Genomic DNA, 57,379 nt, shown 5'->3' on the forward strand with positions numbered 1-57,379 from the left:
CTGACGCGGCAGCGGATCCCGCACACCCTGCACCCGTACGACGTGGCGCCGGACACCCCGAACTACGGCGCCGAGGTGGCGGCGGCGCTCGGGGTGCCGCCGGAACGGGTCTTCAAGTCGCTGATCGCCAGCGTCGACGGGGTGCTGACCGTGGCGGTGGTCCCGGTCACCGGCGAGCTGGACCTGAAGACGCTGGCCACGGCGGTGGGCGGTAAGCGGGCGACCCTGGCCGACCGGACCCTGGCGGAGCGGACCACCGGCTACGTCCGGGGCGGGATCAGCCCGCTGGGGCAGCGGAAGGCGCTGCGTACCGTGGTCGACGCCTCCGCCGAGCGCTTTCCGACGGTCTACGTCTCGGCCGGGCGGCGGGGGTTGCAGCTCGAACTCGCGCCGGCGGACCTGATCCGACTCACCGGCGCCGTCACCGCACCGGTCGCGACGGCCTGAGGCGCCCGACTCCGCCGGATGGGGCCGGGCGCACCGGGCAGTTGCATCACCATCGATCATTTCCGGCGTATCACCGCTGGCCAATCCCGGGATGTCGGTCACGTTGCCGAATTGTTATCCCCTGCAACAAACTCAGGGCCCTTACGACCTTGCCCCGGCGACTCCCCGCGAAATACGTTGCCGGACACAACAAAAGTGAGGCGGGCCGGTCGCCACAGCCCACCGCACCCCGTCGGGAGTCGCGACCGGACGGAGGTGCCCCGAGGCAGCCCAACGGAGAGGCCAGCGGGCAACGCGGCGACCCGCTCGGGCGTACCACCGCTGTGACCGAGACACCACACCCACCCCGAAAGGACCCGTGCAATGCGCAGAGGGATCCTCACCATCGCTGCCGTGGGCCTGCTGGCCACCAGCGGCCTCGCCGCCTGTGGCGAAGAGTCCGGCGGCGAAGGTGGCACCGAGGCCAAGCCCAAGATCGGCGTCATCCTTCCGGACAGCGCCTCGTCGGACCGCTGGGAGACCGCGGACCGCAAGTACCTGGAGGCAGCGTTCCAGGCCGCAGGCGTTGACTCGATCATTCAGAACGCCCAGAACGACAAGGCCCAGTTCCAGACCATCGCCGACCAGATGATGACCCAGGGCGTCACCGTCCTCATGATCGTCAACCTGGACTCCGGCACCGGCAAGGCGGTCCTGGACAAGGCCAAGACCCAGGGCGTGCTCACCATCGACTACGACCGGCTGACCCTGGGCGGCTCGGCGGAATACTACGTCAGCTTCGACAACGAGGCCGTCGGCAGGCTCCAGGGCGAGGGCCTCGTCAAGTGCCTGACCGACAAGGGCGTCCAGAAGCCGGTCGTCGCCGAGCTGAACGGCTCGGAGACCGACAACAACGCCACGCTCTTCAAGAACGGCTACGACAGCGTGCTCAAGCCGAAGTACGACGCCAACGAGTACGTCAAGGGCCCGGACCAGTGGGTGCCAGGCTGGGACAACACCCAGGCCGGCACCATCTTCGAGCAGATGATGACCCAGCAGAACGGCAAGATCGACGGCGTACTCGCCGCCAACGACGGGCTGGGCAACGCGGTGATCTCCATCCTCAAGAAGAACAAGCTGAACGGCAAGGTCCCGGTGACCGGCCAGGACGCCACCCTCCAGGGGCTGCAGAACATCCTCGCCGGTGACCAGTGCATGACCGTCTACAAGGCGATCAAGCAGGAGGCCGACGCCGCCGCCGAGTTGGCGATCGCGCTGGCCAAGGGCGAGAAGAAGGAGGCGCCCACCACGGTGAAGGACCCGGAGGGCAACCGGGACGTGCCGGCGGTGCTGCTCGAGCCGAAGGCCATCTACAAGGAGAACGTCAAGGACGTCGTCGCCGACGGCTTCATCAGCAAGGACGAGCTCTGCACCGGCGCCTTCGCCGCCGCCTGCACCGAGGCCGGCGTGAGCTGACCCGCACGACGGCACCGGGCCCCGACCGGCCCTGCCGAGACGCCGCCCGGTACGCCACGCATCCGTACCGGGCGGCGTCCTCACCCCCAGAGGAAACTGGACCGGACCCGTGATCGGTTACCCCGCGATCGGCACCCGCGACCGGACACCCGCGTAAAGGAGACCACCCGTGTCCGCGACACCCCTGCTGAACCTGCGCGGGATCGACAAGAGTTTCGGTCCCGTCCAGGTCCTCCGTAACGTCGACTTCTCGGTCAACCCCGGCGAGGTGACCGCGCTCGTCGGCGACAACGGCGCCGGCAAGTCCACCCTCGTCAAGTGCGTCGCCGGCATCTACTCCGCCGACGGCGGCGAGATGTTCTTCGACGGCCGGCCGGTGCACATCCACAACCCCCGGGACGCCGCCACGCTCGGCATCGAGGTCGTCTACCAGGACCTCGCCCTCTGCGACAACCTCGACATCGTGCAGAACATGTTCCTCGGCCGGGAGAAGCGCAGCGGCCTCGTCCTGGACGAGCCGACCATGGAACAGCTGGCCGCCGAGACCCTCGCCGGGCTCTCCGTCCGGACGGTGAAGTCGCTGCGGCAGCACGTCTCCAGCCTCTCCGGCGGGCAGCGCCAGACCGTGGCGATCGCCAAGGCGGTGCTCTGGAACAGCCGGCTCGTCATCCTCGACGAGCCGACCGCGGCGCTGGGCGTGGCGCAGACCGCCCAGGTCCTCGAACTGGTCCGCCGGCTGGCCGACAACGGACTCGCCGTCGTGCTCATCTCGCACAACATGAACGACGTCTTCGCCGTCTCCGACCAGATCGCCATGCTCTATCTCGGCCAGATGGTCGCGCAACTGCGGACCAGCGACGTGACCCACGCCCAGGTGGTCGAGCTGATCACCGCGGGCCGCAGCGACGGACTCGGACTCACCACCGAGAACGGCAACGGCAGTCCCGACACCGCACACACCGGAACCCCGAGCGCAGGAGCCGATCGATGAGCGCCCCACCCACCATCGCCGCGCCGCCGGTGGAGACACCGGCCGCGCCGGCGCCGACGGTCGGCAGCCACTTCCGCGACTACCTGGCCAAGGTGCGCGGCGGCGACATGGGCGCGCTGCCGGCCGTACTCGGCCTGATCGTGCTCTGCGTCGTCTTCGCCGCGCTGCGCCCGAACTTCATGACCGAGGGAAACTTCGCCAACCTCTTCACCCAGGGCGCGGCGGTGACGCTGATCGCGATGGGGCTGATCTTCGTCCTGCTGCTCGGCGAGATCGACCTCTCCGCCGGCTTCGCCAGCGGCGTCTGCGCCGCGGTCCTCGCCCAACTGGTCACCCTGCACGGCTATCCCTGGTATGTCGCGGCCGCCGCCGCGATCGCCACCGGGATGGTGATCGGGTTCATCCTCGGCTTCCTGGTCGCCAAGATCGGCATTCCGTCCTTCGTGGTCACCCTTGCCGCGTTCCTCGCCTTCCAGGGCGTCGTGCTGCTGCTGATCAAGGGCGGCACCAACGTCTCGATCCGGGACGAGGTGCTGGTGGCGATCGCCAACCGGAACATGCCGCCGTGGCTCGGCTGGGCGCTGACCCTGCTCGGCATCGCCGGCTACGCCGCCGTGCAACTGCTGCGGCACCGCAACCGCACCAGGCGCGGCCTGGTGAGCGAACCCCTCACCGTGGTGCTGATCCGGATCGGCGCGCTCACGCTGCTCGTCGGCACCGCCGTGTACCTGCTCAACCTCGAACGCAGCCGCAACCCGCTCGTCTCGCTCCGGGGCGTACCGATCGTGGTGCCGGTCATCGTCGTCCTGCTGGTCGCGCTGACCTTCGTCCTGCACCGCACCGCGTACGGCCGGCACATCTACGCCGTCGGCGGCAACCGGGAGGCGGCCCGCCGGGCCGGCATCAACGTCGACCGGATCAGGATCTCGGTCTTCGTGATCTGCTCCTCGATGGCGGCGATCGGCGGCATCGTGGCGGCCAGCCGGGCCACCTCGGTCGACGCCAACACCGGGGGCAGTAAGGTCCTGCTCTACGCCGTCGGTGCGGCGGTGATCGGCGGCACCAGCCTCTTCGGCGGCAAGGGCCGGATCGTCGACGCGGTGCTCGGCGGTGCGGTGATCGCCGTCATCGACAACGGGATGGGGCTGCTCAGCCGCAGTTCCGGGTTCACCTTCGTGGTGACCGGTCTGGTGCTGCTCCTCGCGGCCAGTGTCGACGCACTCTCCCGACGTCGAGCCGGCGTGACAGGCAATCGATAGGGGCACGATGCGCGCAGGGCCGAGCCAGGAGGAGATACGCCGGCAGAATCTCGGCGCGCTGCTGCGGTACGTCCACATCCACGGCGCCACCTCCCGGGCGGAGCTGACCACCTCCCTCGGACTCAACCGGAGCACCATCGGCGCACTCACCGCCGAACTGGCGGCCGCCGGCCTGGTCAGCGAGCGGGCACCCCGGGAGACCGGGCGGGCCGGGCGACCATCCCTGGTCGTCCGGCCCGAGTCGGGCCGGGTCTTCGCGTACGCGTACAGCATCGAGGCGGACCGGCTCCGGGCCGCCCGGATCGGTCTCGGCGGGGTGGTGCTGGACCGCCGGCAGGCCGAACGGCCACCGGGGCTGCTGGCCGTGGAGACCCTTCCCCTGCTGGCCGGCTTCGTCAAGGAGATGCACCAGGCGGTGCCGGAGGGCTCCGTCTACGTCGGCAGCGGTGTCGCGGTCTGCGGCCGGCTCCGCCGACCCGACGGCACCGGGCAGCCCGGCCCGGAGGCCGCCGTGCGACCCGCCCCGGACACTGGCGTGCGCCCCGGCCCGGAGGCCGCCGTGCGACCCGCCCCGGACACTGGCGTGCGCCCCGGCCCGGAGGCCGCCGTGCGCCCCGGCCCGGACACTGGCGTGCGACTCGGACCGGACGGTGCCGCCGAGGTCGGCGGTGACGAGCTGGACGGGCCGCTGGCCGAGGCGCTCGGCGAGCTGCTGCCGCAGGAGCGTCCGGTGCTGGTCAGCAACGCGGCCGACGTGAGTGCGGTCGCCGAGCACGCCCGCGGGGCGGCCAGGGGTTACGACGACGTCATCTACCTGCACCGCGACGTCGGCATCGAAGCCGGGATCATCGTCGGCGGCCGGCGGCTCACCGGGCAGGGCGGGTACGCCGGCGAGGTCGGCCACATGGTGGTGCAGCCCGGCGGGCGCCCCTGCGGCTGCGGCTCGTACGGCTGCTGGGAGACCGAGATCGGCGAGTACGCCATGCTCCGGGCGGCCGGCCGGGGCGAGGCCGCCAGCCGGGAGGCCGCCCTGCGGCTGGTCGACGCGGCCTCCCGGGGCGACGCCGCCGCCCAGGCCGCGATCCGGCAGGTCGGCGACTGGCTCGGCTTCGGCGTCGCCAACCTGGTCAACATCTTCAACCCCGGGGTGGTCATCTTCGGCGGCACCCTCCGGGACGTCTACCTCGCCGCCGCCGCCCGGGTACGCAGCCGGCTCAACTCCCTGGCTCTGGCCACGCCCCGCGAGCAGGTCCGGCTGCGTACGCCCCAGCTCGGCGAGGACGCCGCCCTGGTCGGTGCCGCCGAACTCGCCTTCGAACACCTCCTCGCCGCTCCGCTTGAGATGTGAGGAAGGGCCCCCGCATATCGTTTTCTGTTGTAGAAGGGCCCCCTCCTTACATCTAGGCTGTCCGGCGTGGACGGGCAACTGCGGGCATCCGACTCCGATCGGCAGCGGGTGGTCGCCGACCTGCAACGTCACACCGAGCAGGGGCGGCTCAGCCTCGACGAGTTCTCCGAGCGGGTGGGCGCGGTCTACTCCGCCCGTACGCTCGGGGAGCTGGCCGTGGTGACCCGGGACCTGCCGGCGGTTTCGGCTCCCAGGCCCGGTGGCAGCGCCGATGGCGGTGTCGGTGGCGCCGGGGGCACCGGTGGCGGGGACAGTGGCAGTACGGGCGGCCGGCGGGAGCTGCTGGTCGTCTTCGCCGTCGCCGTCGTCACCCTGCTGTTGCTCGGGGTCTTCATGTCGGTCACCCGCTGAGCCGTCGCTGCCGATATGCCCTGGTCAGGGTAGATATCACGCTCTGCGTCCCACCGTGTCGCGCTTTGGCAGCGCTTATTCTCACATCCGGTTGACTCGAATCGATGGGGTCAACTTGAATGACCCTTCACAGTTACTCAGAGTTGTGTACGTCGGTTCAGGGTTATGGGAGATGGCTGGCATGACCACGTTCGAAATCTGCGTCGACGGCGTCGAGGGGACGCTGGCCGCGGAACGCGCCGGTGCCGACCGGGTGGAACTCTGCGCAGGGCTGTTCGAGGGCGGGTTGACGCCGAGCATCGGCACCATCGAGGTGGCCCTGCAGGCGGCGAGCCGGATCAGGGTGCACGTGCTCGTCCGCCCCCGGGGCGGCGACTTCATCTACTCCCCGTACGAGGTCGACGCGATGGTGCGCGACGTGCAGGCGGCGGTGACGGTCGGCGCGCACGGCATCGTGATCGGGGCACTGACCCCCGAGGGCGACATCGACCTGCCGACGATGCGGCGGCTGCTCGCCGCGGCCGACGGTGCCGACGTCACGTTCCACCGGGCCTTCGACATGGTCCGGGAGCCGTTCGACGCGCTGGAGCAGTTGGTCGAGCTGGGCGTGCCCCGGGTGCTGACGTCGGGCCAGGAGGAGAGCGCACTGGCCGGTGCCCCGCTCATCGCGGACCTGGTCGCCAAGGCCGACGGCCGGCTCGCGGTGATGGCCGGCGGCGGGGTCAACGAGCGCACCATCGCCCGGATCGCGGCGGCCACCGGCGCCGACGAATACCACTTCACCGCCCGGGTCAGCACGGACGGTCCGGCGATCCACCGCAACCCGCTGCCCCGGATGGGTGGCGTGCTGAGCCGCCCGGAGTACCAGCGCTCGGAGACCTCGCCGGAGCGGATCGGCCAGATCATCGGGGCGGTCCGGCCCTGACCTCCTCGGCCGGTTCGGTCGACCGAGGAGTCGGCGACGGCGCTACCGATGGCCCGGACCGCCCTGTCGCTTCTGTCGCCGGCTGGTCGAGCTGGCGCCAGACCGGCAGGACGAACGGAAGCACGGTCACCACCAGGTAGGCCGCCCCGAGCAGCAGGCAGGCGGCCGGCAGCCGCAACTGCTCGACGGCGAGACCGCCGAGTAGCCCGCCGAGCGGGATGCCGGCCCAGGAAGCCGCATGGGTCAGCCCGAGCACTCGGGCGCGGAGCCGTTCCGGGATCCGTTCGAAGGTGGCCGCCCCGAGGATCGGGTTGATCGCGGCAACCGACACCCCCGCGACGAACGAGATCAGGTAGACCGCCCAGAGCCGGTCCAGCACGGCCAGCGCGACGAAGCGGGGCGCCCCGGCGAGCAGGAAGCCCACCGCGAAGACGGCGAACCGTGGCACCCGGGACGCCACGACGGTGAAGACGGCGTTGCCGAGCACCGCGCCGAGCGCGAACGCCGCGGTGAGCAGGCCGAGCGCCGTCGACGAGCCGGCCACCTCGGTGGCCCAGACCGGAGCGAGAATCGAGGTGTACGCCGCGTCGGCGAAATTCGTGACGAGGAGCATCAGCACGATGCCGTGCACCAGCCGGTCGCGGCGCAGATAGTGCATCCCACCCCGGAGCGCGGCCAGGTAGGACTCCCGGTCCGGCCCGCCGTCGCCCTCCTCCGGCGTGGCGGAATCGCCGCCTCCCGGATCGGCACCGGACTGCCGGACCGGCACGCCCAGCGCCACCACGGCCGCCCCGACCAGGAAGGTGCCGGCGTCGAGCAGCAGCACCGTCGGGGCGTCGAGCACGGCGATCAGCAGGCCGGCCAGGGGTGCGCCGAGCAGCGTCGCCAGCCGACTGAGCCCGTCGTGCAGGCTGGTCGCCCGGGTCATCGGGATGCCCGCCGCCGCCACGGTCTCCGGGAAGAGCACCCGCTTGGCGGTGTCACTCAGCCCGCGCAGCAGCCCGGCGACCGCGACCAGGCCGGTGAGGGCGCCGAACCCGAGCGCGCCGGCCAGGTGCAGCACCGGGACGGCGGCCAGCACCGCCGCGCTGGCCAGGTCGGTGACGACGCTGGTCCGGCGACCGCCGAGGCGGTCGATCAGCGGACCGCCGAGGGCGCAGGCCAGCACGTACGGGAGCATCTCGGCGAACGCCACCACGCCAGTCCTGGCCGCGCTGCCGGTGAGCACGAGGGTGAACCAGGGCAGCGCGACCATGCTCATCCGGCTGCCGACCAGGGAAATCCCCTCCGCGGCCAGCAGGCCGACGAATGGTCGCCGATCCCGGTCCATCAGCCGGTCCCCTCCGCCGGCCGGACGTCATCGACGGGCCGGACGAAGGGCATGAGCTGTGCCTGGACCACGAAGGGCTCGGCGCCGTCCGGGGCCGACACGCCGGGCCCGTCGTGGCGGTACCGCCCGATCAACTCGCGCAACGCGTCGGCGAACTCCTGCGCCTCGGCCGCGGTCAGCCGGAGCTGCCAGTTGCTGAGGGTCCACGCCCGTTCCCACTCCTTCGGCAGGCCGGACATCTCGTTCAGCCACCGGTCGATCCGCTCGGCGTAGAGCGCGGCGACGGATCGCAGGTACGTCTCGATGTCCGGCAGCGCGTCCCGGCCGACCTCCTCGCCGTCGAGCAGGGTCTTGCGGTGCGCCGCCCGCCACCACCGCTCCCGACCCGCGCCACGACCTGGCTCCTCGACGACGAAGCCGTACTGGGCGAGTTGCCGGAGGTGGTAGCTGGTGGCGCCGGTGGACTGGCCGAGCCGCTCGGCGAGCAGGGTGGCGGTGGCGGGACCGTGCTCGCGCAGCGTGTTGAGCATCCGGACCCGGAGCGGGTGGGCGAGGCCCCGCAGCGACGTCGGATCCAGCCGGACTTCATCCCTAGACATAGTTGCAAAGCTAGCCTTGCAAAGCTTCCTTTGCAAGGCTTCCACCCTTCCCCCCGCAGGTGCACAAGCGGGGCAGCTCGACAGTCCCGTCCACAGTCATCCCACCGGCGTCAGACCGAGGCTGTGCCCGCCGGACGGCTCCCGCCGCTCCGGCGGGGTGGGTCAGCGGTCGACCGGGGTGAAGTCCCAGACGTGCGGGGTGCGGGCGAGCATCCGGGCGGGCGGGTCGGGCAGCGAGACCGGGTTGGCCCGCCACCGGGAGACGACCACGAGCCGGTTGTCGGTGGAGGAGAAGACCTCGCTGGAGATGTGCAGCGGATTGTGCTCCAGCTCGGGCAGGGCCGTGTCGCAGACCCAGGTGAGGAGATCGGCGAAGCCGGCCCGCTCGGCGCGTACCTCCCACATCCGTACGATCACGTCGGCCATCACTCCTCCCGCCCTCGACGCCGCCGGAACACTACACGCTGACCGTGGTCAGCGGCAGCGCGGAATCGGCGGGCAGGTCCAGCCGGCTCGGGGCGACCCCGGCGGCGACCAGGTGCGAGCCGAGCGCCGCCACCATCGCGCCGTTGTCGGTGCAGAGCTTCGGCCGGGGCACCCGGACCCGGATGCCGTGCCTCGCCGCCCGCTCCTCGGCCAGCGCCCGCAGCCGGGAGTTTGCCGCGACCCCGCCGCCGAGCACCAGGGTCTCCACGCCCTGGTCGCGGCAGGCCGCGATCGCCTTGCCGGTGAGCACGTCGCAGACCGCCTCCTGGAAGGAGGCGGCGACGTCCGGCACCGGCACCGGCTCGCCGGCCCGCTGCCTCGCCTCCACCCAGCGGGCGACCGCGGTCTTCAGCCCGGAGAAGGAGAAGTCGAACCGGTGTGCGGCCAGGTCCTTCGGGGCGGTCAGCCCGCGCGGGAAGGGGATCGCGTCCGCCGCGCCCGCCCGGGCCTCCCGGTCGATCGGCGGGCCGCCCGGGAACGGCAGCCCGAGCAGCCGGGCCACCTTGTCGAAGGCTTCCCCGGCGGCGTCGTCGATGGTGGCGCCGAGCGGGGTGACCCCGGTCGCCAGGTCGTCGACCAGCAGCAGGGACGAATGCCCGCCGGAGACCAGCAGCGCGACCGCCGGCTCGGGCAGCGGGCCGTGCTCCAGGGTGTCCACCGCGACGTGCGCGGCCAGGTGGTTCACCCCGTAGACCGGCTTCTCGGCGGCGAGCGCGTAACCCTTGGCGGCGGCCACCCCGACCAGCAGTGCGCCGGCCAGCCCGGGGCCGGCGGTGACCGCGATCGCGTCGACGTCGGCCAGGGTCACCCCGGCATCGTCGAGGGCACGGCGCATGGTCGGCACGATCGCCTCCAGGTGCGCCCGGCTCGCCACCTCCGGCACCACCCCGCCGAACCGGGCATGCTCCTCGACACTGGAGGCCAGCGCGTCGGCGAGCAGGGTGTGGCCGCGTACGACACCGACGCCGGTCTCGTCGCAGGAGGTCTCGATCCCGAGGATCAGCGGTTCGTCAGCCATTCGCCTGCTCCAGTTCGAGCTGCATCACCAGCGCGTCGGTGTTGCTCGGTTGGTAGTAGCCGCGCCGCACGCCGACCGGCTCGAAGCCGTGCATGGCGTAGAGGCGCTGGGCGGGTGCGTTGTCCACCGCCACCTCCAGCAGCACCCGGCGTACGCGGTGCCGGTCCGCCTCGGCCAGCAGGTCCACCAGGAGCATCCGGCCGACGCCGGAGCGCTGCGCGTCCCGGCGTACCGCCACGTTCTGCACCCACGCCTCGTCGGGGGGCGCGACGGCGAGCCCGGCGTAGCCGACGAGCGCGTCGGTGGCGTCCAGCGCCGCCACGTAGTGGTGGCCGTTCGCCAGCTCGTTCCAGAACATTCCCGCCGACCACTGCTCGTCGCCGAAGAGATCCGCCTCGATCGGCAGTGCCTCGACAATGTGCCACCAGCGGAACGGGCCCAGCCGGACCAACCGACCGCTGCCCGCGCCGGCCGCCGTCCTCACCGCAGGACCGGCTTGCGGCCGGTCGCCGCCACGGCGTCCGGCCGGCGCAGGTAGAGGGGCGTGAGCCGGTCACCGGGGGCACCGGCCCGGACCCGGGCCGCCGCGAGCTCCGCGAGGGCGTACGCCGGTGGGTGGTCCAGGCCGGCCCTCGGCGGCAGTCCGAGGATGTCGGCGTACCGGCGGGCCCCCTCGCCGACCGCGACCCGGACGCCCAGCTCCCGGGCCCGCTCGGCGACAGCGGTGGGGGTGTCGACGTCCGGGCCCGCCAGCCGGTCGCCGGTCAGGTCGTAGACCGCCCAGTAGATCTCCCGGCGGCGGGCGTCGGTGGCCACCAGCACCGGCCCGACCTCGGGCGCGGCGCCGGAGCGGGGGTGGGTGGCGGCGTGTCCGATGGCGTCGAGCGAGGGCACCCCGTAGGTCGGGATGCCGAGCACCTGCCCCATGCTCGCCGCCGTGACCAGGCCGACCCGCAGCCCGGTGAACGGCCCGGGCCCGAGCCCGGCCACCACGGCGGCCAGGTCGGGCGGGCGGGCGCCGGCCTCGGCGAACAGCGCGGAGACCTGCGGCGCCAGCAGTTCGCCGTGGGCCCGCGCGTCGACGACGCTGCGCTCGCCGCGCGGCGCGACCGAGTCGGCGGTGATCTCCGCCAGCGCGGCGGTCACCGCCGGGGTCGAGGAGTCCAGCACGAGTACGAGCACACAGGCACCCTAACCGGGTCGGCACCGGCGCCCGGCACGACCCACGTCAGCCGGCGGAGAGGTCCCAGTCGACGGTGGGGCGGCCCGCGTCGGCGAGCGCCTTGTTGCAGGCGCTGAAGGGGCGGCTGCCGAGGAAGCCGCGCGGGTTCATCGGGCTCGGGTGGCCGGCCTCCAGCACCACGTGCGCCGGGTTGGTGACCAGCCCGGCCTTCCTGCGCGCGTAGCCGCCCCAGAGCAGGAAGACGACCCGCTCCGGGCGCGCGTCGAGGGCCCTGATGGTGGCGTCGGTGAAGTCCTCCCAGCCCTTGTTGGCGTGTGATCCCGGGGTGGCCTGCCGGACGGTCAGCACCGCGTTGAGCAGCAGCACACCCTGGCTCGCCCAGCGGGTCAGGTTGCCGCCCCGGGAGACCGGCACCCCGAGGTCGTCGGCGAGCTCCTTGAAGACGTTGCGCAGCGACGGCGGCACCGCCACCCCGTCGCGGACACTGAAGCTCAGCCCGTGCGCCTGACCGGCCCGGTGGTAGGGGTCCTGACCGAGGATCAGCACCCGGCACTCCTCCGGAGCGCAGAGCCGGTAGGCCGTGAAGAGGTCCTCGACCGGCGGGAAGACGCTCCGCGTCGCGTATTCCGCGGCGACGAACTCGCTCAACGCGGCGGTCCGGGCCGGGTCGAGGTGCGGCTCCAGCGCCGCCCGCCAGGCCGGTGGCAGCAGGGCGGGAAGATCCAGGGTCATCGGTAACCTCTCGGGCGGCGGGATCGTCCCCCGCACTCTAGAAGTCCGGTACGACACCGCACATCCAACCCGGCGACGGCTCAGCGCAGCGCGGCGAGCCGGTCTGCCCAGTCGCCGCCGGACGGCACCAGCTCGATCCGCCGGGTCTCGTCGTCCCGCCGGTCGATGCGGACCTGCAGATGCGTGTCGACCAGGTGCTCGACCAGCCCTTCCCCCCACTCGACCACGGTGACCGCCTCGTCCACCGAGGCGTCCAGGTCGAGGTCGTCGATCTCGGCCCGCGGGTCGACCGCATCCCCCAGCCGGTACGCGTCGGCGTGCACCAGCGTGATCCGCCCGCCCCGGGCCGGGTCCGGCCGGTGCACCCGGGCGATCACGAAGGTCGGCGACGTGATGTCGCCCAGCACACCGAGCCCGGCCCCGATCCCCTGCACCAGCGCGGTCTTGCCGGCGCCCAGCGGCCCGACGAGCACCAGCAGGTCCCCGGAGCGGAGCAGTCCGCCGAGCCGGCGCCCGAACTCGCGGGTGTCGCCCACGGTCGGCAGCTCGCGGACGAGTTCGGTGCCGCGCAACGCGTCGCTCATCGGGGAAGCCTCAATCCTCTCGTCGGGCGGGCAGCCGGTCGAGGAAGTCGAGGAGTATCTCGTTGACCTCGTCGGCGTGCTCCAGCATGACCACGTGCCCGCTGTCGGGCACCTTGACATACTCGGCGTCCGGCAGCCAGCGGACGATCTCCTCGGAGTGGGTCACCGGCGTGATCATGTCGCGCTCACCCACGATGACCAGGGCGGGGGCGTCCCGCAGGGCGGCCAGCACCGGATAGCGGGCATGCAGATAGATGGTGCGCAGATAGCGGGCGACGGTCTCGGTGGAGGTCCGGGAGTTCATCTTCTCCACGTAGGAGACCAGGGCCGGGCTGGGGGTGGGGGTGCCGAAGCCGTACTTGCGGGTGAGCAGCCAGGCCAGGTTCGCCGAGGCGCGCCGGGCCCGGTCGAGCACGCTGCCGGTGAGCCGGGTGGCGTTGTCGACCACCGGGAGCAGCGGGGCGCCGGCCCGGGCGACGATCGTGGGCAGGCCGAACTTCGTCTCCGCCACCAACCCGCCGGAGGTGGCCATCAGCACGGTACCGACCACCCGCTCGGCGAAGATCTCCGGATGGCGCTCGGCGAAGGCCATGATGGTCATGCCGCCCATCGAGTGCCCGATCAGCACCAGCGGCCCGGTCGGCGCGGTCCGGTCGATCACCGACCGGAGGGTCTCGCCGAGCGCCGCGAGCTGGTACTCGCCCGACTCCAGCCGGCCCGAGCGGCCGTGTCCGGGCTGGTCGTAGAAGACCATCCGGTCCTCGCCCAGCTCGGTGAGCATGCTGCGCTGGAAGTGGAAGGTCCCCATGTCCAGGCAGAAGCCGTGCACGAAGACGAGGGTCGGGCGCCCCGGCCCGGCCGGTGGCCCGACCAGCTCCACGTGGATGTCGGTGCCGTCGGCGGTGGTGACGGTGCAGGACTCGTCGTACGGCAGCGCACCGAACGGCTCCGCCGCGTACCGGTCACCGGGCGCGGACCTGGAGCGGCGTACCACCGCCCGCTCGGCGGCCACCCCGGCGGCGATCCCGGCCGCCGCGACCCCGGCCGCCGCGCCGATGATGCCGGCCACCCGGAACAGTCCGGTCCGGTTCGGCGTACGCCGGGCGGGCAGCCGCTGCGCCGGCACCCGCGACCCGGCCAGCCTGCTGGGGCTCATGACTGCCGCCCGTCGTACACCCGGGGCACCCGGACCCCGCCGAACCTGGTGACGATCTCGTAGTTGATGGTGCCGACCGCCTCGGCCCAGTCGTCGGCGGTCGGCTCGCCCTCCGCGCCGCTGCCGAAGAGCGTCGCCACGTCACCGGGGTCCACCGGGTCGTCGCCGCAGTCCAGCACGATCTGGTCCATGCAGACCCGGCCGGCGATCCGGCGCCGCCCACCGGCGAGCTGGACCGGGCCGACGTTGGAGGCGTGCCGGGGCACCCCGTCGGCGTAGCCGAGCGGCACGACGGCGAGCGTCGTCTCCCGCTCGGTGTGGTAGGTGTGCCCGTAGGAGACGCCCGTGCCGGCCGGCACCCGCTTGGTCAGCGTGACCCGGGCCCGGGCGGTCATCGCCGGCCGCAGCCCGAACCGCTCGCCGGGGATCGGCGAGAGCCCGTAGAGCGCGATGCCGGGCCGGACCAGGTCGAAGTGGGTGTCGGGGCGGGTCAGCGTCGCCGCCGAGTTGGCCAGGTGCCGGTAGCGGGGGCGCAGCCCGGCGCGCTCGGCGAGGGCGAGCCCCTCGGTGAAGGCGGCGAGCTGCCGGTCGATGGTGGCGTGCCCGGGAGCGTCGGCGTGGACCAGGTGGCTCCAGACCCCCACCACCTCGAGGACGCCGTCCGCCTGCGCCTTCGCCGCCGCGTCCAGCAGCTCGGGCCAGTCGGCCACGGTCGCGCCGCCCCGGGAGAGCCCGGTGTCGATCTTGAGGTGGGTCCGGGCCGGCCGGCCGGCCCGTTCGGCCGCGGTCACCAGCTCGGCGAGCTGGCCGAGGCTCGCCGCGGCCAGGTCCACCCCGACGGTCACCCCCTCGTGCAGCGGCATCCCGGGCGCGAGCAGCCAGGCCAGCACCGGTGCGGTGACACCCTCGCGGCGCAGCGTCAACGCCTCGTCGAGGGTGCAGACGCCGAGCCACTCCGCCCCGGCGTCCAGGGCCGCCCGCGCCGCGGGCAGCATGCCGTGACCGTAGCCGTCACCCTTGACCACGGCCATCAGCTCGGCGTTCGTCCCGGCCCGCAGCCGGGCCACGTTGTCGCGGATCGCGTCAAGGTCGACCCGCACCTCGGCCTGCCACATGCGCCCAGCCTACTTGTCAGTAGATCCAGATGGCCGCAGGTGGCGTGAGCTGGACAGGCGTCGGCGGGGCGGTCCGGGTCACCGGGGCAGTCGGGCGATCACCGGGCGCAGCGCCGCGGCCACGTCGGCGGCGGTGACCGGACCCTGCCGGACCGCCTCCTGTCCCGCCAGCCCGTGCAGGTACGCGGCGGCGGCAGCCGCCCGCTCCGGAGCCAGCCCGGCGGCGAGCAGCGAACCCAGCAACCCGGCCAGCACGTCGCCGGTGCCGCCGGTGGCCAGCGCCGGGGTGCCGGTCGGGTTGGCGAAGGCCCGCCCGTCCGGGGTGGCGACGACGGTCCGGTCACCCTTGAGCAGCACCACCGCGTTCATCCAGGTGGCCAGGCGCAGCGCCGCGCCGACCCGGTCCCCGCCGGGCTCCTCGCCGCCGAGTCGCGCGTACTCCCGGTCGTGCGGGGTGATGACGATCGGCGCGTCCCGTCCCCGGAGCCGCTCCGCCATCGAGCCGTCGACCAGCAGGGTGAGCGCGTCCGCGTCCAGCACCACCGGCACCGGCGCGGCGAGTACGCAGCGCAGCTCGGTGGCGGCCTCCGCGCCGGTGCCCAGCCCCGAGCCGCAGACCCAGGCCTGCACCCGACCGGCGTCGGTGACCCGCTCGGCGGCGACCACCGACGGATAGCGGCGGAGCACCTCGGCGCGGGCGCTGCCGGCGTACCGGATCATGCCGGTCGGCCCGGCGACCGCGCCGCCGACCGAGAGCACGGCCGCGCCCGGGTACGTCGCGGAGCCGGTCGCCAGCCCGACCACGCCCCGGCTGTACTTCTCCTCCTCCGGGCCGAGCCGGGGCCACCACTCGGCGACGTCCGACCACTCGGTCACCCGTACCGCCGGATCGGCCCGGAGCCAGGGACCCAGGCCGATGTCGACCAGCTCGACCCGGCCGGCCCGGGGTGCGGCCGGCCCGACCACCAGGGCCGGCTTCAGGCAGCCGAAGGTGACCGTGACGTCGGCGGTCACCGTGCCGGGCAGGCCGGCCGGGCGTGGTACCCCACCGGTGTCCACCTCGACCCCGCTCGGCACGTCCACCGCCACCACCGGCGGTCGCTTCCCGGCCCGGTCGGTCAGGCCGGCCAGCCCGGCCACCACCCGGGCCGCCGGCTCCCGCAGCCCGCCCGAGCCGCCGATCCCGACGATCCCGTCCAGCACCAGGTCGGCCCGGTCCGGCAGCCCGTTGCAGACCTGACCGCCGGCCGAGCGCAGCGCCGCCAGGCCGCCGGGATGGACCCGCTCCGGGGAGAGCGGCAACGCCCGCACCGCCGCGCCCCGGCCGGCGAGCCGGGCACCCGCGTAGAGGGTGTCGCCGCCGTTGTCGCCGGAGCCGACCAGCAGCAGCACCCGGGCGCCGTAGACCCCGCCCCGCTCGGCGAGCAGCCGGGCGCAGTGTCCGGCCAGCCCACCGGCGGCGCGGCGCATCAGGGTCCCGTCCGGCACCGTCGCCATCAGGGCCCGTTCGGCGGCGCGTACGTCCGCCACCCGCCACGCCGACCTCATCGCCGCCCCGTCCTCATCGCCCCGCTCCGACCCCGTCGCCCGGTCGCTCTCATCGCCCGGTCGCTCTCATCGCCCGGTCGCTCTCATCGCTCCGCCACCACCATCGCCGAGGCGATCCCGCCGTCGTGCGAGAGCGAGAGGTGCCAGCGCTCCACGCCACGCTCGGTGGCGGCGGCGGCGACCGTGCCGGAGACGGTCAGCCAGGGTCGCCCGTCCGGGTCGGCGACCACCTCGCAGTCGTGCCAGTGCAGCCCGACCGGGGCGCCGAGCGCCTTGGCGACCGCCTCCTTCGCGGCGAACCGGGCGGCCAGCGACTCGGCCGAGCGCGGACCGCCCGACCCGGTGACGCGTTCCGCCTCGGTGAAGAGCCGATCGGCCAGCAGCGGGGTGCGTGCGAGCGCCCGGGCGAACCGATCGACCAGTACGACGTCGATGCCGACTGCGACGATCACCGCCTCACCCTACCGGCGGCCGCGCCGGCTCATTCCACAGTGACCGACTTGGCCAGGTTGCGCGGCTGGTCGACGTCGTGCCCCCGGGCCGCGGCGATCTCGCAGGCGAGCACCTGCAACGGCACCGTGGTGACAAGCGGGGCCAGCAGGGTCGGCGTACGCGGCACGTAGATCAGGTGGTCGGCGTAGGGCGTCACCGCCTCGTCGCCCTCCTCGGCGATCACGATCGTCCGGGCGCCCCGGGCCCGGATCTCCTGGATGTTGGAGACGATCTTGTCGTGCAGCATCCCCCGCCCGAGCGGCGACGGGACGATGCAGACCACCGGGGTGCCCTGGTCGATGAGCGAGATCGGCCCGTGCTTCAACTCGCCGGCCGCGAAACCCTCGGCGTGCATGTAGGCGAGTTCCTTGAGCTTGAGCGCACCCTCCAGGGCGACCGGGAAGCCGACGTGCCGGCCGATGAAGAGCACCGTCGGCGCCGTCTTGAGGTCGCGGGCGAGTTCCCGGACCGGCTCCACCCCGGCGAGCAGCTTCCGCAGCTTCTCCGGCATCTCCTGGAGCTGCTCCACCACCGCGGCGACCTCGTCGGCGTACTTGATGCCGCGGACCTGGGCCAGGTGCAGGCCGATCAGATAGCAGGCCACCACCTGGGTGAGGAACGCCTTGGTGGAGGCGACCGCGACCTCGGGACCGCCGTGGGTGTAGAGCACCGCGTCGGACTCGCGCGGGATGGTGGAGCCGTTGGTGTTGCAGATCGCCAGCACCCGGGCCTTCTGCTCCTTGGCGTGCCGGAGCGCCATCAGGGTGTCCATGGTCTCGCCGGACTGCGAGATCGCCACCACCAGGGTGGAGCGGTCCAGCACCGGGTCGCGGTAGCGGAACTCGCTGGCCAGCTCGACCTCGCAGGGGATCCGGGTCCAGTGCTCGATGGCGTACTTCGCCACCATCCCGGCGTGGTACGACGTGCCGCAGGCGACGATGAAGATCTTGTCGGCGTCCCGCAGGTCCTGGTCGGAGAGGCGGACCTCGTCCAGCACGATCTCGCCGGTCTCCTTGAGGCGGCCGAGCAGGGTGTCGGCGATCGCCTGCGGTTGCTCGGCGATCTCCTTGAGCATGAAGTAGTCGTAGCCGCCCTTCTCGGCGGCCGAGGCGTCCCAGTCGATGTGGAAGTCCCTGCCGCTGGCCGGGGCGCCGGTGAAGTCGGTGATCTCGATGTCGTCGGCCGTGATCAGCACGACCTGGTCCTGACCGAGCTCGACCGCCTCCCGGGTGTGCTCGATGAAGGCGGAGACGTCGCTGGCGAGGTAGTTCTCCCCGACGCCGCGCCCGACCACGAGCGGCGAGTTGCGCCGGGCGCCGACCACCGCCCCGGGAATCGCCGCGTCCACCGCGAGCAGCGTGAAGGCACCCTCCAGCCGCTGGCAGACCTGGCGCATCGCGGTCGCCAGCAGCCGCGGGCCGTCGGCCTCACCGACGGCACGCAGCCGGGCGAGCTCGCCGGCGATCAGGTGCGCGGCGCACTCGGTGTCGGTGTCGCTGCCGAACTCGACGCCCTCGGCCTCCAGGTCGGCGCGGAGCTTGGCGAAGTTCTCGATGATGCCGTTGTGGATCACGGCCACCCGGCCGTCGGTGGCCTTGTGCGGGTGGGCGTTGCGGTCGGTGGGCCCGCCGTGGGTCGCCCACCGGGTGTGCCCGATCCCGGTCGTCCCGGCACCGATGCCGAGCGCCGCGGCACCGTCGTCGGTCGACGACCGCTCGGCGAGCGCCTTCTCCAGGTTGGCCAGCTTGCCGGCCTTCTTCTCGGTCAGCAGCTCGCCCTCGGCGACGACCGCCACGCCGGCCGAGTCGTAGCCGCGGTACTCCAGCCGCCGCAACCCGTCCAGCACGATGCCCAGCGCCGGTCTGGCGCCGGCGTAACCCACGATTCCGCACATGGCCCGCAGCCTAACCTAGGTTCGCTCATCTGGCGTGATCGAAAGGTGCTCATTCGATCAGCGGATTTGCTCGGTGACGTTCGGTGACCGTTGGTGGCCGGCGGATCGGACGATCCGGCGGCACCCGTCGCGTGCCTGTCCTTTCGGGTACATCGCGGCCAGGGCGGACGCGGTACCGTGACTGGCGCATTCGCTGCCACCTCCGCCGGATCTCCCCCTTTCGCCGCCGCCTCCTGCTGTCCTGCCATATCTGGAGCCAAGACCCGATGACCGACTCGCCGCCCCCGCACCACCCGTACGACCCCGAAGACGAGCCGCCGACGACGAGGTTCGGCCCGCCGCCGCAGCAGCCCCGGCCGGAGGACTCCCCGGCGGGCGACGAGGAGGACGCACCCACCACGAGGTACGCCCCGCCCCAGCCACCACAGCCCACCGGGCACGGCGAGCAGGCGCAGCCGGCGTACGGGCAGCCTCCGGCGCCACCGGGCACGTACGGCCAGCCGCCGCAGGCCACCCCGTACGGGCAGCCGACCTGGGGTCAGCCGCCGCAGGCGGGGTACGGCCAGCCGGCGCAGGCCGCCGGATACGGTCAACCGGCGCAGCCGAGCCCGTGGGGCCAGCCACCGCCACACGGCGGCCCGGAACAGGCCCCGCCCCACGGTGCCGGCCCGGCATACCCGCCGCAGTCCAGCCCGCCAGCCACGCCATACCCGACCAGCGGGGCCCCGAACCAGCAGGAGGCCGGTTACGGCGCCCATCCCGGCTACCAGCAGGACCAGCCGGGCTACCAGCAGGCGCATCCCGGCTACCAGTATCCCGGCTACCAGGCGGGCTACCAGCAGGGCCAGCATCCCGGCTACCAGGCGGGCTACCAGCAGGGCCAGTATCCCGGCTACCAGGCGGGCTACCAGCAGGGGCAGCAGCCGGGCCACCCCGGCGGGCCGTTCCCGCCGCCGGCACCGAAGAAGAGCAACAAGACCATGATCATCGCGATCGCGGCCGTGGTGGTCGTCGTGCTGGTCGCCTGCGTCGGCATCTGCCTCGGCCCGCTCGCGTTCATGGACCGGCTGCGGAACACCGTGGAGGGGAGCCTCGACACCACCTCCGCTCCTTCCGGCCAGGACCAGCAGGACGGCGGCGATCCGGGCACCAGCGGTCAGACGGTGGTCTACGAGGTGACCGGTCAGGGGCGCGTCGCCCTCTCCTACATCGACGGGGCCGGAAAGCAGGTGCACTCCTCCTCCGTCGATCTGCCGTGGCGGAAGGAGGTCAGGATCCCCGAGGACGACCTCAAGACGGTGGTCGCGATCCGCACCGGCGGCGGCACCGGCGACATCGCCTGCACGATCACCGTCGACGGCACGCCGACGGCGACCAGGACCTCCAGCGGCACGTACGCCACCGTCACCTGCTCCGACTTCGGGATCTGACGGCACGGCGCCCGGCGGCCTAGGGTGGCGGGGTGACGACCACAGCCGACCCCGACCCCCTGGTCCGCCGGATGCGCCCGTTCGGCACCACCATCTTCGCGGAGATGTCGGCGCTGGCGGTGCGGACCGGCGCGGTCAACCTCGGCCAGGGCTTCCCGGACACGGACGGCCCGGCCGAGATGCTGGCCGCCGCGACCGAGGCGCTGCGCGGCGGGCACAACCAGTATCCGCCCGGGCCGGGCATTCCGGCGCTGCGCGCCGCGATCGCCGCACACCAGCGCCGGTTCTGGGGGCTGGGCTACGACCCGGACGGTCAGGTGCTGGTCACCGCCGGGGCGACCGAGGCGGTCGCAGCGGCGATCCTCGGGCTCTGCGAGGCAGCGGACGAGGTGGTCTGCTTCGAGCCGTACTACGACTCGTACGCCGCCTCGATCGCGCTCGCCGGCGCGGTACGCCGGCCGGTCACGCTCCGCCCCGCCGCCGACGGCCGGTACGCCTTCGACCCGGCGGAGCTGCGCGCCGCCTTCGGGCCGCGGACCCGGCTGGTCCTGCTCAACTCTCCGCACAACCCGACCGGCAAGGTCTTCGCCGCCGACGAGCTGGCGCTGATCGCTGAGCTGTGCCAGGAGTACGACGCCATCGCCGTCACCGACGAGGTCTACGAGCACCTGGTCTTCACCGACGCCGGCAGCCCGCACGTCCCGCTGGCGACGCTGCCGGGGATGTGGGAGCGGACCCTGCGGATCTCCTCCGCCGGCAAGACGTTCTCCTGCACCGGCTGGAAGATCGGCTGGGCCAGCGGGCCCGCCCCGCTGGTCGCGGCGACGATGCGGGTCAAGCAGTTTCTCACCTTCGTCAACGGCGCGCCGCTGCAACCGGCGGTCGCCGTGGCGCTGGCCCTGCCGGACGGCTACTACCACGACTTCCGCGCCGACCTCCAGACCCGCCGGGACCAGCTCTCGGCCGGGCTGGTCGAGGCCGGCTTCCAGGTGCTGACGCCGGAGGGCACCTACTTCGTCACCACCGACATCACCCCGCTGGGCGGGCGGGACGGGGTGGAGTTCTGCCGCTCGCTGCCGGAGCGCTGCGGGGTGGTGGCCGTGCCGACCCAGGTCTTCTACGACGACGTCGAGGCAGGGCGGCGACTGGTCAGATTCGCCTTCTGCAAGCGCCCGGAGGTGCTGGCCGAGGCCGTGACCCGGCTCCGCAGCCTCGGCGGCAGCGCCGGCTGAGCCGGACCCTCGGCGAGGTTACGCCGGCACCGGGCTGGCGGCGCGTAACCCCGGGGAGCGGACTACGCCGGCACCGGGCTGGCGGTGCGTACCTCGGCGGCGATCCGCTCGGCGACCTCCCGGGCCAGCTCCAGCGTCGACGCCTCGACCATCACCCGGACCAGCGGCTCGGTGCCGGAGGGGCGGAGCAGGACCCGGCCCGTCTCGCCCAGCTCGGCCTCGGCCCGCGCGACCGCGTCGAGCACGGCCGGCGCGCCGGCACCGACGGTGCGGTCCGCGACCGGCACGTTGATCAGCACCTGCGGCAGCTTCGTCACCACCGAGGCCAACTCGGCGAGGCTGCGGCCGGTCGCCGCCATCCGGGACATCAGGTGCAGCCCGGTGAGGACGCCGTCGCCGGTGGTCGCGTACGCCGGCAGCACCAGGTGCCCGCTCTGCTCGCCGCCCAGCGCCAGGCCGGAGGCGCGCAGTTCCTCCAGTACGTACCGGTCACCGACCTTGGTCTCGACCAGCCGGATGCCGGCCGCGGACATCGCGAGCCGCAGGCCGAGGTTGCTCATCACGGTCGCGACCAGGGTGTCCTGGGTGAGCGTCCCGGCCTCCCGCATCGCCAGCGCCAGGATGGCCATGATCTGGTCGCCGTCCACCTCGCTGCCGTCGGCGGCGATCGCCACACACCGGTCGGCGTCGCCGTCGTGCGCGATGCCGACGTCGGCGCCGTGTTCCAGGACGGCGGCCCGGAGGTCGTCGAGATGCTGCGAGCCGCAGCCGTCGTTGATGTTGAGCCCGTCCGGTTCGGCGTGGATCGCGACCACCTCGGCCCCGGCCTCCTGATACGCGACCGGGGCGACCTCGGAGGCGGCTCCGTTCGCACAGTCGACCACGACCTTCAACCCGTCGAGCCGGTGCGGGATGGTGCCGACCAGGTGCTGCACGTAGTGCTCGGCGCCGTCGAGCAGGTCGTGCACCCGGCCGACGCCGGCACCGGTCGGCCGGGTCCAGCCGGCCGAACCGTTCGCCTCGACGGCGGCCTCGATCCTCAACTCGACGTCGTCGGGGAGCTTGTGCCCGCCGGCCGCGAAGAGCTTGATGCCGTTGTCCGGCATCGGGTTGTGCGAGGCCGAGAGCATCACCCCGAAGTCGGCCTTGGCCTCGCCGACCAGGAACGCCACCCCCGGCGTCGGCAGCACACCGACCCGGACCACGTTGGCTCCGGCGCTGGTCAGCCCGGCCACCACCGCCGCCTCCAGCATCTCGCCGCTGGCCCGGGTGTCCCGGCCCACCACCGCGAGCGGCGGATGGCTCCGATCCTGCTCGGCGAGGGTGTGCGCGGCCGCGACCGCGACCGAGAGTGACAACTCGGGGGTGAGGTCGGCGTTCGCGCGCCCGCGTACGCCGTCAGTGCCGAACAGCCGCCCCATGCGGGAACCTCCGGGAAGCACAGCGATGGAAACGAAACGGCCGGAGACCGCCACCGCGGAGGGGACGGTTCCGGCCGTACGTCAGAGGTACAAGGTGGTGCCGCTGGTCAGCGCTTGGAGTACTGGGGCGCCTTGCGGGCCTTCTTGAGACCGTACTTCTTGCTCTCCTTGACCCGGGCGTCCCGGGTGAGGAAGCCGGCCTTCTTCAGCGCCGGACGGTCGTCGGGGTCGCTCGCGATCAGCGCCCGGGCGATGGCCAGTCGCAGCCCGCCGGCCTGGCCGGTGGTGCCGCCGCCGCGCAGGTTGGCGATGACGTCGAAGCTCTCGGCCTTCTCGGCGGTGACCAGCGGCTCCTTGATGAGCTGCTGGTGCACCTTGCTCGGGAAGTACGCCTCCAGCTCACGACCGTTGCAGGTGATCTTGCCGCTGCCCGGGACGATCCGGACCCGGACGATCGCCTCCTTGCGGCGACCCACGGTCTGGATCGGGCGGTCGCCACGAGGAGCCCGGGCCACCGGGGCGGGCACCGGGGCTTCGGTGGTCGCGATGGTGTCGGTCATGCTGTTTCCTTCGCCCGCGCTCACTGCGCGATCTGCTTGATCTCGAACGGCACCGGCTGCTGCGCGGCGTGCGGGTGCTCGGCACCGGCGTAGACCTTCAGCTTCTTGATCAGCTTACGGCCGAGCTTGTTGTGCGGGAGCATGCCCTTGACGGCAAGCTCGATGGCCCGGTCCGGCCGCTTGGCGAGCAGCTCGTCGTAGCCGACCTGCTTCAGACCGCCCGGGTAGCCCGAGTGGCGGTAGGCGATCTTCTGGTGGCGCTTGTTGCCGGTCAGTGCGACCTTGCCCGCGTTCACGATGACGACGAAGTCGCCGGTGTCGACGTGCGGCGCGAAAGTCGGCTTGTGCTTGCCCCGCAGCAGCGTGGCGACATGGCTGGCCAGCCGGCCCAGCACGACGTCTGACGCGTCGATGACGTGCCACTGACGCTCGATCTCACCCGGCTTCGGGCTGTACGTACGCACAGGTCTACCTTGTCTCGTCGTCGGTCTGGGGTCGCGCACCGGTCGCCAGGCACGCACAAACGACTAAGCGTACCCGAAAGAGGCACGCCCTCGGATGTCACGTGAAAACTTGGGTGTCACACAACAGCAGGCAACGATACCCGCTAGCCGCCATCCGGGTCAAAACGAGGTGCAAGGAAGGGCCCCCGCTACAACAGAAAACGATAAGCGGGGGCCCTTCCTTACATGTCAGACGCCGGGGAGGCGGTGGTGGGAGGGGCGGAGGTAGACCACCCAGGTGATCACGAGGCAGAGGGCGTACCAGACGATGAAGGCGACATACGCGGCGTCGGCCGAGGAGTAGGCCAGGAACGACTGCCGGAAGGCGATGTTGACGAGTACGCCGCCGAAGGCGCCGACCGCGCCCGCGATGCCGATCAGCGCCCCGGAGAGCCGCCAGGCCCGGCGCTGCGCGGCGGCCGGATCCAGCTCACCGGCGGCCACCGCCCGGGCCGCCCTGGCCCGGAAGATCGCCGGGATCATCTTGTACGTCGACCCGTTGCCGACCCCGGAGAGCACGAAGAGCGCGATGAACCCGATCAGGTAGAGGGTCAGCGAGCGCTCCCGGGAGGCGTAGTAGACCAGTCCGGCGCCGGCCGCCATCGCCGCGAAGGTGGCCCAGGTCACCCGGGCCCCGCCGTACCGGTCGGCGAGGTGGCCGCCGACCGGCCGGATCAGCGAGCCGACAAGCGGCCCGAGGAAGGTCAGGTACGCCGCGTCGAGCGGGGTGGCGAACCGGTCGCCGAACTGCACCAGCAGTACCTGCCCGAAGGCGAAACCGAAGCCGATGAAGGACCCGAAGGTGCCGATGTAGAGCACGGACATGACCCAGGTGTGCGGGTCCCGGGCCGCCTCGCGCATCGCCCCGCGCTCGTTGCGGGCCCCGGTGATGTTGTCCATGTAGCGGGCCGAGGCGAGCGCGGCGAGCACGATCAGCGGGAGGTAGACCGCCGGCACCAGGCGCGGGTGCGCGGCGCCCGCGGTGGCCAGCACGGCCAGCCCGACGAGCTGCACCGCGGCCACCCCGATGTTGCCGCCGCCGGCGTTGAGCCCGAGCGCCCAGCCCTTGAGGCGCTGCGGGTAGAAGAGGTTGATGTTCGCCATCGAGGAGGCGAAGTTTCCACCGCCGACGCCGGCCAGGCAGGCGAGCACCATCAGGGTGCCGTACGACACCCCGGGCTCGATCAGGATCGCCATCGGCACCGCCGGCAGCAGCAGGAGCAGGGCGCTGACGATGGTCCAGTTCCGCCCGCCGAACCTCGCCACCGCCAGGGTGTACGGCAGCCGCAGCACCGAGCCCAGCGCGGCCGGTACGGCGGTCAGCAGGAACTTCCCGGCCGGGTCGATCCCGTACGCGGGGCCGAGGAAGAGCACCATCACCGACCAGAGGCTCCACACCGAGAAGCCGATGTGCTCGGAGGCGATCGAGACGATCAGGTTGCGCCGGGCGATCCGTGCCCCGGTCTCCCGCCAGAAGACCGGGTCCTCGGGGCGCCAGTCGTCGAGCTGGTGCCGGCGGCCCGGCGGCCCGGCGGTGCCGCCCTCCGGCGGCCGGAGCGTGCTGGTACCGGCCGCCGCGCCATCGGCGCCGGAAGCGGTCGTCGTGCCCGTGGGGGCGGCAGTACTCGTCATGCCGCCAGAACGTAGGAGCGGGCGGTTTCCCGCCGGTTCGCACTCGGGGTCGGGCCGGCAACGGTCAGCGCACGGTGCCCTCGGAGCGGTCGTGAGATGCGCCGCCTGGGATGCGCGGCTCCGGGGCGCGGACGATCCCCGGGCCCGCTCAGATGTTCTGCAGGATACGCAGTGCCCGGCTCACCCGGAACATGGTGTCGGTGTCGGCGACCTCGACCCGCTCGGTGAACCACTTCTTCATCGGCGACGAGAGCCGGTCCGGCATCACCACATATTCCCCCATGGTGACGGCGAGCGGCGAGTCCCGGAGCAGTTCGGAGTCGACCACCTCGGCCACGATCACGATCGGGACGTCTGTGGAGTTGTAGACGTCGGAGCTGATCACCAGGCCGAGCCGGGACCGGGCACCGTCGATGCGCCAGATCTCGCCCCTACGCAGCACTCGGGCGCCTGCCGAGAGCCGCGTCGACAAGTGCGGCCTCCTGGGCGTCGGCGATGGCGGCGGCCTCGATGTCCAGCCGGGCCCGGCCCACCGCCTCGGCGTGCGCGGCGAAGACCTCGCGGAGCGCCTTCTCGCGGGCGGCCTGGTCGATCCAGGCGGAGAGCGACATGCCGTCCCGTTTGGCGAAGCGGCGCGCCTCTTCGATGGTCTCGTCCGAAAACGAGAGGGTCACCTTGGCGGTCATGCCGTCCACCCTACCGGTGGTAGCACCGGCCGTCATGCCACCGCCCGAAGCCGGGTCTGGCACTCAGTCCAGCTCGCGCCGGCCGCCGAAGACGGCGAACCGCCACGACTTGTAGAAGCAGTCGACGCCGACGAAGCCCGCCTCGACCAGCCAGCGGCACTGGTCCGGCACCGGCGCCGGGCGGTCGTGCGCCATCCGCTCCCGCGCCGCGGCGACCTCCTCCTCGGTGGCGCCGAGGGCGGTGACCTGGGCGAGCCACACCTCGTCGTACCGGGAGTCCAGGTCGGGCGTGCCCCCGGCGACCTGTTCGGCGTTGACGAAGACACCGCCCGGCACCAGCACCTGCCGGATCCGGCGGTAGAGGTCGCGCTTGCCGGCGTCGGGCAGGTGGTGGATGGCCAGCGCGGAGACCACCGCGTCGTACGGACCGGGGGGCAGCGCCGCACCCAGGTCGGCGACGAGCGTCTCGTGCGGCACACCGCGCCGGCTCAGGTGTCCGGCCGCGACCGCGAGCATCGCCGGGGCAGCGTCGAGCAGGGTGGCCCGCACACCGGGGACGGCGGTGCCGACAAGCATCGAGAGCAGTCCGGTGCCGGCACCGAGATCGAGCACGGCCGGCGTACGCCCCGAGGCCAGGGCCCGGCGCAGCGGCGGGGCGGCCACCTCCACCGCGGTGCCGTAGAAGTCGTCGAAGCACGGCACCAGCCGGCGACGGGACTCGTCGTACGACCCGGCCACCGCCTCGAAGAGCGACACCACGCCCATCGGAGCGCCTCCTCAGCTGCGGAACGAGCGTCCACAGCATAGATCCACTGCCCGGAGCAGCACCGTCGCGAACTCCGCCGACCCACTCCCGCCCACCCAGCGGTGCGAGAAAGATTCAGGTCCTGGTCGGCAGGTTCCAGGCAACCCCGGATCCCTCGCGAGGGCAAGCCGACCCGCTGAGTCGAATCCGTGTGAGCGGCTCTTGACAGGCCCGAAACAAGAGGGACCCGGCCGTGAAACGGGGCGCCGGCACGCTTCGGACATGACAGACGGTGCACGCGCTGCGACGCATTCGGAGGATGTGTCCCAGGACGTCGTCACGCACTGCCCATACTGCGCCCTGCAGTGCGGCATGACGCTGCGCCGTACCGGCGAGCGGGTGGAGGTGCTGCCCCGGCAGTTTCCCACCAACCGGGGTGGGCTGTGCCAGAAGGGCTGGACCGCCGCCGAACTGCTCGACCATCCCGACCGGCTGACCACCCCGCTGCTGCGGGACCGCCCCGGCGGCGAACTCCGCCCGGCGAGCTGGCCCGAGGCGCTGGACCGGGTGGTGGCCGGCATCCGCCGGATCCAGTCCCGGCACGGCCGGGACGCGGTGGCGGTCTTCGGCGGCGGCGGGCTGACCAACGAGAAGGCGTACGCCCTCGGCAAGTTCGCCCGGGTCGCGCTCGGCACCCGCAACATCGACTACAACGGCCGGTTCTGCATGTCCTCGGCGGCCGCCGCCGGGATGCGCGCCTTCGGCGTCGACCGGGGCCTGCCCTTTCCGCTTGCCGACCTCGGCACCGCCGACACCCTGCTGCTGGTCGGCGCGAACGTCGCCGAGACGATGCCGCCGCTGGTCCGCTACCTGGTGGAGCAGCGGCAGCGCGGTGGCACCCTGATCGTCGTCGACCCCCGGGCCACCGCGACCGCCCGGCAGGCGACCCTGCACCTGCAACCGACCCCCGGCACCGACCTCGCGGTGGCGAACGCGCTGCTGCACATCGCGCTGGCCGAGGGCTGGCTCGACAGGGACTACGTCGCCGCCCGGACCACCGGCTTCGAGGCGGTCCGCCGGGTCGCGGCCGGCTACTGGCCGGCCCGGGCCGAGCGGCTCTCCGGGGTGCCGGTGGCCGACCTGGAGGCGGCGGCCCGGGCGCTCGGCACCGCCGGGCGGGCGATCATCCTCACCGCGCGCGGCGCCGAGCAGCACGCCAAGGGCGTGGACACGGTCACCGCCTTCATCAACCTCGCCCTCGCGCTCGGCCTGCCCGGTCGGCCCGGCTCCGGCTACGGCTGCCTGACCGGGCAGGGCAACGGCCAGGGCGGCCGCGAGCACGGGCAGAAGGCCGACCAGCTCCCCGGCTACCGGCGCATCGACGACCCGGCCGCCCGGGCGCACGTCGCCGGGGTCTGGGGGGTGGACCCGGACCTGCTGCCCGGTCCGGGCGTCTCGGCGTACGAGCTGCTGGACGCGCTCGGCACCGACACGGGCCCGAAGGGGCTGCTGCTCTTCGGCTCCAACCCCGTCGTCTCGGCGCCCCGGGCGGCCCGGGTGGAGGGCCGGCTGCGCGACCTCGACCTGCTGGTGGTGGCCGACTTCGTCCGCTCGGAGACGGTGGAACTCGCCGACGTGGTGCTGCCGACCGCCCAGTGGGCCGAAGAGGACGGCACGATGACCAATCTGGAGGGCCGGGTGCTGCGCCGCCGCGCGCTCCGGCCGCCACCGTCCGGCGTACGCACCGATCTGGCGCTCCTGGCCGACCTCGCCGACCGGCTCGACCACGTCGACGGTGCGGCCGGGACGGAGCGTTTTCCGGCAGCGCCGGACCTGGTCTTCGACGAGCTGCGCCGCGCCTCGGCCGGCGGCGTGGCCGACTACGCGGGGATCAGCTGGGAGCGGATCGACGCCGAGGACGGTGTCTTCTGGCCCTGCCCCGCCGAGGAGGGGCCGGGCACGCCCCGGATGTTCGCCGACAGGTTCCCCACCCCGGACGGTCGGGCCCGGTTCCTGCCGGTCGAGCACCGTGCGGCGGCCGAGGAGGTCTGCCCGGACTATCCGCTCTACCTCACCACCGGGCGGGTGCTGGCGCAGTACCAGTCCGGCGCACAGACCCGGCGGGTCGCGGCGCTGCGCCGGGCCGCGCCGACCGCGTTCCTGGAACTGCATCCCGACCTGGCGGCCCGGCTCGGCGTGGCGGACGGCGACGAGGTCCTGGTGACCAGCCGACGCGGCGAGATGCGTGCGCCGGCCCGGCTGAGCCCGAGCATCCGCCCGGACACCGTCTTCGCACCGTTCCACTGGGCGGGCGCGGCCCGGATCAACTCGGTGACCAGCGACGCCCTCGACCCGGTCTCCCGGATGCCCGAGTTCAAGGTCTGCGCGGTGCGGGTGGAGAAGGCGGCGGAAACAGGTGTGCAGGCAACCCCGGTCAGCGAATCCGGCGAGGTGAGGGCATGACGGAGGAGAACCCCGAAGGGTCACGGAACCGGATCGTGATCGTCGGGCACGGGATGGCCGGCGCCAGGTTGGCGTCGGAGCTCTCGGCCCGGCCCGGCGAGGCGAAGATCACCGTACTCGGTGCCGAGCTGCACCGCGCGTACAACCGGATCATGCTCTCCAGCCTGCTCGCCGGCAAGGTCGACGAGTCCGGTGTGGAGCTGGCCGAGGCGGCCGGGCACGGCATCGACGTCCGCCCCGGCGTCGAGGTCACCGCCGTGGACCGGGCGGCCCGCACGGTGACGACCGCACAGGGCGACCTGATCGGCTACGACCACCTGGTGCTCGCCACCGGTGGCCGGGCCCTGGTGCCACCGCTGGCCGGGCTCGACCGGGAGCGGTTGCCGGAGCGGGTGGCGGTGTTCCGCACCCTCGACGACTGCCGGCGGATCCTGGCCGCCGCCGACGGTGCCCGCCGGGCCCTGGTGCTCGGCGGCGGACTGCTCGGCCTGGAGGCGGCCCGGGGCCTGGCCACCCGAGGGCTCGACGTGCGGGTGGTGCACCCGGTCGGGCACCTGATGGAGCGCCAGCTCGACCCGGCGGCCGGCGCGGTGCTGGCGCGTACCCTGGCGGGACTCGGCGTCACCACTTACCTGGACGTGGCGGCGAGCGCGGTCGACGCGCGGGCCGACGGCGTCACCCTGACCCTCTCCGACGGCCGCGAACTCGACGCCGACCTGCTGGTGCTCTCCTGCGGGATCCGCCCGGACGTGGAGCTGGCCCGCGCCGCCGGGCTCACCGTCGACCGGGGGGTGGTGGTCGACGACCGGCTGCGCAGCAGCGACCCGCACATCTCGGCGCTCGGCGACTGCGCCCAGCACGCCGGGGTGGTCTCCGGGCTGGTCGCGCCGGCCTGGGAGCAGGCCCGGGTGCTGGCGCAGGTGCTGGCCGGGAGCGATCCCCGGGCGCGCTACCGGCCGCAGCCGCCGGTCACCCGGCTCAAGGCCGCCGGCATCGACCTCGCGGCCATGGGCGACGCCTCCGCCGGCCCCGAGCCGGACGTCGAGGAACTCAGCTTCTCCGACCCGGTACGCGGCACCTACGCCCGGCTGCGGATCGTCGGCGAGCGGCTCACCGGCGCGATCATGCTGGGCGACAACCCGGCGGTCGGCACGGTGATCCAGCTCTTCGACCGGGGCACGCCGGTGCCGATCGACCGCCGGACGCTGCTGCTGGGCCGCAGTCGCGACACGGCGAGCGTGGCGCCGGTCGAGTCACCGGCGCTGATGCCGGACGCGGCAACGGTCTGCCAGTGCAACACCGTTCGCAAGGGCGCGCTGGTGGCCTGCTGGCGGGCTGGCGCGCGGAGCCTGGACGACCTGGTCGCCGGCACCCGGGCCACCACCGGCTGCGGCAGTTGCCGGGACGCCGTCGAGGGGATCCTCGGCTGGCTCTCCTCGATCGACACTCCCGACCCGGTGGAAGCAGAGGTGGCGGCCTGATGAGTGGACGACCGCAGCAGCGCGTCGTGGTGGTCGGCAACGGCATGGTCGGGCAGCGCTTCGTCGAGGCGCTGCGCTCCCGGGACACCGAGGACCGGTGGCAGGTCACCGTGCTGGCCGAGGAGGGCCGGCCGGCGTACGACCGGGTGCGGCTCTCCGCGTTCTTCGACGGGGTGGACGCGGACGAGCTGAGCCTGCACCGCCCCGACGACGGTGTGGACCTGCGGCTCGGCGAGCCGGTGCTGGAGATCGACCGGGCCGGCCGGCGGGTGGTCACCGGCGGCGGCGACCATCCGTACGACGCGCTGGTGCTGGCGACCGGCTCGTACCCGTTCGTGCCCCCGATCGACGGCGCGTACGTCGACCGTGGCCCGGACGCCCCCGGACCCACCCCGGCGCTGCGGCCCGGGGTCTTCGTCTACCGCACCCTGGACGACCTGGCGGCGATCCGCGACTTCGCCAAGGGGCGGCGCACCGGCGCGGTGATCGGCGGCGGGCTGCTCGGCCTGGAGGCGGCGAACGCGCTGCGCCTGCTCGGCCTGACCACCTCCGTGGTGGAGTTCGCGCCCCGGCTGATGCCGGTGCAGATCGACGACGCCGGCGGCGCGATGCTGCGCCGGTACGTCGAGGAGCTGGGCGTGCTGCCGCACCTCGGGGTGGCCACCACCGCGATCCGGTCCCGGCCGGACGGCGAGCTGGCCGGGCTCACCCTCTCCGACGGCGGCTGGCTCCCGACCGACCTGGTGGTGGTGGCCGCCGGCATCCGCCCCCGGGACGAGCTGGCCCGCGCCGCCGGCCTGGAGCTGGGCGAGCGCGGCGGGATCCGGGTGGACGAGAGCTGCCGCAGCACCGACGGGCGGATCTGGGCGGTCGGCGAGTGCGCCGCCGTCGAGGGCACCTGCTACGGCCTGGTCGCGCCGGGCTACGCGATGGCGGAGGTGGTGGCCGACCGGCTGGTCGGCGGCACGGCGACCTTCCCGGGTGCGGACATGTCCACCAAGCTGAAGCTGCTCGGGGTGGACGTGGCCTCCTTCGGCGACGCGCACGGCCGCACCCCGGGCTGCCTGGACGTGACCTTCACCGACCCGGCCACCCGGGTCTACGCCAAGCTGGTCCTCTCCGACGACGCGAAGACGCTGCTCGGCGGGGTGCTGGTGGGTGACGTGACGGCGTATCCGACGCTGCGGGCCAGCGTCGGCGGTGCGCTGCCCGGCCCGCCGCTGGCGCTGCTCGCCCCGGCCGGCGAGGGTGCCGCGTCCGGGGCCGGGATCGCCGCCCTGCCCGGCTCGGCACAGGTCTGCTCCTGCAACGGGGTGACCAAGGACCAGCTCGTCGGGGCGATCGCCGAGGGCTGTGCGGACGTGCCGGCACTGAAGGCGTGCACCCGGGCGGGGACGAGCTGCGGGTCCTGCGTACCGATGCTCAAGCAGGTGCTGGCGGTCTCCGGGGTGACGCTGAGCAAGGCGCTCTGCGAGCACTTCGACCAGAGCCGGCAGGAGCTCTTCGAGATCATCCGGGTACGGGGGATCCGTACCTTCTCCCGCCTGGTCGCCGAGCACGGCCGGGGCCGGGGCTGCGACATCTGCAAGCCGGCGGTGGCGTCGATCCTCGCCTCGCTCGGCAACGGCTACGTGCTCGACGGCGAACAGGCGTCGCTGCAGGACACCAACGACCACTTCCTGGCCAACATCCAGCGGGACGGGACCTACTCGGTGGTGCCCCGGATACCCGGTGGCGAGATCACTCCGGAGAAGCTGATCGTGATCGGCGAGGTGGCCCGGGACTTCCAGCTCTACACGAAGATCACCGGCGGGCAGCGGATCGACCTCTTCGGTGCCCGGGTCGAGCAGTTGCCGCAGATCTGGCGCCGGCTGGTCGACGCCGGCTTCGAGTCCGGGCACGCGTACGGCAAGGCGCTGCGTACCGTCAAGTCCTGCGTCGGCTCCACCTGGTGCCGGTACGGGGTGCAGGACTCGGTCGGGCTGGCGATCGCCCTGGAGCTGCGCTACCGGGGGCTGCGCGCTCCACACAAGATCAAGTCAGCGGTCTCCGGCTGTGCCCGGGAGTGTGCCGAGGCCCGCAGCAAGGACTTCGGCATCATCGCCACCGAGGGCGGCTGGAACCTCTACCTCGGCGGCAACGGCGGCTTCCGCCCCCGGCACGCCGAACTCTTCGGCCAGGACCTCTCGACCGAGGACCTGGTCCGGTACGTCGACCGGTTCCTCATGTTCTACGTTCGCACCGCCGACCGGCTACAGCGGACGGCCGCCTGGATCGAGGCGATGGAGGGCGGCCTGGACCACCTGCGGGCGGTCATCGTCGACGACTCGCTCGGGCTCTGCGCCGAGTTGGACGCCGCGATGGCCCGGCACGTCGGGTCCTACTCGGACGAGTGGCGCGACACCCTGGGAGACCCGGAGCGGCTGCGCCGGTTCACCTCCTTCGTCAACGCGCCCGACGTCCCCGATCCGTCGATCACCTTCGAGGTGGAGCGGGGACAGCCCGTTCCGGCCATGGGAGACCGCCGACCGGTGTCGCTCGGCCTTCCGACGACCATGGGGGTACCGAGTTGACTCTGGACACCACGATCACCGATGGGCCGACCGACGTCGCCGAGCCGGGCGGAGAGCCGCGGGTCGCGGCGGGGCCGGACGGGGAGAGCACAGGGCAGGGCCGGCCGGCGAGTTGGACGCCGGTCTGCCCGTACCGGCGGCTGGAGCCCGAGCGCGGGGTGGCCGCGCTGGTCGGCGGCGAGCAGGTGGCGGTCTTCCGCACCCACGACGGCCGGCTCTTCGCCATCGGGCACCGGGACCCGATCGCCGGGGCCTACGTGATGGCCCGGGGCATCGTCGGCAGCCGCGGCGAGATCCCGACGGTCGCCTCGCCGCTGCACAAACAGGTGTACGACCTGCGTACCGGCGACTGCCTGGACGTCTCCGGCGTGACGGTGCCGACCTACCCGGTGCGCTGCCGGGACGGGCTGGTCGAGGTGGCGGCCCGGCACCGACCGGCCGGGGGCCGCTGATGTCCGGCGAGCTCGCCGGCTTCACGGTCGGGGTCACCGCCGACCGGCGCCGCGACGAACTCACCGCGATGCTGGAGCGCCGGGGCGCCCGGGTGGTGCTCGCCCCGGCGCTGCGGATCGTGCCGCTGGCCGACGACACCGAGCTGCGGGCGGCGACCCGGGCCTGCCTGGACAACCCGCCGGACGTCCTGATGGCGAACACCGGGATCGGGATGCGTGGCTGGTTGGAGGCGGCCGAGGGCTGGGGGCTGGCCGAGCCGCTGCGCACGGTGCTCTCCCGGGCCTACATCGTCAGCCGGGGGCCGAAGGCCCGGGGCGCGATCAGGGCGGCCGGCCTGCACGACGAGTGGTCCCCCGTCTCGGAGAGCTGTGACGAGGTGATCGAGCACCTGCGGCAGCGCGGTGTACGCGGCCAGTTGATCGCGATGCAGCTGCACGGCGAGCGGCAGCCGGAGTGCACGGCGGCGCTGGAGGCGGCCGGGGCGAGCGTGCTCGAGGTGCCGGTATACCGCTGGGCGGCACCGACCGACCCGGCCCCGCTGCACCGGCTGGTCGACCTGATCGCCGGCCGGCTGGTGGACGCGGTCACCTTCACCTCGGCGCCGGCCGTCGACGCGCTGCTCCGGGCGGCCGGGCCGAGCACCGACGCGGTGCTGGACGCGATGCGCTCGGACGTGCTGGCCGCCTGTGTCGGGCCGGTCACCGCCGCTCCGCTGCGCCGGCACGGCGTCCCGGTGGTCTCGCCGAACCGGGCCCGGCTCGGCGCGCTGGTCCGGACGATCGTGGACGAGCTGCCGCAGCGGGCGATAAGCGTCAAGGTCGCCGGGCACCTGCTGACGCTGCGTGGGCACGCCGCGATCCTGGACGGTGAGCTCCGCCCGCTCGCCCCCGCCCCGATGGCGGTGCTCCGCGCCCTGGCCAGTACGCCCGGCCGGGTGATGTCCCGGGCCGCCCTGCTGCGTACCCTCCCCAGGGGTGCCGACGAGCACGCCGTCGAGATGGCGGTGGCCCGGCTGCGGGCCGGGCTGCGCGCTCCCGGGGTGGTGCAGACCGTGGTCAAACGCGGTTACCGGCTGCCGGTCGACTGACCGGCGCCGGCCCGCCACACGCCGAGGTGGTACCCCGCCGCACGCTGGGACATCGGCCCGCCTCACGCTTGGGTATCGGCTCCGTTTGATCCCTTGACTGGCGGGCAGGCGGTTGGCAGGGTAGGGCCGCAACGTCCCGGACGCGACCGTAAACTGCCAACCGGGTCCGTACACAGGGGACGGGTGGAGGCGCTTCGTCACCCCTGGGCGGAGGATGTTTCGCTTCGCGTCACACCCTGCTCGCGGACGCGTCGGGAGGAGTGCCGGAAACATCGGGCAAGGCATTACGATCATGGCGGGCACCGGCCATGGAGATCCGTCGGCAATCCTCCGCACCCGCGCGGCGACACCAGCGGGACGCGACCGATCCTGAAACCGGGCAACCGATCTACATCCGCAATGGATTCTCCTCAAAGGACAGGTAGGAATGACGAGGCGTATACGCGTGCTGGCCGCCGCCGCGCTGGCCACGGCACTGTTGGTCACTGCCGGCTGCTCGGGATCGGACGACTCCGAGGGTGACGGCGGCAGCAAGGCGCTGGACAAGGTGACATACCTCACCGGGTTCGGCACCGGCGGCCACGACGCATTCGCGTGGGTGGCCAAGGACAAGGGCTTCTTCACCGAGGCCGGGCTCGACGTCACCATCCAGCCGGGTGCCCCGGCCACCAACAACCAGGGACTGCTCTCCGGCAAGGCGCAGTTCACCTACAGCGACGTGACGCAGCTCATGATCCAGACCGGCAAGGGCCAGATCAGCGAGATGCGGGTCATCGCCGCCGTGCACCAGAGCACCCTGGTGGCGATCTTCGCCCCGCCCGGATCCGGTGTGACCAAGCCGACCGACCTGGAGGGCAAGAAGGTCGGCGTGGCGCAGGGCTCGATCACCAAGACCCTGCTTCCGGCGTACGGGAAGCTGGCCGGCTTCGACGCCAGCAAGCTCCAGTTCGTGGAGGCCACCCCGCAGACGCTGGTCGGCCTGCTGGTCGGCAAGAAGGTCGACGTGCTGAGCACCTTCGTCATCACCCGGAACACGGTGGAGACGATCACCAAGCAGCAGATGACCGTCCTGCCGCTCACCGACTACCTGCGTGACCTGCTCGGCACCGGGCTGACCACCACCGCCAAGTACGCCGCCGACAACCCGGACATCGTCAAGCGGTTCAAGGACGCGGCGATGAAGGGTCTCAAGTACACGGTGGAGAACCCGGAGGAGGCCGCCAAGATCATGAAGGCGAACAACCCGAACGTGCAGGAGCAGGGTGCCGCCGCGGAGATCAAGCTGATGACCCCGTACGTCACCTCCGCACCCGGCGGGGTGGTCGGCGCGCTCGACGAGCAGCGTGCCGCGCGCGCCATCGCGATCCTCCAGGGCGCCGAGCTGATCCCGGCCGGTCTCACCCCGGACAAGGTCATCGACTTCTCGATCGCGCCCAAGGCCTGACCCACGGCGTGACACCTCGGGGACGGCGGGTGGAGAGCCACTCGCCGTCCCTTTGCCGGCCCCAGAGGAGAGAACATGTTGCGCGTCTGGCGCGGACACCGTCGGAGCGGATCCGATGAGCGGTAGGCGAGAGCTTTCCGCCGGCACCAGAACGATCCTGCCGGTCGTCGGCACCATCGCCGCGATCGGCCTGTGGTGGCTGGCGACCGTCGTCTTCGACATCGAGACGCTCTTCCTGCCGTCGCCGCCGGAGGTCGTCGACGCCTTCGACCGTGAGCCGGCCTACCTGTTCGAGGCGGCCTGGGTGACGCTCTGGGTGACCCTCGTCGGCTTCGGCGTCGCGGCGGCCGGCGGGATGCTCGCCGCGCTCCTGTTGACCAGTTCACGCCTGCTGGAGCAGGCCACCCTGCCGATGATCGTGGCGTTCAACGCGGTGCCGAAGGTCTCCCTCGTCCCGCTGCTGATCCTCTGGATCGGCTACGACTCCCGGACCAAGGTCTCCCTGGTCGTCCTGATCGCGTTCTTTCCCATCATGATCGCCACCATGGCGGGCCTCACCTCCACCCCGGCCGATCTCCACGAACTGACCAGGTCGCTCTCCGCGTCCCGGCTGAAGACCTATCTGAAGGTACGCCTGCCGTGGGCGCTCCCCCAGGTCTTCGTGGGGCTGAAACTCGGCATCACGCTCTCTTTGATCGGCGCCGTGGTGGCCGAGTTGCAGACCCTGAACAAGGGGCTCGGCGCGATCATCTACAGCACCCAGCAGTCCTTCGACACCCCGCTGGCGTTCGCCGCGATCACCCTCACCGGGCTGCTCGGGATCAGCCTCTTCTACGCCGTGGTGACGGCCGAGCGGCTCATCGTGCCCTGGGCCCAGAAGATCTCCGGCTGAACGGGGCGGGACCTCCCGCCGTCTGCCGGTCAACGGCCGCTCCGGCGCCGGTCCGCCCGGGGCCACACCGGCGCCGGAACGGAGCTCAGATCAGCCCGGAACCGCCGTTGATGTTCAGGTTCACCGCGTTGACGGCCCGGTTCTCCAGGAGGAAGACCGCCGCATCGGTGACGTCCGCCATCGTGGTCAGCCGGCCCGTCGGCGTACGTGCCGTGTAGGTTTCGTGCACCTCGGCCGGCTGCCCGGCCCAGAACGGGCTGTCGCCGACGATGCCCGGGTGCAGGGCGTTGACCCGGACCGGCCGCAGCTCGGCGGCGAGCACGTTCACCAGGCCGACCACCCCGGCGTTCACCGTGGAGACCGTCGCCGACCCGGGGAACGGCCGGTCCTTGGAGCCACCGCCGAAGATCAGCACCGAGCCGTCCCGCACCATCCTCGGCGCCAGCACGTGCGCGACCTCGGTGTAGCCGACAAGCTTCACCGTGACCAGGCCGACCGCCCGGTCGATCTGGTAGTCCGAGACCTTGTTGGTGTCCCGGACGAACGCGGAGAGGATCAGGTGCCTGACCTCGCCGATCCCGGCGAGCGCGGCGGCGATGGTCTCGGGCTGGGAGAGGTCGACGGCGACACCGCTGGTCCGGCCGCCGATCTCGGCGGCGACCGCCCCGGTCCGGGCCGCGTCGCGGCCGGTGACGACGACCTCACGTCCCCGCTTCGCGTAGTGCTCGGCCACGTCCCGGCCGAGGCCGGAGGTACCCCCGATGACGACTACGGAGCCGTCATCGGGGCCGTCGTGCTGTGGCATGTTCTGTCCCTCTCGTTGTGCAGGATTGAACCGCGGAGCCTCCCCGGGCCCGGCAAGCCTGCAGAACGGCGAGGGTCAGCCGACCGGCGTGGGTTGCCCCCGGCCGTGTTCCGCCCGCAGCACCTCCATCGCGTGCTGCACCACGTTCACCAGCACGTGCTTGACCGACTCACGCTGCCGGGCGTCGCACATCACCAGCGGCACGTGCGGCGAGATGGCGAGCGCCTCGCGCACCTCCTCCGGCTCGTACTGCGGGGCGCCGTCGAAACAGTTCAACGCCACCACGTACGGCAGGTGCCGGTTCTCGAAATAATCCAGCGGGGCGAACGCGTCGGTGATCCGCCGGGTGTCGACCAGCACGGCCGCACCGACGGCGCCCCGGATGATCTCGTCCCACATGAACCAGAACCGGGTCTGTCCGGGCGTGCCGAACAGGTAGAGGATCAGGTCCTGGGCCATGGTGATCCGGCCGAAGTCCATGGCGACCGTGGTGGTCTCCTTGCCCGGCACCTTGGACGGGTCGTCGATGCCGACTCCGGCCGCGGTCATCACCGCCTCGGTGGTCAGCGGAGTGATCTCCGAGACCGCACCCACCAGCGTCGTCTTGCCGACCCCGAACCCGCCGGCAATGACGATCTTGGCGGAGGTGATCCCACCGCCACCGCCACCACCACCGCCACCACCGCCGCCACGCGGCCTGGCCGGGTCATAGCCTGCGAAGTCCACTTAGCACCCTCTCAAGCAGTTCCATCCGCTCCTCGTACGCCTCAGACGGTGGAGCGGCATTGTGCAGCGTCAGCAGGCTGTCGGCCACCATGTCGGCGACCAGCACCCGGGCGACACCCAACGGCAGCCGGGTGTACGCCGCGATCTCCGCCAGCGACTGCGCCCGGCCCTCGCAGATCGTGGCGATGCGGTGCTTGTCATGGCCGGCGAACCGGGACTCCACGACCGCGGCCGGGCTCGCCACGAGCACCGCCTCGAGCGCGATGTCCTGACGGGGCTCGGTGCGGCCGCGGGTGACCGCGTACGGGCGGACGAGCGCGCCACGTGGGTCGTCGCGTCGTCCTTCCATGCCGTGGTCACCTCCCCAAGGTCCAGTCGCGGCCGCACCGATGCCATCCTTCGTCAACCCCAGAGGTTACGGACGCCCGACAGCCTCGCGCGGCAGCGGCACCAGGGCCGCACCCACCCGTTCCACAAGCAACGCCATCTCGTAGCCGACCTGGCCGACGTCGCAACTGCGGGCCGCCAGCACCGCCATCGAGGAGCCGTCGCTGATGGACATCAGGAACAGGTATCCGCTGTCCATCTCGATGACGGTCTGCAGCACCCCGCCGGCGCTGAACATCCGGGAGGCGCCGTCGGTCAGGCTGACCACGCCGGAGGTGATCGCCGCGAGCTGGTCGGCCCGGTCCGCCGGCAGGTCCCGTGACGAGGCGAGGAGCAGGCCGTCCGCCGAGACCGCCACGACGTGTGCGATGCCGGCGACGCTGTCGGCGAAGTTGCTGAGCAGCCAACCCATGTCCTGCATCGCTGCTGGCCTGTTCATCCGCTGGTCTCCTTGGTTGAGATCATGCCGTTCTGCTCGGAACCGGCCGTCCGCCCACGCTGTACGCCGCGGTGGTAGGCCGACAACAGCCCCCGCACCTCGTCCGGGGTACGGCGGGTCCGCTCGCGCCCGCTCTTGGGCTCGACGCCGCCCGGCACGAGTTGCGCCTGCGGCACCCGTTTGGGCAGGCCGGAGCGGGTGGTGCCGCCGCTGGCCGGCTCGGCCGCCTGGCTGGCCCTGGCCCAGCCCTCGTCGGCGGCCGTCCGCCAGGCTCCCTCGTTCCCCGCGGCGGCCGGCGGCGGCGTGGGGGCGGCCGGCGGCGGTGCCGCGGCGGGTGGCGGCGCGGCGGCGGGTGGCGGGGATGGTGGTGCGTACGGGGCGGGCGGCGGCGCCGACCGCCCCGGTGTGCGGCTGGTCAACGGTGCCCGACCGGGAGTCGCCACGCTCGGCGACGCGCCCGTCGGAGGGGGCGACTGGTATCCGCCCGGCGGCACGGTGAAGATCGCGGTCGAGTCCGATCCGTGGGTACGGAACCAGCTCGCCTCCATCTCCCGGAAGATCGGCGCCTCGCCGGTGTCCTCCACCCGGGGCGCCACCGCGGACGCGGCGTTGACCGGTGCCCCGGCGACCGGACCGGAGGGCAGGCCCGACGTCGGTGCCGCCGTCGGCGTCATGGCGTGCGTGGCGTGCTGGCCGGAGCCGGCACCCCGGTGCGGCAGGGCACCGCCGACCGTCGGGTACTGCACGGTCGGCGAGGTGACCCCGGACGGACCGGCCAGACCCGAGTGGGCCGGCGGGGCCGTCGACGCCGGGGCCTGGTAGGTCGGCGTCATGCTCTGTTCGTACGCCGGGGCGGGCGGAGCCGACAGGTGGCTCGCGGCCAGGTGGTTGTTGACCGGAGCACCGGCGCCGGCCGGCTCACCCGCGGTCTGCCACTGGTGCGACGCCGCGCTCCGCCACTGCTCGGTGAGGGTGCCGCCGCCACGCGACGCGCCCACCGGGGAGAGCGTCTCCTGCCAGGCCGCACCGCTCGTCGGCCGGTTCGTGGCCGGCCCCTGCTCCACCGCGAGCGGCTGTCGGGGGCGGCCGATGAGCTGGCCGCCGCCGCGCGGGCCGGGCAGCACCACGGTGGCGGCCGGCAGCGTGATCTGGGCGACCGTGCCGCCCTCCACGTTGCGGCGCAGGTCGACCCGGATGTCGTGCCGGTGTGCCAGCCGGCCGACGACCGCGAGGCCCATCAGCCGGAAGGCCGCCACGTCGACGGTGGGCGGGGCCGACAGCCGGCGGTTGAGAGCGTCCATCTGCTCTTCGCTGAGCCCGAGGCCCCGGTCCTCCACCTGGATCAGGACGTAGTCCCGGATCCGCCGGGCGTCGGCGACCACGGTGGTGTGCGGCGGCGAGAAGCGGGTCGCGTTGTCGAGCAGCTCCGCGACGAGCCGCACCACGTCGTTGACCGCGTGCGCCGCGACCGAGATGTCGGGGTCGACCGTCCCGAACTCGATCCGGTTGTAGAGCTCCACCTCGGACTGCGCGGCGCGGAGGACGTCGATCAGCAGCGCGTCCTCCCGGCGGGGTGCGGTCGAGTCCGCACCGGCCAGCACGAGAAGGTTCTCGTCGTTGCGGCGCATCCGGGTGGCCAGGTGGTCGAGCTCGAAGAGCCGGGCCAGCCGCTTCGGGTCCTCCTCACCCCGCTCGATCGCGTCCAGCTCACCGATCATGCGGTCGACCAGCGCCTGGCTTCGCCGGGCCAGGCTGAGGAACATCGCCGAGACGCTGGTCCGCAGGGCGGCCTGCTCGGCCGCGATCCGGACCGCCTCCTTGTGGACCACGTTGAACGCCAGGGCGACCTGACCGACCTCGTCCTTGTTGCTGAGCCGGATCGGATCCCGGACCTGCCGGACGATCTCCTCGACGCCACCCTCGCCGACGGCGCCGACGTCGCGCAGCTGGCGGACCGCCTCCGGCAGGTCGTGGTTGGCGACCGAGAGCGCGCCCTCGCGGAGCCGGCGCAGCGACTGGTTGAGCGACCGGGCCAGCACGACGGCGAGGGCGAGCGCGATCGCCAGGGTGAGGAGCACGATCACCGACTCCACGATCGCCTGCTGGACGACCTCGGACCGGACCTGCTCGGCCTGGTCGAGCAGGTCGGCCTCGAGCTGCGTCTCGGCCCAGCGGATCAGGTCGTTGATCGAGCCGATCGCGATCGCCGCCGAGCTGGCGCTGACCGGGGCCCGCCGCCCGACCGAGCGGCTCAGGTCCCGGGCCACCTTGTCGGCGAGGATCACCGCGTCGCCGGTGACGCTGCCGTTGACCACCGCCTCCTGCCGCGCGTCGGCCGATGCCCCGAACGCCAGCAACGCCTCCTGCTGGCTGGTCAGGGTGGCGATGAAGGCCGAGAACTGCTCCTGGTCGAGCACCCCGGTGCTACCGGCCAGTGCGCCGTAGACCACCGCCTCCTCTTCGGCCACGGCCTCCTTGGCCTGGGCGAGGGCGGCCAGGGTACGCAGGCTGTCGCCGACCGCGCTCTCGCCGGAGATCTCGCCGAGCGCCTCGCCGTACGCCACGAGCTCACCGATGATCATGCCGTACCGCAGGGTCGCCTCGCCGGGTGGCATCTGCCCGCGCTCCAGCACCTCCTGCCGGGTGGCGTTGAGCGTGGTGAGCCGGTCGTCGATGATCCGGAGCCGGTCCTCCACGGAGGCCGGGACATCGCTGACCTGGGCACGCCGGTCGTTGTACGCGGCGATCCGCGCGTCGGTGCGCTGGACGTACGCGTCGTACACCTCGGTGGTCGTCTCCGGCGACCTGGCGAGGAGCCGGGCGGCGGCCATCCGTTCCTTGTGCACGTCCTGGGTGAGCGCCGAGATGTCGGTGGAGAGTTCGGTAAGTGACCGGAGCACGCCGGCCTGATAGGCACCCTGTCCGATGTCGACGAGCCGGATCGTGGCGAGCGCGAGCACGGCGGCCACGGGGACGACGAGCAGCAGCGCGAGCTTGGATCGGATCCGGGTATCCCGTAGCCGGGGAAGCCAACGGCGCGGTGCAACGCCCCCCCGCAGACCTTTGGCGGGCAGGGTCGTAGGTCCGGTGCTCACGACATCGCCTCCGTCGTTTCTTTACGTGACCCGTCGACCGATGCCTGCTGCAGCGGATCGAGCCGCACGCGGCACGGCCGCGATTTCATCAGAAGAAGGCCGCTTTGGGAAGCGACGGGAGGGCAGCAAAGGTCCATCATGGGACGTCTACTACCCTCGGCGCCGGGAGATCGACGGAACGCCGAGTCTCTGATCAGCATGTATATCACTAGAGTGGTCGCTTGTATCTGGAAAGTTATCTCGCACCCGTACCCCCTCTTATCACTATGTGAGACCCGTCATCCCGAAACCGGGGCGGTATCCGGTGCTTGACCGGGACGCCCCGGCATTGGCAAGGTTTTGCGGGTTTGAAGGCTTCGTGTGAACCGTACGGCAGATCGTTGCTCATCCATTGTGGACGACTAGATCGGCGGCCGGGCAACCCCCCACCCCGCGCCGGATACCTGGAGGACTGAGTTGAGGCCCATCCGCTCCGCGATACCCGCGCTGCTCGCGTCGGCCATCCTGGCAACCTCGCTGACCGGCTGTCAGTTCGGCGCGCCGGAGGAAGACTCCGGGGAGATTGTGATCGGTGCAGACCTGGAGCTGTCCGGCGCCGCCCCGCAGGTGGGCAAGGCCTACCAGCGGGCCCTGGAGCTCCGGGTCGAGCAACTGAACGAATCCGGTGCGCTCGGCGGACGCCGGATCCGCCTGGAGGTCCGGGACAACAAGTTCGACGCGAGCATCTCGGCGACCAACATCGGTGATTTCACGGCTGACCCGGCGATCAGCGGCATCATCATGGGCAGCTGCAACGAGTGCGCCATCGGCGCGGCGAAGACGGTCAAGAGCAAACAGGTTCCGACCATCGCCCTCGCGCCGGCCGGTGACGTGGCCGCACCCGGGCAGGACCGGGAATTCATGTTCAAACTCGGTCCCAACGCGCGTGACAACGTCGCGGCTCTCGCCGCCGAACTCCGCAGTCGCCGGGTCGAGACCGTGGCATTGCTGCACACCGCCGACAAATACGGCGAAGAGGGTGTGGCGGCCCTGCGGAACGAGCTCGTCGGCGCCGAAGAGGACCCGACGGACATTCCGATCGTCATCCGCCGGTCGGTCAAGCCCACCGACACCGACGTCAGCCAGGCGGTCGGCGCCCTGGTGGAGGAGGAGCCCGACGCGGTGATCGTCTGGGCCCCCGCCGACCAGGCGAATCTCGCGATCACGAGCCTGCGCGGCGAGGGCTACCGGGGGCACGTCTTCTTCGACGCCGTTGCCGCCGGTGACCTGTTCATCGGCAACAGTGGCCGCGCGGCGGAGAACACCACCATGGTCTTCACCCAGACCATGGTGATCGACGACGTCATCGCGACGACGCCGGCCAAGGCCGCGAGCAAGCAGTGGTTCCGGGACTACACCGCACGCTTCGGCGGCTACTACGGATACTCCTCGTTCGCCGCCGACGCCCTGCAACTCCTGGTGGACGCGGCGGTGCGGGCCGACAGCGACAGCGAGACCCCGAACCGGGGGCGCATCCGCAGCCTGCTGGAGACCGCCGAGACCGACGGGCTCTCCGGTCCGATCCGGATGACGCCGGAGAACCACTCGGGACTGATGCCGCAGGCGCTCACCCTGCTGGTGGCGCGCGGCGGCAGGTGGCGGCTCGCCGGCTGAGGCCCGCGACCGACACGGTCTCCCGGCGGCGGGAGAAGACCTTCCCCGCCGGGAGACGTCCTCCGATAGCCTGTCGACACTGTCGATTGTCGAATGGAGTGGCCCAGCCATGATCCGACTTTCCGGGGTGTCCCGGACCTTCGGCGGTCGGTCCGGTGCCGTGGAGGCACTGCGGGGCATCGACCTCGACGTCGCCGAGGGCGAGTTCCTCGCCGTGGTGGGCCGCTCCGGCTGCGGCAAGTCCACCCTGTTGCGGCTGGTGGCCGGCCTGTTGCCGGCGACCGAGGGCGAGATCCGGGTGGCGGACGAGGTCGTCGCTCGGCCGCGCCGGGACATCGCCATGGTGTTCCAGCGGCCAGCCCTGCTGCCCTGGCGGTCGGTGCTCGACAACGTGCTGCTGCCCACCGAGATCTTCGGCTGGAAGAAGGCCGCGCACCGCGACCGGGCCCGCGAACTGCTGGCGATGGTGGGGCTCACCGAGTTCGAGAAGCGACTCCCGCACGAGCTCTCCGGTGGGATGCAGCAGCGCGTGTCGCTGTGCCGGGCCCTGATCCAGCAGCCGAAGGTCCTGCTGATGGACGAGCCGTTCTCCGCGCTGGACGCGCTGACCAGGGAGGAGCTCTCGGTCGAGCTTCAGCGGATTCACATGGAGCACTCGGCGACGATCCTCTTCGTCACGCACTCCATCGACGAGGCGGTGCTGCTCGCCGACCGGGTCGTCGTGCTCAGCCCGCGTCCGGGACGGATCCGCAAGGTGCTCGACATCGACATCCCGCGCCCGCGGTCGCTCGGCCGCAACGCGCACTTCGAGGACGTCGCCCGGGCCAGCGCGGAGCTGCACGAACTCCTGCTCGACCACCCCGAGCGCGATCCCGGCCTGGCCCTGCACGGCAGCGGCCCTGGCGGTGGCACCCAGGGCGACCAACAGCACTGAGTCAATGACTCATCACCCTTAGTGGCCGGGCGTTCCGCATCGTCACGTATGTGTAATGTCCGATGGCCGCCCCCGGGCGCCGCCCGGCCGGACGAGTGCGTAACGTGCCCCGAGTGCGTAACGTGCCGCGCATGGCCTACCGGACCTGGGGCAGGGTGCTGCTCGCCGCGCTCCTCGTGGGGATCGTCGGCGGCGCCGGTCAGCTCGGGATCGCGTACGGGCTCGGCCTCGTCCGCTTCGACCGTCCCTTTGCCGCGTCCACGGTAAACCAGTGGCCCGCCCAGTTGGCCTGGGTCAGCTGGTTCGCCATGGTCGCGGCGGTGCTCGGCGGGATGCTGGCTGACCGGCTGGCCCGCCGCTACGCGCTACCCACCGCCCTCGGTGCCCGTGCGGCCATCGCGGCGGTGGCGGCCCTCGGCGCGCTCGCGGTCGCACCGCTCTGCATGCAACCCGCCCGCACGGCCCAGCTCGCCTCGGCGGATCCGGTGACGACGACCGGCGTGGCCGCGGCGATCGGCGCCGGGATCGGATTCCTCGCCGCCCTGGCCGCGCTGAGCCTGCGCCCGGTCGCCTGGAACATCGCGGCCGTCACCGGCGCCGCCTGGTTCCTGGCCATCGTCTCCGTGCTTCCCTCGCTCGGCCCCGCCGACCCGCTGCCCGCCGTCCGGCTCGGTGGCGTCGATCCCAGCTGGCTGAGTGCCGGCACGAGTCAGCGGCTGGCGGTCGTCGCCATGCCGGCGCTGGCCCTGGTCGCGGGCGCGCTGACCGGTGCCCTCGCCCGGTGGTGCGAACGGCCGGTGCCGGTGGTGGCGAGTTGCGGGGTGGCAGGGCCGGCAATGCTCGGCCTGGCGTACGTCGTCGCGGGTAGGGGCGAGCAGACCGACGCCTACCAGGCGGCGCCGTACTGGGGGGCGCTGATCGCCGTGGGTGCGGGCGCGCTCGGTTCGGTGCTGGCGGCCACGCTCCGGTGGCCGCTGGTCACGACCGCTCCGGCGGAGACCGCCGCCACCGGTTCGACCGGTGACACCGACCGGCCCGCCACCACGTCGGCAGCCACCACCGACACCGGCAGGGCCGCCGACGACACCGACACCGACACCATGGTGATTCCCACCACCGGCGCCGGCCGCATGGCGGGTGGCGACGACACCGTGCCGCTGGCCGCCGGCGGCAGCGACACGGAGGCGCCGACCACGATCCTGTCGACCACACGTACGCCGCCCGCCGGCACCACGACCGCCGGCACCACGACCGCCGGGCCCGGCACGTCCGGCACACCGTCGAGTGCGTCGACCACGCCCTCGATCGGCACGCCCGGCGGCACCCCGGTCGACACGATCTGGCGGACCGGGATCCCCATCCCGCGCCGCTCCACGGAGTACTCCGCATCCACGGAGCCGATCGGCCAGTCGACCGGCCGGGACGGCCCGACGACCGCAGACCGGGGCGACTCCTCGGCGCCGGCCCGGTCCGAGACCCCGCCCCGGAACACGACGCCGCAGGCGCCACCGGACACCACCGGACCGAGCGGCGTGACGGATACCGGGCCGCGCGCCGAGCCGACGGATGCCGGTTATCCGCCCGGTTGGTCCGGCGCCCGGCGGCTGCGCACCGAGGACTTCTGGCCGGCGACCCCGCCCACGACGCCACCGCCACCGCCACCGCCGTCGCCACTGTCATCGCCATCGCCATCGCCATCGCCACTGTCATCGCCATCGCCATCGCCACTGTCATCGTCATCGTCATCGTCATCGTCATCGCCACTGTCGCCACCGCCGTCACCGGCGCCGCCATCGGCGCCCTGGACCGTGCCGGCACCCCGGGCGGCGCAGTCGACACCGACGACCCGGTCAGCGCAGGCGGAGCATCCGGTGCCGGAGTCACCGGACGCCGCCACCAGCGGTGCGGACACCTCCAGGGGTGCGGGCACGCCCTCCCTGGCGGAGACGTCCTGGAACGCCTTCGCCCCGGTCACCCGCCCCGGCCCTGACCGCCAGGAACCTCGCCCGGCCCCGGCCCCGGCCCGCGCCCACCGGCCGGCGCAGCGCGGCGAGGCCGGGACAGCCGGCGATGGTCCGACGGGTGCGGCCGGACGGCCGGCGGAGGCGAGCACGGCCGGAAACCGGATGGAGGCGAGCACGGCCGAGCGGACCGGCACCGCCGGCATCCGTCCCGTTCCGGTGATCAGCGGCGATACCCCGGTCCCGACGACGCCGGATCGGACCAGCCCGCCGACCGCGACCGGCCCACAGGCCACAGCCGGGGTCAGATCCGCCGCCACGACCGGCCCGCAGGCCACAGCCGACGCCAGATCCGCCGCCACGACCGGCCCGCAGGCCACAGCCGACGCCAGATCCGCCGCCACGACCGGCCCGCAGGCCACACCCGACGCCAGATCCGCCGCCACGACCGGCCCGCAGGCCACACCCGACGCCAGATCCGCCGCCACGACCGGCCCGCAGGCCACACCCGACGCCAGATCCGCCGCCACGACCGGCCCGCAGGCCACACCCGACGCCAGATCCGCCGCCACGACCGGCCCGCAGGCCACTGCCCGGCCCGATACCGCCGCCCAGCCCGACACCGCCGCCACCACCGGCCCGCAGGCCGCCACCGAGGCCGAAACCACTGCCGAAACCACTGCCGAGGTCGCCGTGAGCGGTGAGGCGGACCGGCCCACCGGACGGATCCGTCGTGGCCTGTTCCGGCGCAACCGGAACGGCAGCGCGAGCGACCCGGAGCCGACGGCCACCACCGGCAGCAGCGGCAACTCCGACACCGCCGACAACGGCAAGGGCGAGTCGAAGCAGCGGGAGCCGAAGGGGCGCAACCGTACGAACGAACCGGTGCCCGCCCACGACGAGGAGTACGTCGACTGGGTGAGCGGGCTCAGCGAACCCGACCCGGCGTCCGACCTCCGGCTCGACGGCAGCGTACGACGGTCGCTACGGTCGAACGGCCGACACCACGCCGATCCGGACGATTGACCGACCCGTACACCGATGGCGTTGTCTCCGACAAATGACGCCATCGGTGTACGGGTGACCGCCGGGAAGGCGTCCGAGCCGACCCGCACCCCAGCCGGCCCGGACCCGAGCCGATCAGGCCAGCGGCAGGTACACCTTGCCGCCGGTCGCCACGAACTCGGACGACTTCTCCCGCATGCCCTGGGCCGCGTACTCCTTCAGCTCCTGGGTGATCTTCATCGAGCAGAACTTCGGCCCGCACATGGAGCAGAAGTGCGCCGTCTTGGCGGGAGTGGCCGGCAGGGTGGCGTCGTGGTACGCCCGCGCGGTCTCCGGATCCAGCGACAGGTTGAACTGGTCCTCCCAGCGGAACTCGAACCGCGCCTTGGAGAGCGCGTCGTCCCAGTCCTGCGCCCCGGGGTGCCCCTTTGCCAGGTCCGCCGCGTGCGCCGCGATCTTGTACGCGATGACGCCCGCCTTGACGTCGTCCCGGTCCGGCAGCCCCAGGTGCTCCTTCGGGGTCACGTAGCAGAGCATGGCGGTGCCGAACATACCGATCATCGCGGCGCCGATCGCCGAGGTTATGTGGTCGTACGCCGGAGCGATGTCCGTGGTCAGCGGGCCGAGGGTGTAGAACGGCGCCTCGTGGCAGAGCTCCTGCTGAAGGTCCACGTTTTCCTTGATCTTGTGCATCGGCACGTGGCCGGGCCCCTCGATCATCACCTGTACGCCGTGCTCCCAGGCGACCGAGGTCAGCTCCCCGAGCGTACGCAACTCGGCGAACTGCGCCTCGTCGTTGGCGTCCGCGATCGAGCCGGGCCGCAGCCCGTCACCGAGTGAGAAGGTGACGTCGTACCGGGCGAGGATCTCGCAGAGCTCGGCGAAGTTGGTGTAGAGAAAACTCTCCTCGTGGTGCGCGAGGCACCAGGCCGCCATGATCGAGCCGCCCCGGGAGACGATCCCGGTGACCCGGTCGACGGCGAGCGGCACGTAGCCGAGGCGTACCCCGGCGTGCACCGTCATGTAGTCGACGCCCTGCTCGGCCTGCTCGATGACCGTCTCCCGGAAGACCTCCCAATCCAGCTTCACCGGGTCGCCGCCGACCTTCTCCAGCGCCTGGTAGATCGGCACGGTGCCGATCGGCACCGGCGAGTTGCGGATGATGGCCTCCCGGGTCTCGTGGATCCGCTTGCCCGTGGAGAGGTCCATCACCGTGTCCGCGCCCCAGCGGGTCGCCCAGGTGAGCTTCTCCACCTCCTCGGCGACCGACGAGGTCACCGCCGAGGTGCCGATGTTGGCGTTGACCTTCACCAGGAACTTCTTGCCGATGATCGCCGGCTCGCACTCCGGGTGGTTGACGTTGAGCGGCAGCACCGCCCGGCCGGCGGCGATCTCCTCCCGCACCACCTCGGCCGGCATGCCCTCGCGGACCGCCACGAACTCCATCTCCGGGGTGACGATCCCGGCCCGGGCGTACGCCAACTGGGTCGGCCGGGCACCGTCCCGGCCGACCAGCGGCGTTCCCGCCCCCCGGACCGGTGCCACGTCACCCCGTTCCGCGATCCACGTCCCGCGCAGCGGAGGCAGCCCGACGGCCGGGTCGGAGCCGGGACCGGACGTGTCGTAGAGCCGGACCGGCGGTTCGTCACCGGTCAGCTCGACCTCCGCGAACGGCACCCGGACGTCCGGACGCGTCCCCGTCACGTACACCTTGCGACGAGCCTTCATGACAACCTCCCTGTGCTGGATGAACCGGACCTGTCTCCCGTGGGTGCGCCGGACCAGTCGTGGTGGTCGAGCGGTCCGTGTCCGCCGCCCAGCGCCCAGCTCCGGGCGCCGAGCAGTGCGCGGGTGACGTATTCCTTGGCGAAGGCCACCGCCTCCGGCACCGCATCGCCGAGCGCCAGCCGGGCGGCGATCGCGGCCGAGTAGGAACAGCCGGTGCCGTGGGTGTTCCGGGTCGGCACCCAGGGCCGGCGCAGCAGCCGCACCTCGGTGCCGGTCCAGAGCGCGTCGACCGCCCCACCGAACGCCTCGCCACCGCCGGTCGCCAGGCCCGGGCCGTCGACGTCGCCGCCGGTCACCACCACGTACCGGGGACCACCCGCGGCGAGCTGCCGCGCCGCCTCCGCCATCTCGTCCGGGTTGGTGACCGCGCGGCCGAGGATCGCCGCCGCCTCCGCCCGGTTCGGCGTCGCCACCAGGGCGTACGGCAGCAGCCGCTCGATCGCGTCGACCACACCGAGCCGGGCGCCACTCGTCGAGACCAGCACCGGATCGACCACCAGGTTGGGCAGCAGCCCGGCCCGGGCGGCTGCCGCCACCGCCGAGGCGACCGCCGCCTCACCGAGCATGCCGGTCTTGACCGCCACCGGTGGCAGGTCCTCGACCAGGGCGGTGAGCTGCTCGGTCACCATCTCGGCGGGGACCGGGAAGACCGCGCGTACCTGGCGGGTGTTCTGCGCGGTGACCGCCGTGATCACCGACGTGCCGTACACCCGGAGGGCGGCGAAGACCTTCAGGTCGGCCTGGATGCCCGCGCCCGCCCCGGAGTCCGAGCCGGCCACCGTCAGCACCACCGGCGGCGTCACCGCCGCCACCCCGATCCCGATCCCGATGCCTGCCCCTGCTCCCGTCCCTGCCCCGAGTCACCGACCCGGACCGCCGGACCGCTCCCGGACGGCAGACCCTCCCTCTCCGCCCGCAGACCCTTCCTCTCCGCCCGCAGACCCTTCCTCTCCGCCCGCAGACCCTTCCTCTCCGCCCGCAGACCCTCCCTCTCCGCCCGCAGACCCTCCCTCTCCGCCCGCAGACCGTCCCTCTCCGCCCGCGGGCCGCCCCTTTCCGGTGGCGGGCCGTCGGCGGGTGCGGCGGCTGCCGCGCAGAGGCGGCGGAGTAGTCCGGCGGGGTCGTCCGAGCGCATCACCACACCCATCACCGCCACCCCGACCGCGCCCGCCGCCAGGCACGCCTCGACCTGCTCGGCCGTGCCGATCCCGCCGAGCGCGAGCACCGGTACGGGGGTGCGGGCGACCAGCCGGGCCAGGCCGGCAGGGCCGAGCGGCGGCCCGTAACCGGGCTTGGACGGGCTGGTGAAAACCGGCGAGAGGGTCACGTAGTCCTCCGTGGAGAGTCGGCGCACCTCGGACTCGTCGTGACAGGAGCGGCCGACCAGCGGCAGCGCCGGCGGCGGGTAGGGCCCGGCGGCGGGCAGGTGCACCGCGTCACCGTCGAGCGGGTCCGGCCCGGCTACCAGCAGGGTGCCGCGGACCGGAGCGAGCATCGCCCGCAGCCGCCGGGCCAGTTCGAGTCGTTCCGGGCGCGGCAGGTCCCGCTCCCGCAGCAGCACCCGACGAGCCCCGCCGTCGACCGCCGACCCGACCACCTCGACCAGCGGCCGGCTCGCCTGCCACCGGTCGGTGACCACCACGATCCCGGTCGGCACGACCTCGCCCGGACCGTTCCCGCCCGGACCGTTCCCGCCCGGACCGTTCCCGCCCGGACCGTTCCCGCCCGGACCGTTCCCGCCCGGACCGTTCCCGCCCGGACCGTTCCCGCCCGGCACGGTCGCCCTGCGGCCGTTCACAGCTCCGGCCGCCCCTCGTCCGGAGTGGAGGCCAGCGCGTGGAAGCGCCGGGGGATGCGTCCCGCCCCGGCCGCCAGCCGCCCCGCCTCCACGGCGAGCCGCATGGCGGTCGCCATCCGGACGGGATCGGCCGCCCGGGTCACCGCGCTGGCCAGCAGCACCGCGTCGCAGCCCAGCTCCATTCCCAACGCCGCGTCGGAGGCGGTGCCGACGCCCGCGTCCAGGATCACCGGTACGTCGACGCTCTGCCGCAGCAGGCGCAGGTTGTGCGGGTTGGTGATGCCGAGTCCCGAGCCGATCGGCGCCCCCGCCGGCATCACCGCCGCGCAGCCGAGATCGGCCAGCCGGCGGGCCAGCACCGGATCGTCGGTGGTGTACGGCAGCACGGTGAACCCGTCGGCGACCAGCCGTTCCGCGGCGGTGACCAGCTCGACCGCGTCGGGGAGCAGGGTCCGCTCGTCGCCGATCACCTCCAGTTTGACCCAGGACGTCTCGAACGCCTCCCGGGCCAGGTGGGCCACGGTCACCGCCTCGGCTGCGGTACGGCAACCGGCGGTGTTCGGCAGCAGCCGTACGCCACACCTGGCGAGCACCTCCAGCAGGCTGCCGCCCATGGTGGCGCTGCTGTCGATCCGGCGCAGCGCGACCGTGACCAGCTCGGTGCCGCTGGCCCGGATCGCCTGTTCCAGCGCGTACGGGCTGCTCACCCCGCCGGTGCCGAGGATGAGTCGGGACCCGAACTTGTCGCCGCCGAGCACGAACCCGGATCCGGACCCGGACCCGGACCCGGATCCGGGGAGTCCGGGCCCGGACTCCGGCCCGGGAAGTCCTGGTCCGGTTTCGGGGAGCAGGGAGGGCATGCCGCTCACCCGCCCTGGGCCGCGGTCAGCACCTCGACCCGGTCACCGTCCCGGAGCAGCCGTCCCGGCCAGCCGCCCCGGGGCACCACCTCGCCGTTCACGGCGACCGCCACCCCCCGGTGCGCGTCGGTGATCCGCTCCACCAGCTCCGCCACGCTCAGCTCGCCCGGCAGCCGCTGCGCGATCCCGTTCACGGTCAGCTCCACAGTGCCCTCCCCTCGTTGGTCGGTCCGTCCCCCGCCGGTGCCGCCGGAGCCGGCACGCCGAACCGGCCCGGATCCAGCGGCGCGAGCGCCGGATCCGGCGTCCCGGTGACGATCAGGTCGGTGACCAGGTCGGCGGTGAGCGGGGTGAGCACGATGCCGTGCCGGAAGTGTCCGGCCGCCACCACCACCTCGGGCCGGTCCGGTAACCGGCCGAGCAGCGGGGCGTTGTCGGGCGTACCGGGGCGCAGCCCGGCCCGCGCCTCGACCAGCTCGTACTCGGCGATCTCCGGCAGCAGGTCGGTGGCGGCGCGGAGCAGCTCCAGCACCGCCCCGGCGGTGACGCCGAGGTCGCCGCGCTCCTCGACGGTGGCCCCGACCACCACCTCGCCGTCGGTCCGGGGCACCAGATAGACGCCCCGGCCGTCGGCGTGGCCCCGGATCACGTGCCGGAATCCGGGTGCCGCACCGCCGGGGGCGCGCAGCCGCAGCACCTGCCCCTTGACCGGCCGGACCGGCAGGCCGGTGAGTGCCGCCGTACCGCAGCCGGCCGCCACCACCGTCACCGCCGCGTCCGGTTCCGCCAGGTCCCGGACCGGCCGGGGCAGCATCGTCACCCCGGCCCGCTCGGCGGCGACCCGCAGCGCGGCCACCAGCCGGCGCGGGTCGACCTGGTGGTCGCCGGGCGCGAGCGCGCCGCCGCGCAGCCGGGTGGCGAGCAGCGGTTCGCACTCGCGCAGCTCCGCCGGCCGCAGCGGGGTCACCGGCAGTCCCACCTGCCGCTGGTACGCCCAGAGCCGCTCCGCCTCGGCCAGGTCGTCGGGGGTCAGCGCGACGGTAAGCGTCCCCTCGGTCCGGTAGCCCAGGTCCATCCCGGTCTCGGCGGTGAGCTCGGCGGCGAAGTCCGGCCAGCGCGCCGCCGAGGAGACGAGCAGTCCGGTCAGCACCCGCTCGCCGAAGTACGCCTCGGCGACCGGGGCGAGCATTCCGGCCGCCACGTCCGAGGCGCCGGAGCCGGGTGTGGCGTCGTACACGCTGACCCGCAGGCCCCGGGCGGCGCAGCGCCAGGCGACGGCGAGCCCGATCGGCCCGGCGCCGACCACCGCGACGTCGGCTCCCCGATCGCCGCCTACCATCCCCCCACTCCCGCCCCCGCACTCCGCGCAGACGACGGGGAACCCGACCGGGGTGGGAACCCCGACGACGTTCCCCGGTCCGCCACGGGTGGGGGTGCGGGTGGGACGGCGGAGAGGGTGGCCAGCAGGGCGGCGGTGGCCTCGCCGGGGTCCGGGGCGTGGCAGATCGCGCCGACCACGGCCACGCCGTACGCGCCGGCGGCGAGCAGTGCGGGCACCCGCTCCGGGGTGATCCCGCCGATCGCGATCACCGGTACCGGCACCGCCGAGGCGACCCGCCGGATCCCTTCCGGGCCGATCGGCGCCGGCAGGCCGTCCTTCGTGGAGGTGGCGTGGCAGGGGCCGACGCCGAGATAGCTGGCTCCGGCCGCCACCGCCGCCGCACCGGTCTCCGGATCGCGGGCCGTCGCGCCGAGCACGGCGGTCGGGCCGAGCACCCGGCGGGCGGCGTCCACCGGCAGGTCCAGGGCACCGACGTGCCCGCCCGCCGCCCCGATCGCCAGTGCGACGTGCAGACGGTCGTTGACCAGGCAGGACGCTCCGGCGGCGGCGCAGCGCACGGCGACCGCGGCGGCCAGCTCGTACGCCGTCCGGTCGTCGGTGTCGTCCTCCACCCGGACCTGCACGACCAGCTCGGGGCCGGCGACGGCGAGGGCCGCCTCGACCACGGCGAGCGGATCCCGGCCCGGTCGGGTGTCGGTGACGAGATGAAGTCGTCCGAGGTCTACCACGGCAACACTCCTCCCTGCGCCGGCATTACCCGGATCAGGTTCGACGGTCGGGGGCTCGGTAGCCCCCCTCTCAGCCCGGTCCACCGGGCTCCCGTGGGTTACTTGCGGCGAGCGTACGCGGCCGGTCACGGATCCGTAAAGGGCCGTGACGTATCGCACAACGTCAGTGGTCAACCACCCTGCGCCATTCGGTCGGCGGCCCGGCACGGAGAACAGGGGTCGGATGGGCTGGCGGATATGTCTGTCCTATCCGGATGATTCCGCCTCGTTACACAACCGTTACCCGAATTAACCTCACCGCCGTATTCCGGCCGCCCCCGACCCGGCCCTAATTTGTTCAACCACAAGGCAAAATTCCGCGGCCGGCGCTTCGGCGAGCTCCGGCCGAACTCCGCACCCCGTGGCGGTCTTCGGCGTACCGACCCGGGATCCCCGCTGTCCTTTCCGGACCAAGGAGATCCTTCGTGTCCAGCCCTGGCCGCTCCGGCGGCACTTCGCATCATCCTCCGCACCGCGCTCACACACCTTTCCGCAGGCTGCGGCGCCGGCTGACCGGTGCGGCCGCAGCCGTGCTGCTCGGCGCCACCATGCTGGTCGGCCTGCCCGGCAGCGCCTCGGCCAGGCCGGGCCTGGCCGGGTTGCCCGCACCGGCCGATGCCTCCGCCCGCAAGCTGGGTGACCTCTCCGCCCGGCAGCAGGTCCGGAACGAGGTCGCCGAGCCCTTCGCCGTGCTGGTCTTCTCCAAGACCGCCGGCTTCCGGCACGACTCCATCCCGGCCGGTATCGCGGCGATCCAGCAACTCGGCGCCGAGCACGGCTTCACCGTGGACGCCACCGAGGACGCGACGGCCTTCACCGACGCGAACCTGGCGCAGTACCAGGCGGTGATCTGGCTCTCCACCACCGGCGACGTGCTCGACGCCGAGCAGCAGGCCGCGTTCGAGCGCTACGTCCAGGCCGGCGGCGGGTACGCCGGCGTGCACGCCGCCTCCGACACCGAATACGACTGGCCCTGGTACGGCGAACTGGTCGGCGCGTACTTCGCGTCGCACCCGGCGAACCAGCAGGCCACCATCAAGGTCGAGGACCACGCGCACGAGTCCACCGAGCACCTGCCGGCGCAGTGGTCCCGCTACGACGAGTGGTACAACTTCCGCGACAACCCGCGCGGCGACGTACACGTGCTCGCCTCGCTCGACGAGACCAGCTACTCCCCGGGCGCCGGGGCGATGGGGCACGACCACCCGTTCGCCTGGTGCCAGGAGTACGACGGCGGCCGGGCCTGGTACACGGCGGGCGGCCACACCCAGCAGTCGTACGCCGAACCGGAGTTCCTGGCCCACCTGCTCGGCGGCATCCGGACGGCGGCCGGCGCGGTCGAGGCCGACTGCTCCGCCTCGCTGACCAGCAGCTTCGAGAAGATCAGCCTGGACAGCAACACCAACAACCCGATGGAGCTGGACGTCGCGCCCGACGGCCGGGTCTTCTACGTCGAGCGGGACGGCCGGGTCCAGATCGTCAAGCCGGACACCGGCACCACGGTCACCGCCGCCGACCTCGACGTCTTCACCGGCAACGAGGACGGGCTGATCGGCATCCGGCTCGACCCGGACTTCGCCACCAACAACTGGGTCTACCTCTACCACGCCCCGAACGGCGGCGGCCCGCGCAACCACCTCTCCCGGTTCACCGTCACCGGTGACACCCTCGACCTGGCCAGCGAGAAGGTCGTGCTCGAGGTGACGACGCAACGGAACACCTGCTGCCACGCGGGCGGCAGCATGGTCTTCGACAGCGCCGGCAACCTCTATCTGGCCACCGGCGACAACACCAACCCGTTCGAGTCCAACTCGTTCACCCCGATCGACGAGCGGCCGGGGCGGCAGGACTTCGACGCGCAGCGTACCTCCGGCAACACCAACGACCTGCGCGGCAAGGTACTCCGGATCCACCCGGAGGACGACGGGACGTACACCATCCCGGAGGGGAACCTCTTCGCGCCGGGGACCGCGCAGACCCGGCCGGAGATCTACGGCATGGGCTTCCGGAACCCGTTCCGGATCGGCATCGACCCGGCCACCGACACCCTCTACGTCGCCGACTACGGCCCGGACGCCGGGGCGGCGAACCCGGACCGGGGTCCGGAGGGGACCGTCGAGTGGAACGCGATCGGGCAGGCCGGCAACTTCGGCTGGCCGTACTGCCACGGCGCCAACTACGCCTACAACGACTACCAGTTCCCGTCCGGGCCGAGCGGGGCGAAGTTCGACTGCGCCGCACCGG

50 protein-coding genes, 2 pseudogenes and 1 riboswitch (2 of these 53 running past the window's edge) are annotated in these 57,379 nt (G+C 72.9%); of the genes and pseudogenes, 20 read left to right on the forward strand and 32 right to left on the reverse strand.

What is annotated here, in order from left to right; all coding sequences use genetic code 11:
- From ybaK to ACN27G_RS25310, 7 genes are all read left to right on the forward strand, one after another.
- A protein-coding gene (ybaK, locus tag ACN27G_RS25280) for a Cys-tRNA(Pro) deacylase (protein ID WP_421495249.1) crosses the window boundary here: on the forward strand, positions 1-447 show its 3' portion. The gene continues 33 nt to the left of window position 1, outside the view; the window shows 447 of its 480 coding nt (coding positions 34-480); the start codon falls outside the window, past its left edge; it ends in the stop codon at positions 445-447.
- A 363-nt stretch (positions 448-810) separates the two neighbouring features.
- Entirely contained in the window at positions 811-1,902 is a 1,092-nt protein-coding gene (locus ACN27G_RS25285) for a sugar ABC transporter substrate-binding protein (RefSeq protein ID WP_421495250.1), read from the forward strand.
- Between the two features lie 169 nt (positions 1,903-2,071).
- Positions 2,072-2,893 carry an ATP-binding cassette domain-containing protein gene (locus ACN27G_RS25290; RefSeq protein ID WP_421495251.1) on the forward strand — a complete coding sequence of 274 codons (822 nt, stop codon included), beginning with the start codon at positions 2,072-2,074 and terminating at the stop codon, positions 2,891-2,893.
- Positions 2,890-4,152, forward strand: a complete 1,263-nt coding sequence (locus tag ACN27G_RS25295; protein WP_421495252.1) for a sugar ABC transporter permease — start codon at positions 2,890-2,892, stop codon at positions 4,150-4,152. The genes ACN27G_RS25290 and ACN27G_RS25295 overlap by 4 nt, the downstream gene beginning before the upstream one ends.
- Before the next feature lie 7 nt (positions 4,153-4,159).
- Positions 4,160-5,500, forward strand: coding sequence for an ROK family transcriptional regulator (locus ACN27G_RS25300; RefSeq protein ID WP_421495253.1), 1,341 nt, complete (start codon positions 4,160-4,162; stop codon positions 5,498-5,500).
- Positions 5,501-5,566: 66 nt separating this feature from the next.
- Positions 5,567-5,911 carry a DUF1707 SHOCT-like domain-containing protein gene (locus tag ACN27G_RS25305; RefSeq protein ID WP_421495254.1) on the forward strand — a complete coding sequence of 115 codons (345 nt, stop codon included), beginning with the start codon at positions 5,567-5,569 and terminating at the stop codon, positions 5,909-5,911.
- A 181-nt stretch (positions 5,912-6,092) separates the two neighbouring features.
- Complete coding sequence (locus tag ACN27G_RS25310; protein ID WP_421495255.1) at positions 6,093-6,836, forward strand: copper homeostasis protein CutC; 744 nt, start codon at positions 6,093-6,095, stop codon at positions 6,834-6,836.
- Here the strand turns inward: ACN27G_RS25310 and ACN27G_RS25315 are convergent.
- The 13 genes from ACN27G_RS25315 to glmS all read right to left on the reverse strand — a co-directional run bounded on the left by ACN27G_RS25315 (position 6,814) and on the right by glmS (position 18,973).
- Positions 6,814-8,166 (reverse strand): MFS transporter, encoded by a 1,353-nt coding sequence (locus ACN27G_RS25315; protein ID WP_421495256.1) that lies wholly within the window; start codon positions 8,164-8,166, stop codon positions 6,814-6,816. The two genes, ACN27G_RS25310 and ACN27G_RS25315, sit on opposite strands and share 23 nt — an antisense overlap.
- Positions 8,166-8,765, reverse strand: coding sequence for an ArsR/SmtB family transcription factor (locus ACN27G_RS25320; protein WP_421495257.1), 600 nt, complete (start codon positions 8,763-8,765; stop codon positions 8,166-8,168). The genes ACN27G_RS25315 and ACN27G_RS25320 overlap by 1 nt, the downstream gene beginning before the upstream one ends.
- Before the next feature lie 162 nt (positions 8,766-8,927).
- Complete coding sequence (locus ACN27G_RS25325) at positions 8,928-9,182, reverse strand: hypothetical protein (RefSeq protein WP_421497456.1); 255 nt, start codon at positions 9,180-9,182, stop codon at positions 8,928-8,930.
- A 40-nt stretch (positions 9,183-9,222) separates the two neighbouring features.
- Entirely contained in the window at positions 9,223-10,269 is a 1,047-nt protein-coding gene (gene tsaD / locus ACN27G_RS25330; protein WP_421495258.1) for a tRNA (adenosine(37)-N6)-threonylcarbamoyltransferase complex transferase subunit TsaD, read from the reverse strand.
- On the reverse strand, positions 10,262-10,753 hold the full coding sequence (gene rimI, locus ACN27G_RS25335) for a ribosomal protein S18-alanine N-acetyltransferase (protein WP_421495259.1): 492 nt from the start codon (positions 10,751-10,753) through the stop codon (positions 10,262-10,264). Before rimI ends, tsaD begins: the two co-directional genes overlap by 8 nt.
- A complete protein-coding gene (tsaB, locus tag ACN27G_RS25340) occupies positions 10,750-11,451 on the reverse strand; it encodes a tRNA (adenosine(37)-N6)-threonylcarbamoyltransferase complex dimerization subunit type 1 TsaB (RefSeq protein ID WP_421495260.1) in 702 nt (233 codons plus the stop codon). Before tsaB ends, rimI begins: the two co-directional genes overlap by 4 nt.
- A gap of 46 nt (positions 11,452-11,497) precedes the next feature.
- Entirely contained in the window at positions 11,498-12,184 is a 687-nt protein-coding gene (locus ACN27G_RS25345) for a uracil-DNA glycosylase (protein ID WP_421495261.1), read from the reverse strand.
- 80 nt (positions 12,185-12,264) lie between these two features.
- On the reverse strand, positions 12,265-12,768 hold the full coding sequence (tsaE, locus tag ACN27G_RS25350) for a tRNA (adenosine(37)-N6)-threonylcarbamoyltransferase complex ATPase subunit type 1 TsaE (RefSeq protein WP_421495262.1): 504 nt from the start codon (positions 12,766-12,768) through the stop codon (positions 12,265-12,267).
- Positions 12,769-12,778: 10 nt separating this feature from the next.
- Entirely contained in the window at positions 12,779-13,924 is a 1,146-nt protein-coding gene (locus ACN27G_RS25355) for an alpha/beta fold hydrolase (protein ID WP_421495263.1), read from the reverse strand.
- The gene (gene alr, locus ACN27G_RS25360) at positions 13,921-15,039 is read right to left on the reverse strand and encodes an alanine racemase (protein ID WP_421495264.1); all 1,119 of its coding nucleotides are present in this window, start codon (positions 15,037-15,039) and stop codon (positions 13,921-13,923) included. The genes ACN27G_RS25355 and alr overlap by 4 nt, the downstream gene beginning before the upstream one ends.
- 78 nt (positions 15,040-15,117) lie before the next feature.
- Entirely contained in the window at positions 15,118-16,587 is a 1,470-nt protein-coding gene (locus ACN27G_RS25365; protein WP_421495265.1) for an NAD(P)H-hydrate dehydratase, read from the reverse strand.
- A gap of 83 nt (positions 16,588-16,670) precedes the next feature.
- Positions 16,671-17,039, reverse strand: a complete 369-nt coding sequence (locus ACN27G_RS25370; RefSeq protein WP_421495266.1) for a holo-ACP synthase — start codon at positions 17,037-17,039, stop codon at positions 16,671-16,673.
- 29 nt (positions 17,040-17,068) lie between these two features.
- A complete protein-coding gene (gene glmS / locus ACN27G_RS25375) occupies positions 17,069-18,973 on the reverse strand; it encodes a glutamine--fructose-6-phosphate transaminase (isomerizing) (protein ID WP_421495267.1) in 1,905 nt (634 codons plus the stop codon).
- Between the two features lie 266 nt (positions 18,974-19,239).
- On the opposite strand from glmS, the gene ACN27G_RS25380 reads away from it, so the two are divergent.
- Positions 19,240-20,403, forward strand: coding sequence for an MmpS family transport accessory protein (locus ACN27G_RS25380; protein ID WP_421495268.1), 1,164 nt, complete (start codon positions 19,240-19,242; stop codon positions 20,401-20,403).
- A 32-nt stretch (positions 20,404-20,435) separates the two neighbouring features.
- On the forward strand, positions 20,436-21,635 hold the full coding sequence (locus ACN27G_RS25385; protein WP_421495269.1) for a pyridoxal phosphate-dependent aminotransferase: 1,200 nt from the start codon (positions 20,436-20,438) through the stop codon (positions 21,633-21,635).
- A 62-nt stretch (positions 21,636-21,697) separates the two neighbouring features.
- Here the strand turns inward: ACN27G_RS25385 and glmM are convergent, their stop codons facing one another.
- From glmM to ACN27G_RS25420, 7 genes are all read right to left on the reverse strand, one after another.
- The gene (glmM, locus tag ACN27G_RS25390; protein WP_421495270.1) at positions 21,698-23,056 is read right to left on the reverse strand and encodes a phosphoglucosamine mutase; all 1,359 of its coding nucleotides are present in this window, start codon (positions 23,054-23,056) and stop codon (positions 21,698-21,700) included.
- 107 nt (positions 23,057-23,163) lie between these two features.
- The gene (rpsI, locus tag ACN27G_RS25395; RefSeq protein WP_421495271.1) at positions 23,164-23,616 is read right to left on the reverse strand and encodes a 30S ribosomal protein S9; all 453 of its coding nucleotides are present in this window, start codon (positions 23,614-23,616) and stop codon (positions 23,164-23,166) included.
- 20 nt (positions 23,617-23,636) lie between these two features.
- A complete protein-coding gene (gene rplM, locus ACN27G_RS25400; protein ID WP_421495272.1) occupies positions 23,637-24,080 on the reverse strand; it encodes a 50S ribosomal protein L13 in 444 nt (147 codons plus the stop codon).
- A 228-nt stretch (positions 24,081-24,308) separates the two neighbouring features.
- Positions 24,309-25,751, reverse strand: coding sequence for a nitrate/nitrite transporter (locus tag ACN27G_RS25405; protein WP_421495273.1), 1,443 nt, complete (start codon positions 25,749-25,751; stop codon positions 24,309-24,311).
- Positions 25,752-25,899: 148 nt separating this feature from the next.
- A complete protein-coding gene (locus ACN27G_RS25410) occupies positions 25,900-26,193 on the reverse strand; it encodes a type II toxin-antitoxin system PemK/MazF family toxin (RefSeq protein ID WP_421495274.1) in 294 nt (97 codons plus the stop codon).
- Complete coding sequence (locus tag ACN27G_RS25415; RefSeq protein ID WP_421495275.1) at positions 26,183-26,437, reverse strand: DUF6364 family protein; 255 nt, start codon at positions 26,435-26,437, stop codon at positions 26,183-26,185. The genes ACN27G_RS25410 and ACN27G_RS25415 overlap by 11 nt, the downstream gene beginning before the upstream one ends.
- 63 nt (positions 26,438-26,500) lie before the next feature.
- Positions 26,501-27,202, reverse strand: coding sequence for a class I SAM-dependent methyltransferase (locus tag ACN27G_RS25420; RefSeq protein WP_421495276.1), 702 nt, complete (start codon positions 27,200-27,202; stop codon positions 26,501-26,503).
- Between the two features lie 262 nt (positions 27,203-27,464).
- On the opposite strand from ACN27G_RS25420, the gene ACN27G_RS25425 reads away from it, so the two are divergent.
- The 7 genes from ACN27G_RS25425 to ACN27G_RS25455 all read left to right on the forward strand — a co-directional run bounded on the left by ACN27G_RS25425 (position 27,465) and on the right by ACN27G_RS25455 (position 37,575).
- Positions 27,465-29,645: a molybdopterin oxidoreductase family protein gene (locus ACN27G_RS25425; protein WP_421495277.1), complete on the forward strand. Its 2,181-nt coding sequence runs from the start codon at positions 27,465-27,467 to the stop codon at positions 29,643-29,645.
- Positions 29,642-31,126 carry an FAD-dependent oxidoreductase gene (locus ACN27G_RS25430; protein WP_421495278.1) on the forward strand — a complete coding sequence of 495 codons (1,485 nt, stop codon included), beginning with the start codon at positions 29,642-29,644 and terminating at the stop codon, positions 31,124-31,126. The genes ACN27G_RS25425 and ACN27G_RS25430 overlap by 4 nt, the downstream gene beginning before the upstream one ends.
- Entirely contained in the window at positions 31,126-33,699 is a 2,574-nt protein-coding gene (nirB, locus tag ACN27G_RS25435) for a nitrite reductase large subunit NirB (protein ID WP_421495279.1), read from the forward strand. Before ACN27G_RS25430 ends, nirB begins: the two co-directional genes overlap by 1 nt.
- A 14-nt stretch (positions 33,700-33,713) precedes the next feature.
- Positions 33,714-34,151 carry a nitrite reductase small subunit NirD gene (nirD, locus tag ACN27G_RS25440; protein WP_421497457.1) on the forward strand — a complete coding sequence of 146 codons (438 nt, stop codon included), beginning with the start codon at positions 33,714-33,716 and terminating at the stop codon, positions 34,149-34,151.
- Positions 34,151-35,239, forward strand: coding sequence for a uroporphyrinogen-III synthase (locus ACN27G_RS25445; protein ID WP_421495280.1), 1,089 nt, complete (start codon positions 34,151-34,153; stop codon positions 35,237-35,239). Before nirD ends, ACN27G_RS25445 begins: the two co-directional genes overlap by 1 nt.
- A 427-nt stretch (positions 35,240-35,666) precedes the next feature.
- Positions 35,667-36,683 (forward strand): ABC transporter substrate-binding protein, encoded by a 1,017-nt coding sequence (locus ACN27G_RS25450; protein WP_421495281.1) that lies wholly within the window; start codon positions 35,667-35,669, stop codon positions 36,681-36,683.
- Between the two features lie 115 nt (positions 36,684-36,798).
- Positions 36,799-37,575, forward strand: coding sequence for an ABC transporter permease (locus tag ACN27G_RS25455; RefSeq protein WP_421495282.1), 777 nt, complete (start codon positions 36,799-36,801; stop codon positions 37,573-37,575).
- Positions 37,576-37,660: 85 nt separating this feature from the next.
- Here the strand turns inward: ACN27G_RS25455 and ACN27G_RS25460 are convergent, their stop codons facing one another.
- The 5 genes from ACN27G_RS25460 to ACN27G_RS25480 all read right to left on the reverse strand — a co-directional run bounded on the left by ACN27G_RS25460 (position 37,661) and on the right by ACN27G_RS25480 (position 43,027).
- On the reverse strand, positions 37,661-38,380 hold the full coding sequence (locus ACN27G_RS25460; RefSeq protein ID WP_421495283.1) for an SDR family NAD(P)-dependent oxidoreductase: 720 nt from the start codon (positions 38,378-38,380) through the stop codon (positions 37,661-37,663).
- Positions 38,381-38,455: 75 nt separating this feature from the next.
- Positions 38,456-39,106, reverse strand: coding sequence for a GTP-binding protein (locus ACN27G_RS25465; protein WP_421495284.1), 651 nt, complete (start codon positions 39,104-39,106; stop codon positions 38,456-38,458).
- Positions 39,087-39,455 carry a DUF742 domain-containing protein gene (locus ACN27G_RS25470; RefSeq protein ID WP_107260835.1) on the reverse strand — a complete coding sequence of 123 codons (369 nt, stop codon included), beginning with the start codon at positions 39,453-39,455 and terminating at the stop codon, positions 39,087-39,089. Before ACN27G_RS25470 ends, ACN27G_RS25465 begins: the two co-directional genes overlap by 20 nt.
- 66 nt (positions 39,456-39,521) lie before the next feature.
- Positions 39,522-39,932, reverse strand: a complete 411-nt coding sequence (locus tag ACN27G_RS25475; protein ID WP_421495285.1) for a roadblock/LC7 domain-containing protein — start codon at positions 39,930-39,932, stop codon at positions 39,522-39,524.
- Positions 39,929-43,027: a nitrate- and nitrite sensing domain-containing protein gene (locus tag ACN27G_RS25480; RefSeq protein WP_421495286.1), complete on the reverse strand. Its 3,099-nt coding sequence runs from the start codon at positions 43,025-43,027 to the stop codon at positions 39,929-39,931. Before ACN27G_RS25480 ends, ACN27G_RS25475 begins: the two co-directional genes overlap by 4 nt.
- A gap of 456 nt (positions 43,028-43,483) precedes the next feature.
- On the opposite strand from ACN27G_RS25480, the gene ACN27G_RS25485 reads away from it, so the two are divergent.
- From ACN27G_RS25485 to ACN27G_RS25495, 3 genes are all read left to right on the forward strand, one after another.
- Positions 43,484-44,680 (forward strand): ABC transporter substrate-binding protein, encoded by a 1,197-nt coding sequence (locus tag ACN27G_RS25485; protein WP_421495287.1) that lies wholly within the window; start codon positions 43,484-43,486, stop codon positions 44,678-44,680.
- A 109-nt stretch (positions 44,681-44,789) separates the two neighbouring features.
- Positions 44,790-45,614: an ABC transporter ATP-binding protein gene (locus ACN27G_RS25490; RefSeq protein ID WP_421495288.1), complete on the forward strand. Its 825-nt coding sequence runs from the start codon at positions 44,790-44,792 to the stop codon at positions 45,612-45,614.
- A gap of 131 nt (positions 45,615-45,745) precedes the next feature.
- The gene (locus ACN27G_RS25495) at positions 45,746-48,601 is read left to right on the forward strand and encodes a hypothetical protein (protein ID WP_421495289.1); all 2,856 of its coding nucleotides are present in this window, start codon (positions 45,746-45,748) and stop codon (positions 48,599-48,601) included.
- 114 nt (positions 48,602-48,715) lie between these two features.
- Here ACN27G_RS25495 and thiC read toward each other — a convergent pair whose 3' ends face one another.
- From thiC to thiE, 7 genes and pseudogenes are all read right to left on the reverse strand, one after another.
- Entirely contained in the window at positions 48,716-50,308 is a 1,593-nt protein-coding gene (gene thiC / locus ACN27G_RS25500) for a phosphomethylpyrimidine synthase ThiC (RefSeq protein ID WP_421495290.1), read from the reverse strand.
- Complete coding sequence (thiD, locus tag ACN27G_RS25505; RefSeq protein ID WP_421495291.1) at positions 50,305-51,171, reverse strand: bifunctional hydroxymethylpyrimidine kinase/phosphomethylpyrimidine kinase; 867 nt, start codon at positions 51,169-51,171, stop codon at positions 50,305-50,307. The genes thiC and thiD overlap by 4 nt, the downstream gene beginning before the upstream one ends.
- Before the next feature lie 284 nt (positions 51,172-51,455).
- Positions 51,456-52,025, reverse strand: a pseudogene (locus ACN27G_RS25510) (thiamine phosphate synthase); the annotation flags it as partial.
- Positions 52,026-52,162: 137 nt separating this feature from the next.
- Complete coding sequence (locus ACN27G_RS25515) at positions 52,163-52,924, reverse strand: thiazole synthase (RefSeq protein WP_421495292.1); 762 nt, start codon at positions 52,922-52,924, stop codon at positions 52,163-52,165.
- A gap of 107 nt (positions 52,925-53,031) precedes the next feature.
- Positions 53,032-53,232 carry a sulfur carrier protein ThiS gene (thiS, locus tag ACN27G_RS25520; protein WP_421495293.1) on the reverse strand — a complete coding sequence of 67 codons (201 nt, stop codon included), beginning with the start codon at positions 53,230-53,232 and terminating at the stop codon, positions 53,032-53,034.
- Positions 53,223-54,365 (reverse strand): glycine oxidase ThiO, encoded by a 1,143-nt coding sequence (gene thiO, locus ACN27G_RS25525; RefSeq protein ID WP_421495294.1) that lies wholly within the window; start codon positions 54,363-54,365, stop codon positions 53,223-53,225. The genes thiS and thiO overlap by 10 nt, the downstream gene beginning before the upstream one ends.
- Positions 54,366-54,475: 110 nt before the next feature.
- A pseudogene (gene thiE, locus ACN27G_RS25530) lies at positions 54,476-55,096 on the reverse strand (thiamine phosphate synthase); the annotation flags it as partial.
- A riboswitch (TPP riboswitch) is annotated at positions 55,091-55,201 on the reverse strand. (Overlaps the previous pseudogene by 6 nt.)
- A 482-nt stretch (positions 55,202-55,683) precedes the next feature.
- Here thiE and ACN27G_RS25535 point away from each other — a divergent pair.
- Positions 55,684-57,379 carry the beginning of a ThuA domain-containing protein gene (locus tag ACN27G_RS25535; protein ID WP_421497458.1) on the forward strand. Its footprint extends 4,112 nt past the window's final position, so 1,696 of the gene's 5,808 nt are visible here — the first part of the coding sequence; it begins with the start codon at positions 55,684-55,686; the stop codon falls past the right edge of the window.

This window comes from Plantactinospora sp. WMMB334 (assembly GCF_049179095.1).
GTDB lineage: Bacteria > Actinomycetota > Actinomycetes > Mycobacteriales > Micromonosporaceae > Plantactinospora.

What these genes read in the sequence shown, in the direction of transcription:
- ACN27G_RS25285 (WP_421495250.1), top strand. Translation starts at nt 811, where the DNA reads ATGCGCAGAGGGATCCTCACCATCGCTGCCGTGGGCCTGCTGGCCACC.
- ACN27G_RS25295 (WP_421495252.1), top strand. Translation starts at nt 2,890, where the DNA reads ATGAGCGCCCCACCCACCATCGCCGCGCCGCCGGTGGAGACACCGGCC.
- ACN27G_RS25300 (WP_421495253.1), top strand. Translation starts at nt 4,160, where the DNA reads ATGCGCGCAGGGCCGAGCCAGGAGGAGATACGCCGGCAGAATCTCGGC.
- ACN27G_RS25310 (WP_421495255.1), top strand. Translation starts at nt 6,093, where the DNA reads ATGACCACGTTCGAAATCTGCGTCGACGGCGTCGAGGGGACGCTGGCC.
- ACN27G_RS25315 (WP_421495256.1), bottom strand. Translation starts at nt 8,166, where the DNA reads ATGGACCGGGATCGGCGACCATTCGTCGGCCTGCTGGCCGCGGAGGGG.
- ACN27G_RS25320 (WP_421495257.1), bottom strand. Translation starts at nt 8,765, where the DNA reads ATGTCTAGGGATGAAGTCCGGCTGGATCCGACGTCGCTGCGGGGCCTC.
- tsaD (WP_421495258.1), bottom strand. Translation starts at nt 10,269, where the DNA reads ATGGCTGACGAACCGCTGATCCTCGGGATCGAGACCTCCTGCGACGAG.
- ACN27G_RS25345 (WP_421495261.1), bottom strand. Translation starts at nt 12,184, where the DNA reads ATGACCCTGGATCTTCCCGCCCTGCTGCCACCGGCCTGGCGGGCGGCG.
- tsaE (WP_421495262.1), bottom strand. Translation starts at nt 12,768, where the DNA reads ATGAGCGACGCGTTGCGCGGCACCGAACTCGTCCGCGAGCTGCCGACC.
- ACN27G_RS25355 (WP_421495263.1), bottom strand. Translation starts at nt 13,924, where the DNA reads ATGAGCCCCAGCAGGCTGGCCGGGTCGCGGGTGCCGGCGCAGCGGCTG.
- alr (WP_421495264.1), bottom strand. Translation starts at nt 15,039, where the DNA reads ATGTGGCAGGCCGAGGTGCGGGTCGACCTTGACGCGATCCGCGACAAC.
- ACN27G_RS25365 (WP_421495265.1), bottom strand. Translation starts at nt 16,587, where the DNA reads ATGAGGTCGGCGTGGCGGGTGGCGGACGTACGCGCCGCCGAACGGGCC.
- glmS (WP_421495267.1), bottom strand. Translation starts at nt 18,973, where the DNA reads ATGTGCGGAATCGTGGGTTACGCCGGCGCCAGACCGGCGCTGGGCATC.
- ACN27G_RS25380 (WP_421495268.1), top strand. Translation starts at nt 19,240, where the DNA reads ATGACCGACTCGCCGCCCCCGCACCACCCGTACGACCCCGAAGACGAG.
- glmM (WP_421495270.1), bottom strand. Translation starts at nt 23,056, where the DNA reads ATGGGGCGGCTGTTCGGCACTGACGGCGTACGCGGGCGCGCGAACGCC.
- rpsI (WP_421495271.1), bottom strand. Translation starts at nt 23,616, where the DNA reads ATGACCGACACCATCGCGACCACCGAAGCCCCGGTGCCCGCCCCGGTG.
- ACN27G_RS25405 (WP_421495273.1), bottom strand. Translation starts at nt 25,751, where the DNA reads ATGACGAGTACTGCCGCCCCCACGGGCACGACGACCGCTTCCGGCGCC.
- ACN27G_RS25415 (WP_421495275.1), bottom strand. Translation starts at nt 26,437, where the DNA reads ATGACCGCCAAGGTGACCCTCTCGTTTTCGGACGAGACCATCGAAGAG.
- ACN27G_RS25420 (WP_421495276.1), bottom strand. Translation starts at nt 27,202, where the DNA reads ATGGGCGTGGTGTCGCTCTTCGAGGCGGTGGCCGGGTCGTACGACGAG.
- ACN27G_RS25425 (WP_421495277.1), top strand. Translation starts at nt 27,465, where the DNA reads ATGACAGACGGTGCACGCGCTGCGACGCATTCGGAGGATGTGTCCCAG.
- ACN27G_RS25430 (WP_421495278.1), top strand. Translation starts at nt 29,642, where the DNA reads ATGACGGAGGAGAACCCCGAAGGGTCACGGAACCGGATCGTGATCGTC.
- nirB (WP_421495279.1), top strand. Translation starts at nt 31,126, where the DNA reads ATGAGTGGACGACCGCAGCAGCGCGTCGTGGTGGTCGGCAACGGCATG.
- ACN27G_RS25445 (WP_421495280.1), top strand. Translation starts at nt 34,151, where the DNA reads ATGTCCGGCGAGCTCGCCGGCTTCACGGTCGGGGTCACCGCCGACCGG.
- ACN27G_RS25450 (WP_421495281.1), top strand. Translation starts at nt 35,667, where the DNA reads ATGACGAGGCGTATACGCGTGCTGGCCGCCGCCGCGCTGGCCACGGCA.
- ACN27G_RS25455 (WP_421495282.1), top strand. Translation starts at nt 36,799, where the DNA reads ATGAGCGGTAGGCGAGAGCTTTCCGCCGGCACCAGAACGATCCTGCCG.
- ACN27G_RS25460 (WP_421495283.1), bottom strand. Translation starts at nt 38,380, where the DNA reads ATGCCACAGCACGACGGCCCCGATGACGGCTCCGTAGTCGTCATCGGG.
- ACN27G_RS25470 (WP_107260835.1), bottom strand. Translation starts at nt 39,455, where the DNA reads ATGGAAGGACGACGCGACGACCCACGTGGCGCGCTCGTCCGCCCGTAC.
- ACN27G_RS25475 (WP_421495285.1), bottom strand. Translation starts at nt 39,932, where the DNA reads ATGAACAGGCCAGCAGCGATGCAGGACATGGGTTGGCTGCTCAGCAAC.
- ACN27G_RS25490 (WP_421495288.1), top strand. Translation starts at nt 44,790, where the DNA reads ATGATCCGACTTTCCGGGGTGTCCCGGACCTTCGGCGGTCGGTCCGGT.
- ACN27G_RS25495 (WP_421495289.1), top strand. Translation starts at nt 45,746, where the DNA reads ATGGCCTACCGGACCTGGGGCAGGGTGCTGCTCGCCGCGCTCCTCGTG.
- thiC (WP_421495290.1), bottom strand. Translation starts at nt 50,308, where the DNA reads ATGAAGGCTCGTCGCAAGGTGTACGTGACGGGGACGCGTCCGGACGTC.
- thiO (WP_421495294.1), bottom strand. Translation starts at nt 54,365, where the DNA reads ATGGTAGGCGGCGATCGGGGAGCCGACGTCGCGGTGGTCGGCGCCGGG.